Consider the following 53,715-nt stretch of genomic DNA (forward strand, 5'->3'; position numbering starts at 1 on the left):
GCGCCGATGATAGTGCGGATTCCCGTGTGAAAGTAGGTCATCGTCAGGCTATTTACCCCGCATACCCCCATCTCTCCAAAGAGGTGGGGGTTTTGCTTTTTGCGGGCGGGCTCCTGATTACCTATTTGCAATGATCAGTGCGGGCGCGTACTTCTGCCGAATGCCCGCATCACGTCTCCGAGAAAACGACCACGCTGCAATCCTCCGCGATCGAGCAGCGCCTGGACATGAGTATTGAGCCGCTGGCGATCCGCCGCGCTGAAATGCTTCGCCGCCAGCATGATGACCGGAATATCCGCCGTGCGGACGTCCGTCTTCAGCGCCTCGACGACCTCGATACCGCCCATATCGCTCACCAGCAGATCGAGGATGACCAGGTCCGGCAGATGGCGGCGCGTCAGCTCGATGCCTTGCCGGCCGCCAAAAGCGCGCATCAGCGCATAGCCCGGCTCGTTGAAATCCATATTCGATGCCTCGGGCTCGACGGCATCGTCGATCACCAAGACCCGGAGCGCCTTCGAATCCGTCGGCTTGAAGCCCAGCGTCGCCAATTCGCGAGTGAAATCGTCGCGGCGGACCGGCTTCTGCAATACCGCGGCGGCGCCGAGCGAAAGGCCGACCTCATGCGCCGCGTCCAGCGAGACGACGACGACCGGTACATCCATCCACCCGGGCAGTTCCTGAATCCGGCAGAGGAACTCCCAGCCATCCATGCCCGGAAGGTGGATGTCCAGGGTGATCAATGCAGGCGTGAACGATGACGCCATTTGCAACGCGGCTTCGGCTGAACTGGCATGGCGGACAAGAAAGCCCCCTGCCTCCAGCTGCACCCGCATCAGTTCCGCCCCGGCTTCATCGTCCTCGACGACCAAGGCCACCGGCATGCCGACCGGATCCGCGGGGCCGCTCCGCTGCGGCGAAGCCATGGGCGGATCCACCTCCGCGCCGGCACGCCACGGCAGCCAGAAGCTGAAGCAGCTGCCGTGGTCCACGCGACTCGTGACCGCAACCGCGCCGCCATGCAGGTCGACGAGCCGCGCCACCGTCACCAGACCCAGGCCCGTGCCTTCCACCTCGCGCGTGACGTCGTTGCGGATCTGACCGAAGGGCTTGAACAGCATTTCCAGATCACCCTCGGACATGCCGATCCCGTGATCCTCCACGCTGAATTCGACAAAGCGGCGGAACCGGCTCTCCGGCAGCGGTGTCCGCAAGCCCGGCGCCGGCTCTGAACCGGGCAGGCCGGAAGCGGCGCGTACGCGATCGACCAGATGCGCCCGCAGCGAGACCGTACCGTCGTCGCGGCTGAACTTCACCGCGTTCGACAGCAGGTTCAACAGGATCTGCTTCAGCCGCCGCTTGTCGGCCCGCAGTCCGCTGCCGAGCGCCGCATGGCTGACCTCGAGCCGGATCCGCCGCGCTTGCGCACGCTCGCGCACCAGCGTCGCCGCGTCGTCGAGCATCGCGTCGAGCTCGATGTCTTCCGGCTCGATGTCGACCTTGCCCGCCTCGATCTTTGCCAGATCCAGGATGTCGTTGATCAGCGCGAGCAGGTGCATACCGCTGTCGTGGATATGGCGCGAGAACTCGACCTGGCGCGGCTGCAGCTGGCCGACCAGACCGTCTTTCAGGATCTCTGAGAAGCCGATGATCGCGTTCAGTGGCGTGCGCAGCTCGTGCGACATCGTCGACATGAAGTCGGTCTTGGCCTGGTTCGCCTGGGCGATGCGCGCAATCGCCTCCTCCAGCGCCGTGTTCTTCTGCTCCAGCTGCGCCAGCAGCTCGGCGCGGCTGGCCGCCAGCTCGTTGGCAGCACGTGCCTCGGCAGCCTCCATCTCCATATTGAGCAGGTCGAGGCGAATGCGCCGGTTCTCGTCCTCGAACTGCTTGCGGCGCAACTGGGCGCGCACGCGTGCCTTCAGCACTTCGAAATCGGCCGACTTCTGGATGAAATCATCCGCACCGATTTCCAAGGCATCGAGCATCGAGGCGCGATCCTCCTGTCCGGTCAGGATCACCAGCGGTACATCGCGCAGCATCGGCGCGGCCTTGATCCGCCTACAGGTCTCGCGGCCGTCCATGCCCGGCATCCGCAGATCCATCAGGATGATGTCGACCTGCTGCAGCGCCAGCAGATCCAATGCCGCCTGACCCGACTCGGCGGCGACGACGTCGTAACCCTCGTCGCGCAGCAGGTCGCCCAAGGCGGCGAGGAAGGTGGGGCTGTCGTCGACGGCCAGGATGCGCTTGGGCCCCAGCTCGCTTGCGCCCTCGGCGGGCACCGTGGTGGCCGCGCTCCGCAGCACCGCCGCCAGGCGCGCCAGCAGCAGCGCAGGATCGTCCTGCTTGCGAACGAAGGCATCGGCTCCTGCATCCAGGGCCTGCAGTTCGGTATCGCGCTCGTCGCCGGCTGTGAACAGGATGCAGGGCGTGCTGCGCAGTGCTGCGTCGAGCCGCAGCCGCCGGATCACGGCCGCGCCGTCGATGCCGGGCAGCTGCTTGTCGATCAGCAGCGCATCGGGGCGCGCGGCGGCCGCGATGCGCAGCCCGTCTTCGCCGGAACCGGCCAGCAGCACCTCGTAGCCGGCCTGCTGCAACTGCTCGCGCATCGCCTCGCGGTAGCTGAGGCTGTCGTCGATGACGAGCACTGTTGGCGCTCGCTGCGCGGCGGGGCTGCGGCGCGTGCGAAGCAGCTCGCGTGTCCGCGCAGTGATGTAGCCGCGGTCGTAGGGCTTGCCCACGTACTCGTCCGCGCCGGTGCCCAGGCCGATCAGGCGGTCCTTCACATCCGCCTCGCTGGAAAGCATCAGCACGATCGCGTCGCCCCCGTCGGGCAGGGCGCGCAGCTCGCGTAGTAGATCCACACCGCTGCCATCCGGCAGCAGCACGTCCAGCACCACGACGGCGGGCCGCTGCTGGGCGAGGAAGGCGCGGGCCGAGGCCAGGTCGGCGCAGCTGTGGCAGGTGAAGCCGGCCTCGTCGAAGGCTTCCTCCAGGTCCATGCGGACGGTCAGGCTGTCATCGACGATCAGGATCAGATCGCTCATCGCAGGGCTCCGAACATGCTGTCGGACGGCACGCCGCAGAGCGTTGCGAGCGCCGTTCCGATCTGGTCCAGCGGTAGCACGCGCTCGGCGGCACCGAGCAGCGCCGCCTCGCGCGGCATGCCGTAGATCACCGAACTGGCCTCGTCCTGCGCGATCGTCGCGCCGCCGGCGCGGCGGATCGCCAGCAAGCCGGTCGCGCCGTCGCGGCCCATGCCGGTCAGCAGGGCCGCGCAGGCGCGCGAACCGGCCTCGACGGCGATCGACTCGAACAAGGTGTCCACCGAAGGCCGGCATGAATGCCTCGCCGGCCCCGAATCCAGGCGCACCTGGCCGCCGCCGACGACCATGTGCCGGTCGGCTGGCGCCAGCAGCACGCGGCCCGCGCAGGACGCCAGTGGCTCGCCGTCCTTCGCGTACGACACGCGGTGCGGCGTCTGCGCATCGAGCCAGTCGGAGAACGCGATGGCAAAGGGCTCGTTGATGTGCATCACGACCAGCACCGGCACCTGCAGCCGTCTCGGCAGCGCGCCCAGCACATCGACCAGCGCGCCGGGGCCGCCCGTCGAGGCGCCCAGCGCGATCAGCGAGCTGCGCGCCCGGCCGTCCACCGGAGGCTGCGGTCTCGTGGGCTTGTGCGCCGGCGGCGGCCCCGCCGCGCGCAATGCGCTGCGCGCACGCAGGTGCGTGATCACCGGCACGCGTGCCACCAGGCGCAGCGTCGAGAGATAGCGCGCGTCCCAGTCGCCCTGCGCATCGGTCACGCCCGGCTTCTCCATCATGTCCACGGCGCCGGCGGCCACGGCGTCGTAGGTGCGGAACAGCTCGCCGCGGTTCAGCGATGCCGAGACGACGAGGATCGGCGTCGGGCAGTGCGCCATGATGTATTCGGTCGCCGCGAGGCCCGTCATGATCGGCAGCATCATGTCCATCGAGATCACGTCGGGCCTCAGCGCCTCGCACAGCTCGATCGCCTGCTTGCCGTCGGCAGCCTCTCCCACGACGACGATGTCCCGCTCATCCTCCAGGATTTCGCAGAGGCGCTTGCGCACGGTCAGCGAGTCTTCGACCACCAGCACACGCAATTGCTTCATCGCTTGCTACCCATGGTTCTGCACCAGTTGGTGCACTTTCTGCAGGAAGTCGGACTGGGCGAACTCACCTTTGACGATGTACCCGCTCGCGCCGACATCGATGCCGCGCTGCTTGTCCGCCGGCGAGTTCAGCGAGGTGATCAGCATCGCCGGCACCTGGCTCAGCAGCGGATCGGCACGCGTGCGCTCGACGAAGGTGAAGCCGTCCATGCCGGGCATTTCCACGTCCACGAGGAACAGTGCATAGCGCTGCTGCCGGGCCTTCTCCAGGCCTTCCTCGGCCGACACCGCGGCGTGCACCGCGTAGCCGGCCGATTCGAGGATGCTCTGCTCCAGCATGCGGGTCGTCAGCGAGTCGTCGATCACCAGAACGGGCAATTTCGGTGCCTCGGCCAGGCGTACCTTCGGCAGCGTCGCGCGCGCGAAAGCACACAGGCCGTCCGGATCCAGCACCAACTGCGGCCGCCCCTCGGCGTCCACTGCCACTCCGGCCAGCAGTTCATGCGCCGGCATCAGCTCCGGTGGGTCGCGCAGCGTCACGTAGGCCGTACCGACGATCCGGTCCACCGCCAGTGCTGCCAGCGTCGGCAGAGCACCGTCCGCCTGTCCCTGCACGATCACGGCCGATGAGCGCTGCGCGTCGGTCGCTCCCTCTTCCATGCCGTCCCGCAGCGCATCGGCCAGCCTCGCATAGGGCACGGACTGGCCCTGGTAGGCGACCGAGCAACCCTGCGCGCCGATTGCGATGTCCTGCGGCAGCAGGCGCAGGGTCTGCTTCACCGCGTCCAGCGGCAGCGCATGGATCACACCGCCGGCCTCGACCTGCAGCGTCTCCAGCGCCGCGAGCCGCAACGGCACGATCAGGCTCAGCGTCGTGCCGCGGCCCGGCTCGGTCTGCAGCCTGACTTCGCCGCCCAGCCGCTCGGCCGCATCGCGCACCACGTCCAGGCCCACGCCGCGGCCCGCGAGCTCGTTGACGGACTCGGCCGTGCTGATGCCGCCGCGCAGCAGGAACTGCAGCAGCGCCTGCGTGTCCGGCTCGCCCGCGCCGGGGAGCGTCCAGCCCTTGGCGCGGGCCTTGTCACGCAAGGCTGCCAGGTTCAGGCCGGCGCCGTCATCGCGGCACTCGAAGGCCACGCGCCGCCCCTGTCGCAACACATGCACGCTGACGCTACCCTGCGCCGGCTTGCCCGCCAGCCGCCGAGCCGCGGCCGGCTCGATGCCGTGGGCCACAGCATTGCGGACCAGTTGCATCAGCGCCCCCTGCACCAGGTTCAGTACCTCGCCATCCAGGCGCACGTCGCCGCCGATGTCTTCGAACTCCACCTCCTTGCCCACCATCTGGGCCGCGTCCCGCGCGGCGCGCCGCAGCGGCACGAATAGCCGCGCCGCGGGCGTGAGCCGTAGGCGTTCGGCGCTGTCGTGCACCTGCGCCAGCTCCCGCTCCATCTGGTCGAGCGCCGCTTCCAGGTTCTGCGCGGATCGCGTGGCTGAGGTCTGTGCGAGGCTGCGCCGCAGCAGTGCCAACTGCTGATGCGCCTGGCTGACGGCGTCGAGCAGCCGCACCATGTCGCCATCGTCGGCGCCGGTCACGACAGGCGCGACGATTGGCGCAGCAGCGGCCTTCGCCGGCATCGCCACCGGGGTTGCGCCCAGCGCCGCCACGGCCGCGCCGATCTTGTCGTGCAGCGCCAGCAGCCGGTTGATCTGGGTGCGGTCCGCCTTGGCGCCACTGTCCCGCAGCGGCGCCAGGATGTCCTCCAGCGCATGTGCGTGCTCGGCGATCTCCTGCAGGCGCACGACGCGTGCGGCGCCCTTGAGCGTGTGTGCCAGGCGCAGCAACAGCGGCAGCGTGCCGGCGTCGTCGCCTTTCTCCAGCGCCAGGATGCCGGCGCCGAGTTGGTCCTGCAGCTCCGCCGCCTCGATGCGGAAGAATCGGTAGGGGTCCTTGCTGCTCGTGGCCATGGCTTGCCCGCGCTGTCAGGCAGCGACGCTCTCGGGATGCGCGGCCAGCTCCTGGGGCTGGACCATGCGCAGCAGTTCCCGCGACAGGCTGGACAGCTGGCGCGCCGTCTGGAAGGTCTGCGCCGAACTGGCCTCGGTCTCGCGGGTCGACTGCGCGGTGTTCGAGATCGCCACGTTGACCTGCTCGACCGCCGTGGTCTGCTGCTTCGTCGACAGCTCGATCTCGCGTGCGGCGTCGGTCGTCGTGGCCACCAGTCCGGCGATCTTCGTGAATGCGGTGGCCACCTCGCTGAACTGGCGCGCGCCCAGGTCCACCGCCTTCGAGCCGGTCTCGGTGGCCATCACCGTCGTGTTGACCGCACTGCGAACGTCGTCGATCAGGTTGCGGATCTCCTTGGTCGAGCCGGCCACCCGGTCCGCCAGCTTGCGGATCTCGTCGGCCACCACGCCGAAGCGCCGGCCCATCTCGCCGGCGCCGGTGGCCTCGATCGTCGCGTTGATCGCCAGGATGTTGGTCTGTTCCGCGAGCTCGGAGACGATGTCCAGCACCGCGCCGATCTGCTGCGACTTGCGGCCGAGGTCCAGCATGTGGTCCACCACCATGTCCACCTGCTGTCGGATGCCGGTGATCGAGTCCTTGGCCAGTTGCACCGTGCCGTCGCCGGTGCGCGCGGCGTCCACGGTCTGCTCGGCCACCGCGGCCACGCGCTGCGCGCTCTCGGCGATCTGGCGCGATGCGGCCAGCAGTTCGGTGATCGTCGTCGTGATCTCGGTCATCGCGGTCGACGACTCGCGCGCGCCGGCCGCCTGCTGCGTGGCCGCCGACTGCAGCTCGTTGGACGAGCGCTGCACATGCTGCACCGCCGAGCCGATCTGCTGCGTCAGCGCGCGCGTCAGGATGAAGCCGGCCCCGGTGATCACGACCAGGCACAGCAGCGTGCCGTAGCCGATGGCACGGTTGGCCGTCGAGGCGGCGGCCTCGACCTCGTCGGCCCGCTGCCTGACGAGGCGGCGCTGCGAGCCTTCCAGTACCGAGGCCTTGGCCACCAGGTCGTCCATCAGCGCCTTGCCGTCGCCCGTCTGCACGAGCTTGAGCCCCGTATCCCGGCCGGATGAGCGATAGACCTCGACGGCCCTGGCGCAGTAGTCCATCTTCGCCTGGGCGGCCTCGACCACCGCCGCCAGCATCTGCAGTTCGGCCGGGCTGTCGGCCAGGTCCTCGCGCAACTCCTTGATCGGTTTAGGGAAGGCTTCGCGCGACGCCTGCATCTGCGGCAGGTAGGTCTCGTCGCCGGTCAGCATGTAGCCGCGCTGCTGGCTTTCCGTGTCGTTGACGATGCGCATCAGCAGTGCCAACTGGTCCAGCACCCTGCCGGTGTGCGACACGGCATAGCTGGTACGCGTCAAGCTCTCGATGCTGCGATAGGCCATGCCGCCGACGAACAGCATCAGGACGAAGGCGAGGGCGAAGCCCATCGCGATTTTCTTGCCGAAGGTCCACATGGCTGCTCTTCCTCAGTTCTTCTCAGTCAGGTGCTGGGGCCGCTGTTGCTGCACGACTTCGCGGATGCGCTGCAGGATCGACGGAATGGAGACGATCGGGCGCAACTGCTCCCCGCTGCGCAGCGTCTCGCCGGTGAACAGGCGCGAGTCGGCCGCGCCGGCGCGCGCGATCGCGTCGCCGGGCAGGCGCAGGTGGCACTCGAACACATCGAACGCCAGGCCCAGCGGGCCGTCCCGGGCGGCCACCCACCAGGCCGGCCGTTCCCGCGCCGTGCCGCTGCCCAGCAGTACCCGCAGGTCGTAGACGGGCAGCACCTGGCCGCGAAAGCTGCTCAGGCCCAGCAGCTCGGCACGCCGGCTGGGGCAGGGCGTCAGGCTCTTGAGGGCCTGCAGACCGGTCACTTCGCTCAGGCGCAGCGCGTAGCGGCCGCCGCCGGCCTGGATCGCCAGGAAGTCGTGCCGCTCGACCTTCCTGTCATCCGGCGCGCGCACGAAGGACTGGTCGAAGGCCTCGCGCCACGCCAGTGCCCGCGTCTGTGCGTCATCCGGCTCATCGTCTCGCTTCATGGCCGCTTCCCCTCAATCGCCCGGCGCAGTTCCGTGCGACACATGTTCTGCAGCGCGATGCGATCGAAGCCGCCGCCGAACAGCCGCAGGCGTTGCGGGCTCTCGTGTTCAAGCAGGGCCAGCGTGCGCGCCAGCTCGTGGCGGTGCGCGCCGGCATCGCCGCGTTCGCGTGCCAGCCGAGCCAGATGCAGATGAGGCAGGGCGAAGCTCTCGTCCAGCTTGCCGGCCTGCTCGTAGCGGATGCGCGCGGCGGCCAGGTCGCCGGTGCTCTCGCGGCACAGCGCGATCACGTAGTGCGCGGCCGCATGGCGCGCGTCGCGTGTGAGCAGTTCGTGGGCCAGGTTCTCGGCCAGCGCGTGGCGGCCCTCGTGCAGTCGCAGCATCGCCTGCAGCACCAGAGCGTCGGGCTGCCGCTGCGCGTCGGCATCCAGCGCCGTCAGCCGCGCCGCAGCGTCGTCGAAGCGCTCCTGCTCGAACAGCGTCAAGGCGGTCTCGATCGTGTCCGCTGCGTCCGGCTTGGCTGGAGCGGCAGCTGCTGTCGTCGTCACCGGCGCGGTCGTGGGCGCCTGCATGGCCGCGGGCTCGTCGGTGCTGCGGCGCCGGTAGTAGAAGGTGCCGTGCGTGTGGCACAGCGTGTAGGCCTCGCTCAGCTCGCGCAGGCTCTCGGAGTGGCCCAGGAACAGGTAGCCGTCCGGCGCCAGAGACTGCGTCATCCGCGCCAACGCGCCCTGCAGCGCCGTGCGGCCCAGGTACATCAGCACGTTGCGGGCGAAGATCAGGTCGAAGGCGCCAGGGCGCCAGAAGTTCGGCGCCGCCTCGTTCAGGTTGATCAGCTCGAATTTCACCGCCTCGCGCAGCGCCGGCTGCAGCACGAAGCCATCGCCCGCGGGCTGGAACCAGCGCAGGCGCGCGGCCTCCGGCGTCTCGCGCAGGCTCCAGCTCGTGTAGTGGGCGGCCCGCGCCTTGCGCAGCACCTCGGGGTTCAGGTCGATGCCGAGCAGCGTGATGTCCCAGTCCGGTCCCGGGGTCAGGTCTTGCATCACCATCGCCAGCGTGTAGAGCTCCTCGCCGGTGGCACAGCCGGCCGAGAGGATGCGCAGGCTGCGCGTGTAGCGGCGGGCCTGCAGCAGCGCCGGCAGCACCCGCTCGCGCAGCGCGTTGAACTGCTCGATGTTGCGGAAGAAATAGGTCTCCGGCGTCGTCAGCTCCGGCGCCAGCGCCTCGAACTCGCCCGGCAGCAGGTTCGACTGCAGCGAGTTCAGGTAGCTTTCCGCGTCCAGCCTGTGCCAGGCGAGGCGGTGCTGCAGCAGCGCTGCCAGCATGTTTGACTGTCGATCGGGGAACTCGAGCCCCAGCCGGGCCAGCACGATAGCGCGGAAGCGGGCCACGGCTTCCGCGCGTAGCGCGACGGCGGGCGTGGCCGTCGCCATCATGCGGCCAGGCCCTCCGCATCGGCCGCTGCCTGCATCACCTCGGCCGGTGGGATCAGCCGCGCGCTGTTCAGCACCAGCAGCAGTTCGGCATCGATCTGGCCCAGGGCCGTGACGCTGTCCTGGCCGGCATGGCGCAGCAAGGGCGGCAGATCCTGCAGCTCATCGAGGGCCAACTCGCGTGTGCCGAGAACCTGCCCGACCGCGAGCGCCACACGCCGCTCGCCCAGCCGTAGGGTGACGTAGCGCGTGACCTCGGCATCGCACTCGCCCAGCAGCCGGGCCACGTCGACGACCGGCTGGCCCAGGCCGCGGATCAGGGCCACGCCCAGCACGTGCTCCGGTGCGCCGGCCAGCGGCGCCACCGGCAAGGGCCGGAGTGTCTCCACGACATGCCGCAGCGGCAGGGCACACAGGCGTGTGCCGATGCGGCAGATCAGGGCGTGCTTGGCCGACTCTGCAAACCACATGCTGACCTCCCTTGGCCATGCTTTGCATCGAGTCTAGGGCAATACCGGTGCCAAGTACCATGGGTTGACGCTGACATAACGCGTTATCTCTGCGGTGCATACTCGGCGCCGCCTTTGAGCAAATGGAAGAGGGAGACCGTCGGAATGATGCGGACTTCATGGCTCTGTGCGGCCGCCGCTGCGGCGCTGTTGCTCGTCGCGGGGGCCTGCGCTGCGCAACCGCGTGTCCTGCGCATCGCCAGCGCCAACGATCCGCAGACGATGGACCCGCATGCGGTGGCGCTGCTGTACCAGTCGCGCGTCGTGCAGCAGATCTACGAAGGCCTGGTGGACCGCGATGAGAAGTTCCGCCTCCAGCCCTCGCTGGCGCTGTCCTGGTCCGCGGTGGATGCCAAGACCTGGCGCTTCAAGCTGCGTCCGGGCGTGAAGTTCCACGACGGCAGCGCCTTCACGGCGGACGACGCCGTGTTCTCGATCGAGCGTGCGCTCAAGCCCAGCTCGCAGCGCGCGCTGCAGATGCACGGCATCACCGGCGTGCGCAAGATCGATCCGCTGACGATCGATATCCTGCTCGACAGCCCCGACGCGCTGCTGCCGGAGAGGCTCTTCCTCGTGGACATGATGAGCCGCGCCTGGTGCGAACAGCATCAGGTGGTGCTGCCGCAGGATTACAACGGCAAGCAGGAGACCTTCGCGGTGCGCAACGCGATGGGCACCGGCCCGTTCATGCTCAAGCGCTACGAGTCCGACGTGCGCACGACCCTGGCCGCTTTCCCCTCGTGGTGGGGCCGGGCGACGCACCCCGGCAATCTCGACGAGGCGCAGTTCCTCGTGATCCAGTCCGACGCCACGCGGCTGGCCGCGCTCAATTCCGGCCAGGTGGACGTGGTGCTGGACCCGCCGTTCCAGGACGTGGCCCGGCTGCGCGCCGCCGGCGGGCTCAAGATCCTGGAGACCGGCGACATCGGTACGCAATACCTGGCCCTGGACCAGCACTCGGCCGAATTGCCCGGCAACCCCGGCCGCCCCAATCCGCTGAAGGACGTGCGGGTGCGGCGCGCGATCTACCAGGCGCTGGACATGCCGCTGATCGTGCGCCAGGTGCTGCGCGGCCAGGCGCAGGCGACCGGCTCGCCCTTGTCCGCGCAGATGGACGGCTACCTGCCCGAGTTCGAGACGCGCCCGCCCTACGATCCGGCCGCGGCGCGCGCGCTGCTGAAGGAGGCCGGCTATCCGAACGGCTTCAGTCTGCCCTTCGACTGCCTCAACACCGGCTTCCGGCAGGCGGTCTGCCAGGCGATGGCGGCGATGCTGGAGCGCGTGGGCATCCGCGCCACGCTGCAGGTCGCACCCAGCGCGCTGTTCTTCCCGAAGCTCACGCAGGCCACGATCAGCATGGCCGAGTTCGGCTGGTCGCCCACCCCCGATCCCTGGATCGTCCTGCAATCACTGGTCCACACCACGGACGGGCGGAACAGCGGCGTGTTCAACGCCGGCCGCTACAGCGACGCGAAGCTCGATGCGCTGATCGATGCGATCCGCGTCGAGCCCGATCTGGCGCGGCGCCGCGAAAAGGTGGCCGAGGCCGTGCGCCTGATGGGGCGCGAGTTACCGGTGCTGCCGCTGTACCGCGTCCAGCAGATCTGGGTGGCGCGGCCCGGCGTGGAACTGGTGCAGTGGCCGAACTCGGTGCTGGCGCTGCGCTGGGCGCGCCTCGCGGTCAAGTAGGCAATCAAGCAGGGGTCAAGCAGGGGTCGGCGGCTGCCAGGCCTCGTTGATCCGCGCGAACACCTCGTGGTCGCGCCAGGCACCGTCGATGTGTAGGTAGCGCCGGGACAGGCCCTCGCGCTCGAAGCCCAGCCGCAGCAGCACCTGGCGGCTGCGCAAGTTCTCGGGGCGGACGGCAGCCTGGATCCGGTGCAGGCGCACCCGCGGGCCGAACATCTCCGCGATCAGCGCCTGCAGCGCCTCGTGCATCAGGCCGCGGCCCTGGTGCTGGGCGTCCAGGCTGTAGCCCAGCACGGCGCTCTGGAAGGCGCCGCGCGTCAGCTGCGAGATGTGCACCTGGCCGATCGGCGTGGCAGGCGCTTCCTGCAGGCTGAACCAGTATCGGTAGGCGCTGCCGGCCGTGAAGGCCTGTTCGCCCTCGATCAGTCGTTCGGCGGCACGCGCGGGCTCGAAGTAGTCGGGCGGATAGCTCGGATCCCAGCGCGCGAAGTACGTGCGGTTGCGCAGCTGGTAGTCCAGGACGGCCGGGGCGAGCGCCAGGGAGGGGGCCTGCAGCAGCAGGCGCGGGCTGAGGAGTTGCGCGGCAGCGGTCATGGGCCGGATTCTGACCCGGGTAATCCCTGATGATTGCCGTAAATAGGAACCGAAGGCGACGAGTGGGCGCTCCGCAGACCCAATTCGTCGCACCAATCCGCAATTCGTCGCCTTGTGCTGGAGTCGGGCACGCGGCTTGCGGATACTGTGAACATGCGACGTATCCATCTCGTTGTCACCGCCGTCCTCGGGTTCACCCTGAGCCTGGGCACCCAGCCCGCCGCCGACGCCAGCGAGGTCGTCAAGCTTGCCCGTCTCGTGATCACCGGCAAGCGTCTGAGCCCGGAGCGCCTGGAGCCGGTCGCGATGCGGCGCAGCGAGTCACCGACCACGACCGCGCAGACCGCACCGCAGACCCACTCGGCGCCGACGCAGACGGCTTCCGTCGCGTCGACCGCCTCGGGCCAGGACACGCAGATCCGCAATATCGCCACGCCGTCGCGCGGCGTGCTGAGCTTCTTCTGAGCGCGGCCTAGCCTCAGGGCAGCTGCGGCGGCGCCGGATGCAGCCGGGCCATCGCCAGCACGTCCACATAGCGCCCCGCGCGCAGCGCATAGGCCCTCATCGTTCCCTCCGGCTCGAAGCCGAAGCGCCGGTACAGGCGGATCGCCCGCTCGTTGTCGCTGTACACCGTGAGCTCGATCCGCAAGACCTGGCCCCAGTTGTCCGCATAGTCCAGCAGTGCCGCCATCAGCGCGCTGCCGACGCCGCTGCCCTGCGCCTGCGGGCTCACCGAGATGCCCAGCATCATCGCGTGGCGGCGGCGCAGCGAATTGCCGGCCGGATGCAGGCCGGCGTTGCCCACCATTTCGCCGCCGTGCTCGGCGACCAGGAACAGATCCTTGCCCGGCTGGCTGCCCATCTCCTGGATGCGCTGGCGCCACATGTCCTCGCTGGGGTAGGGCAGTTGCAGCAGGCCGGCATAGATCTCGGCCTCGCCCATGTGCGCGGCCATCGCGGCGGCGTCGGCAGGAATGCCGCGGCGGATCGTGATGCGGGTCGGGTCGGCCGGCTGCTGCGTCATCGAGAGGTCCTCCTGAGGGGCTTGGGATTGGGTCGACAATGACCGCATCATGCCCCGTCTCGCCACGCTTCCGACGCAAGTTGCGTCCCCACTTGAGTCGCCGGTCCGCCCCCGCGGCGAGCCGCTGCCCGCCGAGCGTTTCGCGCTTAAGGTGGGGCCGAGCCCGATCGACGGGCTGGGCGTGTTCGCCGTCGAAGCGATCCCCGAGCGCCGCAAGATCGGCGAGTTGCGCGGCGAGGCGATCTCGGTGCGCGAGGCGCGGCGCCGCGCCAAGGGGCGCGAGCGGATCCATATCGTTGAGGTGTCGGAAACCCGCGCGGTCGATGCCACCGCATCGCAGGACGCGCTGCGCAACATCAACCACGGCTGCGCGCCGAACGCGCAGCTGCGGATCAAGCAGGGCCGGGTCGAGTTCTACGCGCTGCGAGACATCGCGCCCGGCGAGGAACTGACCTGCGATTACGGCGAGAGCCACCACGAGGGGCGGCTGACTTGCCGCTGCGGCGCACCGAACTGCGCCGGGCGCCTTTGATGCAGTTTGGCCCTCAGTGCACCGCGTCGTCGCTGGCGCTCGGCTGCAGCCAGAACAGGCGCAGGTCCTGCACCGAGAACAGCGCATCGTCGAGCAACACGTTCTGGTCGACCGTGTCTTCAGCTTCGTAGGACTCGGCGATGTAGGCATCGCGCTGCTCGCCCTGCGGCATCGCCACGGCGGCCAGCGCCATCAGCATCGCGTCGAGCATCTGGCCCTGTTCGCTGTCGGCCTCGTTGACGTACCAGGCCGCCTCGTGCTCGTGCACCGCGCGCATGAAGCCGTCCACCCACATCACGCCGGCACCGGGCAGGCTGTCGAGCTGCGCGGCCGTCAGCACGCCCTGCGCGAGCAGGTCGGCCTTCATCGACTCGTCGAACTCGGTGATCAGCGGCATCAGCTGCATCTGTTCCTGGTCGGCCAGCAGAGCGGCCGGGTCCAAGGTCGCGGCGATCTCGTTCCAGCGCAGGTGCAGCCGGTCCATGAACTCCTCGGTGGCGTCCTGTGCGTCGAGCGCGGCGGCCCAGTCATCGCCGAACAGGCCGTCCATCGCCTGCAGCGGCGAGCTCGTCACCGGGCCGCAGACCAGGGCGGTCATGTAGCCGTCCAGTGTGTCGATCGGCAGCGGCTCCTCGTCTGCCGCGGCGACGATCTGGAGCAGCGCGGTCAGGCGCTCGGCGTTCTCGTGGTCGATGTCTTCGATCATGGGCTCAGACACGTTCAGCCACCCAGCCCTGCACGCTCGCCAGCGCGCCCGGCAGCGCGGCCGGGTTGCTGCCGCCGGCCATCGCCAGGTCCGGCTTGCCGCCGCCCTTGCCGCCGACCTGCTGCGCGACGAAGTTCACCAGCTCGCCGGCCTTGACCTTGGCCATGCTGTCGGCCGTGACACCGGCCGCCAGCTGGACCTTGTCGCCGTCGACGGCGGCCAGCACGATGGCCGCGCTCTTCAGCTTGTCCTTCAGCTTGTCCATCGTCTCGCGCAGCGTCTTCGCATCGGCACCGGCCAGCGTGGCCGCCAGCACCTTGATGCCCTTGACGTCGACAGCCTGTGCCATCAGCTCGTCGCCCTGCGCGGAGGCCAGCTTGCTCTTGGCCGCGGCCAGTTCCTTCTCCAGCGCCTTGACCTGGTCCAGCACCGCGTGGACGCGGGTTTCCAGCTCGGCGGGCGCGGCCTTCAGCGTGCCGGCCAGGCCGTGCACGGTGTTCTCCAGCGACTGCAGGTAGGCCAGGGCGTTGTCGCCGGTGACCGCCTCGACGCGGCGCACGCCAGCGGCGACACCGCCTTCGCCGACGATCTTGAACAGGCCGATGTCGCCGGTCGCCTTCACGTGCGTGCCGCCGCACAGCTCCTTCGAGCTGCCGATGGACAGCACGCGGACCGTGTCGCCGTACTTCTCGCCGAACAGCATCATCGCGCCGCTCTTCTGCGCGTCGTCCAGCGCCATCACCTCGGCCTTGGCACTGGCGTTGGCCAGCACTTCGGCGTTGACGATGGCCTCGACCTTGGCGATCTGCTCGGCCGTCATCGGCGCGTTGTGGGCGAAGTCGAAGCGGGTGCGCTCGGCGTTGACCAGCGAGCCCTTCTGCTGCACGTGGGCGCCCAGCACTTCGCGCAGGGCCTTGTGCATCAGGTGGGTGGCGCTGTGGTTGCGCACGGTCTTGGCGCGGGCTTCGGTGTTCACCTTGGCCGCGAAAACGTCGCCGGCCTTGACCGCGCCTTCCAGCACGCGGCCGTGGTGGCCGAACACATCGGCCTGGATCTTGACCGTGTCCTCGACGGCGAAGCGGCTCGTGTTGTTGCGCAGTTCGCCGCTGTCGCCGACCTGGCCGCCGCTCTCGGCGTAGAAGGGCGTGTGATCGAGCACGACGACGGCGTCGTCGCCGGCCTTGGCCTCGTCGACCAGCGCGCCGTCCACGTAGACGGCCGTGACCTTCGCGCCTTCGTGGCTCAGTTCGTCATAGCCGTGGAAGGTCGTCGGCGTGCCCTTGTACTCGAGGCCGGCGGCCATCTTGAACTTGCCGGCGGCGCGGGCCTGCTCGCGCTGGCGGTTCATCGCGGCGTCGAAGCCGGCCTGGTCCACCGTCACGCCGCGCTCGCGGCAGACGTCGGCGGTCAGGTCGACCGGGAAGCCGTAGGTGTCGTGCAGCTTGAAAGCCGTCTCGCCGTCGATGACCTTGTCACCCTTGGCCAAGGCCGCTTCCAGGATTTCCATGCCGTTGGCGATAGTCTGGAAGAAGCGTTCTTCTTCCTGCTTCAGCACGCTGGTGATGCGGGCCTCGTCGCGGCGCAACTCGGGATAGGCATCGCCCATCTCGCCGGCCAGCGCGGCGACCAGCTTGTGGAAGAAGGGCGTGCGGGCACCGAGCTTGTAGCCGTGGCGAATCGCGCGGCGGGCGATGCGACGCAGCACGTAGCCGCGGCCTTCGTTGCCGGGGATGATGCCGTCGGCCACGGTGAAGGCGCAGGCGCGGATGTGGTCGGCGATGACCTTCAGCGAGGGCGACTCGCGGTCGCAATCGTTGGCGGCCGGCGCGGCGCCGTCGACGGCCTTCTTGGCCGCGTCGATCAAGGTGACGAAGGTGTCGATCTCGTAGTTCGAGTGCACGTGCTGCAGCACCGCGGCCAGGCGCTCCAGGCCCATGCCGGTGTCCACCGAAGGCTTGGGCAGCTTGTGCATCACACCGTCTTCGGTGCGGTTGAACTGCATGAAGACGTTGTTCCAGATCTCGATGTAGCGGTCGCCGTCTTCATTGGGCGATCCCGGCGGGCCGCCGGCGACGTCTGGGCCGTGGTCGTAGAAGATCTCGGTGCAGGGGCCGCAGGGACCGGTGTCGCCCATCATCCAGAAGTTGTCGGACATGTAGCGCGCGCCCTTGTTGTCGCCGATGCGCACGATGCGCTCGGCGGGCACGCCCACCACCTTGTTCCAGATCTCGTAGGCCTCGTCGTCCTCGGCGTAGACGGTCACCCAGAGCTTGTCGGCCGGCAGCTTGAAGTGCTTCGTCAGCAGCTCCCAGGCGTAGCTGATCGCGTCGTGCTTGAAGTAGTCACCGAACGAGAAATTGCCCAGCATCTCAAAGAAGGTGTGATGGCGGGCGGTGTAGCCGACGTTGTCCAGGTCGTTGTGCTTGCCGCCGGCGCGGATGCACTTCTGGCTCGTCGTGGCGCGGCTGTAGGGGCGCTTGTCGAAGCCCAGGAACACGTCCTTGAACTGGTTCATGCCCGCATTGGTGAACAGCAGCGTCGGGTCGTCGCCCGGCACCACCGGGCTCGAGGCCACGATCGTGTGGCCCTTCGATTCAAAGAACTTCAGGAAAGTCTGGCGAATCTCTGCTGCTTTCATGCCAATTGGGCTTTCACGCTTGATTTTGCGAACATTCGATTATAGGTGCGGCACCCGCACCGACTCGGGTACGCGCATTGCTCCGAGCAGGTAGAGTCGCAAGCCGTTTTCCTCTGGAGTGAGATGCCATGGACAGCCCCCTGCAAGCCCTCAACGATGCCAGCCTGCTGAAGACGCAGGCGCTGATCAACGGCGAATGGGTGTCCGGCAAGTCGACCTTCGCCGTGCACGACCCGGCCACCGGCGCGCTGCTGGCCGAGGTCGCCAATCTCGGCGAATCCGACACCGAGGCGGCCATCGCCGCCGCCAACAATGCCTGGGGCCCGTGGCGCAGCAAGCCGGCCAAGGAGCGCGCGGCGATCCTGCTGCGCTGGCAGCAACTGCTGATCAAGCACGCGGACGACCTCGCCCGCATCATGACGGCCGAGCAGGGCAAGCCGCTGGCCGAGGCCAAGGGCGAGGTCAGCTACGGCGCCAGCTTCATCGACTGGTTCGCCGAGGAAGGCAAGCGCGTCTACGGCGAGACCATCCCGACCACCGATGCCGGCAAGCGCTACCTGGTGCTGAAGCAGTCGATCGGCGTCTGCGCGGCGATCACGCCCTGGAACTTCCCGATCGCGATGATCACCCGCAAGGTCGCGCCCGCGCTCGCCGCCGGCTGCCCGGTCGTCATCAAGCCGGCCGAGGCCACGCCGCTGTCCGCGCTGGCCGTGGCCGAACTGGCGCAGCGCGCCGGCATGCCGGCTGGCGTGCTGAACGTGCTGACGGCCGATTCGCAGCAGTCCATCGCCATCGGCAAGGTGCTGTGCGCCAGCGATGTCGTGCGGCACCTGTCCTTCACCGGCTCCACCGAAGTCGGCCGCATCCTGATGCAGCAGTGCGCGCCGACGATCAAGAAGCTCTCGCTGGAACTCGGCGGCAACGCGCCCTTCATCGTCTTCGACGACGCCGACCTGGACAGCGCCGCCGAGGGCGCGCTGATCAGCAAGTACCGCAACGCCGGCCAGACCTGCGTCTGCGCCAACCGCATCTATGTGCAGGCCGGCGTCTACGACGCCTTCCTGGAAAAGCTGGCCACCAAGGTCGCGGGGCTCAAGCTGGGCAATGGCTTCGACGCCGGCGTGACGGTCGGCCCGCTGATCGAGCCGGCAGCCGTCGAGAAGGTCGAGACCCACGTCGCCGACGCGCTGGCGCTGGGTGCACGCCTGGTGACGGGCGGCAAGCGCGCCGAGGGCCTGGGCGCGCAGTTCTACGAGCCCACCATCCTGGCCGACGCCTCTCAGCAGATGCTCTGCGCGCGGGAGGAAACCTTCGGCCCAGTCGCGCCGGTGTTCCGCTTCCAGACCGAGGCCGACGCCATCGCCCTGGCCAACAGCACCGAGTTCGGCCTCGCCAGCTACTTCTACAGCCGCGACATCGGCCGCATCTTCCGCGTCGGCGAGGCGCTGGAGTACGGCATGGTCGGCATCAACACCGGCCTGATCTCGACGGCCGAGGTGCCCTTCGGCGGCGTCAAGCAATCCGGCCTCGGCCGCGAGGGTGGTCGCCAGGGCATCGAGGACTATGTCGAGGCCAAGTACCTCTGTCTGGGCGACATCCAGCGCTGAACTCAGGGCCTGCCCGCGCTACGCCAAGGGGTCGCGTTGTGACCAGAAAGGCCGCAGACAAGGCGCAAACCGCAAGCCGGGCGCGTGCCCGGCGAGGATTTGCAACGCTGGATGCGGCCTTTCTGGCCACAACCCTTCGGGAAGGCACGCCAAAGGGCGCCACTCGTCGTTGCAGCCCTTGCCCGCACGCGAGTGCGGGCGGCGTGCCGCGCCTAGATTGGCGCCCTTTGGCGGGCCTTCGCGACCCCTTGGCGTAGCGCGGGCAGGCCCTCTGCTCCGATCGATGAAGAAAGGCGCCTCGGGCGCCTTTCTTTGTTTCCGCCTGTTGCATGATGCGCATTCGCAGCTGAGGGGCTGCGTGCGCATGAACTGACAACGATCGGCAGCGCGTTTCCGCCAGAGAAACGACGCGGCACGGCGACAACAGACATCAACGAGGAGAGGGAAATGGAGAAGATCCCCGAGTGGGCGAAGCGTTGGCTGCCCGACAACAGCGCGCAGGTCAGTCATGGCCTGAATCTCGCGCTGCCCTTGGAGCATCCCGAGCGCCTGCCGCAATTGCTGCTGGACATCGCGGTGTCGGAGAAGGTGGCCCAGCAGGCGCTGGAGTCGCTGTCCTTCGTCCATTTCGCGCGCTTCGTGCCGTCCTGGGATGGGCGGGCGTTGATGGTGACGACCGAGTTCGACGGGCCGCTGGAGCCCTATGTAATGGACTTCGTGATCGCGCTGGGCGACGTGTTCGACCTGCTGCTGTCCTACTGCAAGCCACGGCCGCCGTTGCCGGTGCGCGAGTACCCGGACGAGTTCTGGGCCTTCGTCCAGTACTGGAACCGCGTGCCTGTCTTCCCGCGCGACAAGGGCCGCGACGAGCTGCTGTTCCCGCCCAAGGAGGAACTGCCGCTGTACAGCGCCTATCCCGAAAAGACCGCCATCGACATCGCCGGCCCGCATGCGACGCTGCCGCCGCCGGCGCTGGACCATCCCGCCTCCCGCATCGACCTGCACGATGTGCAGGCCAACATCCTGCGCGGCTACAACGCGGCCGAGGCCGAGTACCTGTTCTACACCGTCACCGATGCCGCCGCGGCGCGCGGCTGGCTGGCCGGGCTCGATGTGGCCAGTGCCGCGCCCTGGGCCGATGGCGCGCCCCAGGTGCTGACCAACGTCGGCCTCACCCATGCTGGCATGGCGGCGCTGCTGCCCGAGCGTGGCGACGATCTGCAGCGCTTCCCGCAGGCCTTCCGCGAAGGCTCCGCCGCGCGCGGTGCGCTCAATGGCGATACCGGTCCCAGCAAGCCGGAGGGCTGGCTGTTCGGCCGGGCCGAGCAGGACATCCACGTGGTGCTGGTCGTCTGGGCCAAGGCCGGCTGGCCCGATGGCGCCGTGCCGCCGGGCCTGCTCGCGCCGGCCGGCATGCGGCAGGTCTACCGCCACGCCGCCAAGGCGCTGGAGCACGGCCACGAATACTTCGGCTACCGCGACGGCCTGTCCGGCCCGCGCATCGCCGGCATGCGCCCGCAGGACAAGCTCGCCAAGCGGGACTTCCAGCCCGCCGCCAGCCCCGGCGAGTTCCTGCTCGGCCGCGACTACGCGAGCGTCTACGGCGGCAGCTCTCTGGGCGACCTGCCGGCGGACCTGGCGAGTAACGGCACCTTCGGCGCGCTGCGCTTGTTCGAGCAGGACGTGGACACCTTCCACGCCACGGTGGCGACGGAGTCGCAGCGCCTGGGCCTCGATCCAGAGCTGTTCAAGGCCAAGCTGCTGGGCCGCTGGCCGGAGGGCCAGCCGCTGTCGCTGGCGCCGGAGTACGCGAAGCAGGCGGGCGTGACCAACGGCTTCGACTACGCGCCCTCCTGGGAGCACCCGCATGTGCACGAGGACTTCGACGGCCTGCGCTGCCCGGCCGGCGCGCACATCCGCCGCAGCAACCCGCGCTCGGCCCGCGTGATCGGCCAGCCGCACTCGCGCCGCCTGATCCGGCGTGGCATGCCTTCCGCCTGGCCCGAGGTGGACGGGCAGGGCGCCAGCGTCAACAAGCGCGGCTTCATGGGTCTCTTCATCGGCGCCAGCATCGAGCGCCAGTTCGAGTTCATCCAGCAGCAATGGCTGCAGGGCAGCGTGGCCGCCAGCGGCATCCGCGGCACGCAGGACGCGATCGCCGGCCTGCGCGAGGGCCCGACAGACTTCCACATCCCGACCCAGCACAGCACCTGCCCCCACCTGCGCCAACCGCCACTGACCGCTTCCATCCCGCCGCTGGTGAGAACACGCGGTGGCGTCTATTTGTTCTTCCCCGGCCTGAAGATGCTCAAGGGGCTGGCTGCCGAGGCCACGCCGGCGCCGCGCGAGACCGAGCCGAGCCGCGAAAGCTCGGTCTTCGAGGTGCGTGCCCGAGCCGGTCTCGCCCTGCCGGGGCTGCTCCAGGGCATCGCCAATTTCGTGCTGTGGGTCTTCTCCATCCTGCCGGCGTCCTGGCGCTCGGCGTTGACCCGCTGGCTGCTGCGCAAGGCCGATTCGGCGGACCTGGGGCCGCCGCAGCGTGCGCAGTTCGAGCCGCAGGACGAGGCGCTGAAGGTCAGCGTCGACACGCTGGCGCCTGCGTTCATCAACCGGCCCTATCCGCTCTACGCGGGCTGGCGTGCGGCGGGCCGTGAGATCGTGTGGGTGAAGGAGTTCCAGGCCTACTGGGTGCTGACCCGCAAGGCCTGCACGGAGCTGCTGCAGAACCACGAGGGCTTCATGCAGGCGGCGCCGGGCACGCCGCGCGGCATCCTGACGATGGACCCACCGCGCCATACGGTCATGCGTGAGGTGCTGAACGATGTCTTCAACAAGGCGCTCGCCCGCGCGCCGGCCTTGACGGACGAACTGGCCGCCGAGGCGTTGGCCAAGCTGGAAGCCGGCGACGGCAAGGCGCGTCTGGAGCAGTTCGACTTCATGTCCGCCTATGGCTGGACCGTGCCGCGGCACGTCATCTGGCGCCTCTTCGGGCTGCGCAGGCCGACGGACATCGAGGCCTGCGATGCGCTGGCCCAGATGCAGATGACCCACTACGGCAAGCCCGAGCTGCCCTTCATGGTCGGCGGCCTGCGGCTGATGGCCTTCATGTTCATGGAACTCGGCAAGGCCTGGGTGCAGAGCCATTTCGGCGGCCGCCATTACGAGGGCACGATGATCGGCGGGGTTGCCCAGGCTACGGTGCTGTTCTCGCCCGGCGGCAGCCGGCCGCTGAAGTTCAGCGAATCGCTGGCCACCTTGCAGCAGATCGTGCTGGCCAGCATGTCGGCCCACTTCCTGCTCGGCACGTCCACGCTGAACCTGCTGAGGGACGACCGGCACCCCTGGAAGACGCTGGCCGCGCTGCGCCGCGACGACAAGCCCGCCTTCGACGCCAAGCTCAAGCTCGCGCTGGACGAGGCGCGCCGCGTCGAGCCGCCGGTGACCATCATCGACCGCTATTCGACGCGCGAGCAGGAGTTCTGCGGCGTGAAGCTGCCGGCCGGTGCGCCGGTGTTCGCGCTGATCGGCTCGGCCAACCGCGATGCCGGCATCGGCGGCGGCGACCCCGAGCAGTTCATCTATGACCGCGATCCCGGCGCGGGCAATCTGTCGCTGGGCCATGGCATCCACGAATGCGTCGGCAAGGCCTTGCAAGGCATCATCGTGCCGCGGGCGCTGGAACGCATGATCGAGGCGATGCCGGATCTTCAGCTCGTCGACAAGCACGCCGTGCCCGCTTGGTTCGACAATGTGTACTTCCGCGTGCTGCAGGCGCTGCCGGTGCAGCGCGGAAACCCCTCATCCCACGGAAACGATCAGTAGAGCAGGAATGGCATGTCGGAGGAGTTGAAGTTCGGGCGCGTGCAGATCCATCCGACGCGCCGCCAGGTGTGGGTGGACGGCGTGCCGGCCACCTTGGGCGCGCGCGCCTTCGACCTGTTGATGCTGCTGGTCGAGCAGCGGGGTCGGGTCGTGCCCAAGGCGGAGCTGTTCGCCAAGATCTGGCCCGGCCTCTTCGTCGAGGAAAACAACCTGAGCGTGCAGATCGCGGCGCTGCGCCGCGTGCTCGGATCGAACGTGATCAGCACGGTCACCGGCCGTGGCTACCGCTTCGTCGCCCAGGCCTCGGGCGAGGGCGAAGCCGCCGCCGATGCGGCGCCGGCGGGCAACCTGCCGGTGCGGCTGGAGCCGCTGTACGGCCGCGAGCAGGAGCTGATCCAGGTGCGGGACGCCTTCGACGCGCTGTCCTGCGTGACCCTGTGCGGCCTGGCCGGCGTGGGCAAGACCACGCTGGCCACGCAGGCGGCCGTGCAACTGGCCGCCGAGCGGCGCTACGCGCACGGCGCCTGGCGCGTGGAGCTGGGCAGCGTGACCGATCCGGCCATGCTGCCGCAGGCGGTCAGCGAGGTCGTGGGTATCGAGCTGGACGGCAAGCGCGATCCGCTGCGCGAGTGCATCGCCCAGCTGCAGCACCGCGAACTGCTGCTGGTGCTGGACAACTGCGAGCACATCATCGATGCCGTCGCCACCCTGGTCGACGGCCTCTTGAGCCGGGCGCGCCGCGTGCACGTGCTGGCCACCAGCCAGGAGCCGCTGCGCGTGCCGGGCGAACGCATCCTGCGCCTCAATCCGCTGGAGGTGCCGACCTCCTCGCACGACGAGGACGCCACCGCCTACGGCGCCGTGCGCATGCTGCTGGAGCGCGTGCGCGCCGCGATGGGCGGGATCTTCGAGCCCTCCGCGCCGGAGCTGGTGGAGATGATCGAGATCTGCCGCCAGCTCGACGGCGTGCCGCTGGCGCTGGAATTCGCCGCTGCCCGCGTGCCCGTGCTGGGCCTGGCGGGCGTGCGCAGCCGCCTCTACGACCGCCTGCGCCTGCTGGCACGCGGGCCGCGCACGGCACCCTCGCGGCACCGCAGCGTGCAGGCCGCGCTGGAGTGGAGTCACCAGCTGCTGAGCCCGCAGGCGCAGGAGGTGCTGCAGCGCCTGGCCGTGTTCCCCGGCGGCTTCAGCCTGGTGGGCGCCGAACTGCTGCTGGGCGAGCAGGGCACCGAGGACGGCGAGAACCTGATCGAGCACCTGAACGTGCTGGTCGATCGCTCGCTGGTCACCTTGCAGCCCGGCACGCCGCCGCGCTACCGCCTGCTCGAGACGACCCGCACCTTCGCGCTGGACTGCCTGCAGGCCGAGTCCGAGAGCGGCGACGGCATCGACTGGCAGGCCCGCCACGCGCAGGCGCTGGGCCGGCTGTGCCTGTTGGCTGCACGCGAGCGCGACAGCACGTGGATGTGGCAGGAAATGCCCAATGCCCGCGCCGCGCTCGCCTGGGCATTGACCGCGCCGGGGCAGGGCGAACTGGCCGTGACCATCGCCACCTACATCTCGGTCGTGCTGGCCGCGGGCGGTGCGATCCGCGAGGCGCTGGACCACCTGCTCGACGTGCAGCCCCTGCTCGACGACGACTGCCCCGCGCCGCTGGCCGCGCGCTACTGGCATTGGCTGGGCCGGCTCGGCGTCGAGGGCCGCTTGCCCAGCTCCCAGTGCGTGGAGGCGCTGCTGACCGCCGACTCGATGTTCGCGGCACTGGGTGAACGGCGACACCGCCATGCCTGCCAGCGTCATCTGGCCGAGGCCGAGCTGCGCGCCGGCCGCGCGGAGCGGGCCGAGCAACACCTGGCCGCGGCGCGCGAGCTGGAGCAGACCGGCGTATCGGCCGCCGACCGCATGCGGCGCCTGCGCGTCGAGGCGATGCTGGCCGATGCACGGCAGCAGCACGAGGAGGCCTTGCGCCACCAGCAGGCAGCCCTCGCGCTGGCCCTGGCGCAGGACGTGGACCGCTACCGGCTGCTGCTGATGGCCGACATGGCCTGGACCCACCTGCAGATGGGCCAGGCCGAGGCCGCCGTCGAAGACTTCCAGGAGCTGCTGCAGCACTTCGACGACAGCATCCGCCAAGGTCTTGCGCGCGCCCGCGCGCTGTCCGGCTTGACGGCGGCGCTGGTGGCTGCCGGCCGCATCGAGGAGGCGGTGGCCAGCGTCGGCGATTCGGTGCTGGCGCTGCAGCAGGCCAACCTGTTGCGCTCGCGCTGCGAGGTCTTCGCCTGGGTGGCGGCCGCGGCCGGCGAGGTGCAGGTGGCCGCCCAACTGATCGGCGCGGGCGAGGCCTTCGCCGCGCAAAGCGAGACGGAGCGCGATCCCATCTCGATGCTCGCCTGCCGGCACGCGATGGCGCTGATCGAGACCCGCATGCCCGAGCCCGACTACCGCTACTGGTCCGCCCAGGGCGGCAGTGCCGGCGAGACGGAACTGCTGGGCCTGCTGGGCCAGGCCTTCCCCGGCATGCAGGCCGACGCTTTCGACGGCGGGTACGCCTGAGGGGTGCTCGACTTCAGGCCTGCGCCTGGCGCTCGGCGTCGCGGATCTCTCGGTTCACGGCCTGAAGGCGTTCGAAGGCGCGGTAGCGGGCGTCGTGCCGGTCGGAGATGGGGCCGCCTGCCGGTGTGTAGGTCTGTGCGATCCTGGACATTGCCGACATCGCCGAAGGCGCGTCCGGGAAGCAGCGCGACGCGACGGCACCGAGCATGGCGGCGCCGAGCAGCACGGGCTCCTCGGCGCGTGTGGCCAGCACCGGCTTGCCGGTCGTGTCCGCGAGCAGTTGCCGGATCAGGTCGAGCCGGCCCGCGCCGCCGCTGATCACCACCTGCTCGATCGGCGCGCCGGCCTGGGCCTGCACCTCGATGATCTGCCGCAATCCGTAGCCGAGGCCGCACAGGCCTGCCACGTACAGGGCCACGAGGCTGTCGATGTCGACCTCCATGCCGAGGCCGGAGATCGTTGCGCGCGCATGCGGATCGGCCAAGGGGGCGCGGTTGCCGAGGAATTCCGGCACCACGTGCAGTCCGTGTGCCAGGTCGACCGTTTGCGACAGCGACCGAGAGTTCCGCGCTGCCGCTCCCGCCAGCCATGCCGGCAACTGCTCACCGGCTTCCGCCGCGAGGCGCCGCGCCTCGGTGGCCGCCGGGTGCTGCGCGAGCAGCCGCTCGATCGCGGCACCTGCGACAGACTGGCCGCCTTCGTTGAGCCAGGCTTCGGGCACCATGGCGGAGTAGTACGGGCCCCAGACGCCTGGCACGAAGGCGGGCTGGCGCGTCGTCGTCATGGTGCAGGAGGAGGTGCCGAAGACGTAGCCGAGGCTCTTCACCGGATCCCCGGCAGCGCCGACCGTGGCCAGTCCGCCTGCATGGGCGTCGATCAGGCCCGCGGCGACTGGCGTACCCACGGGCAGCCCGAGTTCGATCGCGGCCCGTGCCGTGAGCCCCTGACCCAGGGCCGTTCCCGGCTCCACCACCTGGGCTCCGATGCGGGCGAAGCCCTCGTCGGCCAGCATGCCCAGTCCGATTGAGCGGAAGTAGCTGGCATCCCAGCGCTTCTCGTGCGCCAGGTAGGTCCACTTGCAGGTGAGGGTGCAGGTCGAGCGGGCGAGGTCGCCGCTGGCGCGCCAGGTGAGGAAATCGGTGAGATCGAAGAACTGCCAGGCCGCGTCGAAGACGGCGCGGCGGTGCTCGTGCAGCCACAGCAGCTTGGGCGTTTCCATCTCGGGCGAAATGCGTCCGCCCACGTACTTCAACACCGCGTGCCCTCCGGCATTGATGCGCTCGGCCTGCGCCACGGCCCGGTGGTCCATCCAGACGATGATGTCGCGCGAGGAATCCTCCGACGGTCCGACCGGCAGCGGCGTGCCCCCCTCGCCGAGCACGACCAGCGAGCAGGTCGCGTCGAAGCCGATGCCGCGCACCTGCGCAGGCGCGATGCCAGCCTGCGCCACGGCCTCCTTTACCGCAAGGCAGACGGCCTCCCAGATCTCGGTGCTCGACTGCTCCACGATCGCGCCCGCGGCCTGGAACAGGTGGATGTCCCGCTTCGACGCCGCGATCATGTTGCCCTGGAGGTCGAACACCCCGGCCCGGGCGCTGCCGGTGCCCACGTCGACGCCGATCACGTGGCCTGCCGGGGCCGGGGCTGCGGAACTCTGTGCTGCTGCGCTCATGGATTCTTCCGAGGCTGATGCGGGGCCCGTCAAAGGTCGACGCTGTTGGGCAGGATGACCACGTCGCGGATTGTCACGTTGCGGGGTCGCGAGAGCATGAACACCACCGCATCGGCAACCTCCTTGGGCTGCATCAGGCTGCCCGACGCCAGCGCCTCGTCCATCTTGGCCTGGGGCCAGTCGTCCAGCAAGGCCGTCACCACCGGCCCCGGCGCCACCGCACCGACGCGCACGCCGTGCTTCGCCAATTGGCGCCGCGTCGTGTGCACGAAGGCCTGCACGGCGAACTTGGAGGCGGTGTAGATGGGCTCCCAGACCACCGGGACGATGCCCGCGATCGAACTGGTGAAGATGATGTCGCCCGATTTCTGGGCCACCAGATGCGGCAGCACGGCGTGGACCGAACGGAACGCGGCATTGACGTTCAGGTTCAGCACGCGATCCCAGGCATCGGGATCTCCTTCGGTGACGTCACCACCGATGTACGCGCCGGCATTGGCGTGGAAGATGTGCAGACCGCCCGCCAGGTCGAGGATGCGGGGCAGCATCGTCGCCACGTCGTCAGGCTGCAGCAGGTCGATCGCCAGCGGCAGCGCCTGGGGGCCGATCTCGGCGCACAGTTGCTCCAGCCGGTCTTTGGCGCGGTCGATGAGGACGACCTTGGCGCCTTCCGCGATCAGTGCGCGCGCGCATTCCAGCCCGATGCCCGATGCCGCGCCGGTGATGGCGGCGACCCGGCCTGTGAAGAGGTTCGTCATGTCTTTGGCTCTGTGGAGTTGGAAGTCAGGCGCGGCCGTGCGACACGCGCGATTGGCGGGCCAGCGAGTCCACGATCACCGCGATGGCGAGCACCGCGCCGGTGATCATGAAACGCAGCGAAGAGGAGAGGTTCAGCAAGGTCAGGCCGCTCGCGATCGACTGGATCACGATGATGCCCAGCACCGCGGAATAGGCACTCCCGCGTCCGCCGAACAGGCTGGTGCCGCCAATCACCGCTGCGGCGATGGCGTTGAGATTGACGTCGCCGGTGCCGGCCTGCTGGCTGGCGGAGGCCAGGCGTGCAGCCGTCAGCACGCCGCCCAAAGCGGCCAGGCTGGCGCACAGCATGAAGGCGCTGGCGTAGATGCCCTTGACGTTGATGCCCGCGCGGCGCGCCGCCTCATGATTGCCACCCACCGCATGCATCGAGCGGCCCCAGCGGGTGCGGGTGAGGGCGTAGTCCATCGCCACCACCAGCGCCAGGAACAGGCCGAACATCAAGGGCAGGCCTCGGCCCTGGTTCAGGTACCCGACGATCAGCTCGAGCAGCACGGTGATCGCCACGGCGCGCAGGGCCAGGCCTTGCATCGACATGGCCGAGAGCTTGGCGGCGCGGCGGCGGCTGGCGATGCGCTGGCCCATGACGAACATCAGCAGGCCAGGAATCAGGGCCAGCAGGTGCGAGACCGGGCGTGGGATGACCATCATCTGCCCGAAGTCCACCATGCCGGTGCCGTATTCCAGGTTGATCGATCCGCTGGGGCCGAGCACGTACAGCTGCATGCCGAGGATGGCCAGCAGGCCGGCCAGCGTGGAGACAAAGCTGGGCATGCCCAGGCGGTTCAGCAGCAGCGCATACAGCGCACCCACGGCCGCGCCTGCTGCGACGGCGGCAGCGATGGCGCCGAGTACCGGCCACCCTTCGTTGACCCACAGCATGCCGACCAGCGCCGATGCGAAACCGCTCATCGAGCCCACGGACAAGTCGATCTGGCCGACCATCAGCACGCACACGATACCCAGCGAGATCACACCGACCGTCGAGCAGTCGAACAGCAGGTTGACCAGGTTGTCGGCCGACAGGAAGACGGGGTTGAGGCTGGTGAAGACCGTCCAGATCACCACCAATCCGACGACCACCGGCAGCGAGCCGAGGTCGCCCGAGCGCACTCGCTCGAAGAAGGCGGAGATGGTGCTGCCGATGCCCGTTGCGTGTTTCACGCGGGTGTCGCTGCGGTCGAGGAGCGCGCCCTGCGGCGGCGCTGAAGCAGTTTGGTCCTTCATGGCTTGTTTGTTCCTTAGGCGAGGCTGGCGTCATGGCGCCGGCTGGCGCGGCGGGACACCGCGTTCTCGGTGGCGCCGGTGATCGCGGCCACCAGATCCTGGTTGGACGAGTCGGGGTCGAAGACCCCGTTGTTGCGCCCGAGGCGAAGGACGACGATGCGATCTGCCACCGCTCGAACGTCTTCCATGTTGTGGCTGATCATGATCACGCCGAGGCCGCGGTCGCGGACGCGTTCGATCAGGTTGAGCACCTCGGCGGTCTGGGCCACGCCCAGCGCGGCGGTCGGCTCGTCGAGCATGATGAGCTTGGGATCGAGGAGCAGCGAGCGCGCGATCGCCACCGTCTGCCGCTGGCCGCCGGACAGCGAGGCGACCACGTCGCGAACGCTCGGGATGCGCGCCGCCAGCTCGTTGAGCAGGGTCCAGGCGCGGACCTCCATCGACACCTCGTCCAGGCGCAGCGGGCTCAACTCGCGGCCGAGGAAGATGTTGGCCACCACGTCGAGGTTCTCGCAGAGCGCGAGGTCCTGGAACACCGTGGCGATGCCGAGGTCGAGTGCCGATGCCGGGTCCGTCAGTGTCACCGGCCGGCCGCAGAACGAGATGGCCCCTGAGCTCGGCTGGTGCACGCCGGCGAGCACCTTGACCAGCGTCGACTTGCCTGCGCCGTTGTCGCCGACGAGCGCGACGACTTCGCCGGCGTGCACATCGAGGTTGATGTCGGTCAGCGCCGAGACGGCGCCGAAGTTCTTTGAAATCCCGCGCAGGCTGAGCACGGGCTCGCGCTGCCGGGTGGTGGCATCCTGGGTCATTCTTGTCTCCTGGCGAATGAGGGAGCCCGGTAGGCCGGGCTCCCTGCGACGGCGGCGGCTCAGTTCGTGATGCCGAGCTTCTTGCAGCCTTCGCTGTAGCGGCCGGTGCACAGTTCAGCGGCCGTGGCGATGCCCTTGTCGATGATCTCGGCCTTGAGGTTCTTCGCCGTCACCACGGCCGGCACGAAGAGCTGTGACGGCGTCTTGTAGAGCGTCGTTTCCGCTTTCGGCCTCTGGCCGTTCAGGAAGCCGACGGCAATCTTTGCCGCGGCAGCCGCGACGATCTCGCTGGGCTTGGAGATGGTGTTGTACTGATCGCCCGCGATGATCAGTTGCAGGGCCGCGGTGGTGGCGTCATTGCCGCTGACCGGGGGCACCGGATTGACACCAGCCGCCTTGAACGCAGCGATGGTGCCGCCGCCCGTGCCGTCGTTGGCGGCCACGACGCCGACGATCTGCGCGCCGAAGCGGGTGATCTGGCCGCTCACCCACTGCTGGGCTTTCGGCGGCGCCCAATCCGGTGTGTCGAACTCGGCCAGGGTCTTATAGCCGCTCGCCTTGATGCCGGCGTGGATGCCGTTCTTGATCAGGCCGGCCGCAGCGTCCGTCGGCGAGCCGTTGACCTGCAGCACGCCTCCCTTGTCGATGGGCACGCCCTTGTCCTTCAGATGCTGCATCAGCGATTCGGCGATCGCCTTGCCGATGCCCTCGTTGTCGAAGGACACGTAGTAGTCGGCCGGCGTTGACGGCACCGGGCGGTCGTAGGCGATGACCTTGATGCCCTTGCCCTGGGCCATCTTGACCAGCGAAGCCGCCGCCGTGGAATCGACCGGGTCGAGCACGATCACCTTGGCACCCTGGGCGATGACGGCGTTGAACTGCTGCTGCTGGAGGGCGACGTCGCCGTTGGCGTTCTGGTAGAGCACCTTGCAGTCAGCGCACAGCTTGGCCATCTCGGCCTTGAAGCCGGGGAAGTCGTGCTGCTCGTAGCGCGTGGAGGCCTGGTCGGGCATCAGGAATGCGACCGTGCCGGCCGTTGCGGCCCAGGCGGTACTGCCCATGATCAGGCCCGCGGCCACGGCGGCGGTGCGGGTCATTTGGGTCATCCTTGTATTCATCTTCTGTCTCCAGTCTGGTTGTGATGGGCAGCCTTCGCTGCATGGGGGAAAACGGCAACGGGCAGGTTTGACGGGCTGAACGCGGCCCGGCGCCTCGCGCGTGTCGCGAGGTACCTGCATCGGGATTGAGGGATTCGGGGCGAGGGGACTAGCCGCTCATGAGGAGCCGCGACATGTTCATGCCGCCTTCCTCTCGCCCATGGGGTCCGCCAGCAGCGACCTGAACTGCGAGGGCTTGTAGCCCTTCTGGCGCAGGAACTGGCGGTTGAAGTTGGACACGTTGCGGAAGCCGGAGGCGAAGCAGATGTCGGTGATCGACATCGTCTCCTCGCTCATCATCAGTTGGCAGGCGAGGTTGATGCGCAGCCGGTTGACGAACTGGCTCAGGCCCATGCCGGTATGGCGCCTGAAGCTGCGCGAGAAGCCGCTGGGGCTCAGTTGCGCGATGTCAGCGAGATCGGTTTCGCCGAACTCCTCCGTCAGGTGCGCGCTGATGTAGGCAACGGCCTCGTTGATGCCGGTGGCCATGAAACCGGAAGGGTCCGGGTGGTAAGCCTCGCTGGCAAGGGCCTGCACCCCGCTGGCCCGACTCAGCGTGCCGATGATCGACATGAACAACTCGATGCGGCGCACCTCGCTGGCATGCACCAGTTCCTCCAGCATCGGCCCGACCCTGGCGGATGTTACGTTCGTGAAGAGCGCACCGCGCTGGCTCAGCTTGAGCAGTGGTTCGAAGCAGGCCAACTCGGGCAGCAGTGCCGTGGTGTCGTGCACGAACTTCTCGGTGAACTGCAGCACGCGCCCGCGCAGCGGGATGCGCGAGTCCGGCGCCAGGTCGCTCACCCAGTTGTGCGGCAGGTTGGGACCCGTCAGCACGAGATTGCCCGGCCCGAAGTTGCCGATGTAGTCCCCGACGAAGTAGTGGCCACTGGTGTGCACGACGTGGTGCAGTTCGTACTCCGGATGGAAGTGCCAGCGCACTGTGTGGAACGGGTAGCCGTGCTCCCAGGCCTTGAACGACTCGGCGCGTCCGATCTGTACCACTTCGAGATCTGGCTTCATCGTCATCGCTCCTTGTGCGCCGCAAGGCAACTGGCTTCAGGTCTGGGGTCGTGCCGCTTGCCAATCAGCAGGCCTTCCGTGGATACGCATGGTAGGCAGACCGTGTAGACGCAGCCACTACTTATCCAGCCGACGAGTTGTACTTTTTTGCCATTTGGCTCGTGAGCATGGGACGTAATTGCGTAGTAACCCTAGGTTCTGGCGCGGGGTGATCCAAGCTGACGTGTTCATTACTAACTCACCATTTACTTGCGGGGTGAACCACTAGTTCGGAGCCTTGCTGCTGCTCCATACTTGACCCGTCCCATGGCATCAGGAGACGGGTCATGTCGGTCCTTCGGCAATTCACGATTCGTTCGCGGCTTGTTGGTCTGGCCGCCGTTTCGCTGGTCGCGTTGGTGGTGTCGTCCTCGGTCGGGCTCTGGGCTGCTTCTCGGCTCACGACACTGAGCGGCGACGTGTTCGCCACCAAGGACGTGGTCGCCGACGTGCTGCCCCCGCCGCTGTTCCTGATCGAGATGCGGTTGGTCATCTCGCAGATGTTCGAGAAGACGATGACGCCGGCCGAGGCGAAGACGCAGGTGGCGCGCCTGGTCAAGGAACACGACGCGCGCGTGGACTACTGGCGCGGCCATCCGGTCGCCGGCCTGGATCCACAGGTGCTGGAACGCCAGTACGACTCTTCGCGGCAGCTGATGGCGGCGGCGACCGCGCTGGTCGACAAGGCCGTCAGTGCCGATGTCGACAGCCTGCGGGATCAACTGCCGCCGCTGGACAAGCTGTTCCGCGTCCACCGTGCCGCGGTCGACCAGACCGTGTCCGTCGCGGGCAAGCTCGCCGAGGACACCATCAACATCTTCGGCGCCGTCGTCGAAACCAGCCGCGTGCTGCTCTGGACGACCCTGGTGGTGGCCGCGCTGTGCACGGCGCTGCTGTTCGGGTTCGTGATCCGCTCGATCCTGCTGCCGCTCGGGCGGTCGATCAGCTCGGTGCGCCGCGTGGCCGCGGGCGACCTGAGCGAAGACATCGGGGTGGACGGGCGCGACGAGCTCACAGGCCTCCAGCAATCGCTGCAGGAGATGCAGCGATCGCTCTCCACCATCGTCTGCTCGGTTCGTTCGAATGCCGAGTTCGTCTCCACCGCCAGCGCCGAGATCGCCCAGGGCAACCACGACCTGAGCCAGCGCACCGAGGAGCAGGCGAGCGCCCTGCAGCAGACCGCCGCGACGATGGAACAGCTGAACGCTACCGTTCGTAGCAACACCGATCGCGCGCATCAGGCCGACGGGCTGTCGCAGAGCGCTTCGACGGTGGCGGCCAAGGGCGGCGAGGTCGTCGGCGATGTCGTCTCCACCATGCGGGGCATCAGCGACAGCAGCCGGCAGATCGGCGACATCATCGGCGTGATCGACGGCATCGCTTTCCAGACCAACATCCTCGCGCTGAATGCGGCCGTGGAGGCCGCGCGGGCCGGCGAGCAGGGCAGGGGCTTCGCCGTGGTGGCCGGCGAGGTTCGTTCGCTGGCCGGACGCAGCGCAGAGGCTGCCAAGGAGATCAAGGCCCTGATCGGCCGCAGCATCGCGCAGGTCGAGCAGGGCTCGGTGCTGGTGGATCGCGCGGGCAAGACGATGGACGAGATCGTCGGCTCCATCCATCGGGTCAGCACCATCGTCGCGGAGATCAGCACGGCCAGCGCCGAGCAGAGTTCGGCGATCTCGCAGGTGGGCGACGCCGTCAGCCAGATGGACCAGGTGACCCAGCAGAACGCCGCGCTGGTCGAGCAGAGCGCCGCGGCCGCGGACAGCCTGAAGGGCCAGGCCCGCCAGCTCGTGCAGGCTGTGGCCGTGTTCCGGACCGGCCAGGGTGCCCTCGCTAGCTGATCGATCGTTTCTGATCGTTTCCGCTGTCGACGCGTGGCGCGCAAGCGAGTAGGCTTGGGCCTTCCATGGCAACGAGACAAGGAGGTGATATGCACACAACTTCTAGGTCCGGGGCAGCCTCCAGTTCTTGAACGAGAACCGGGACGGATCCCTACTTCATGTAGCCCGGCGCCTGTAGCCGGACCCGCGGGCGCTCCCTGTGAAGGAAGCGCCCGCGTCATTTGGCGAACCGCCACAAAAGTGCCAGCGAATCTGAGTTTTGTTTAAAGGCTTGGGAAGGCCGAATGCCTAAAGTCTTCCCATGCCAAGACCCCGCTTCTGCGGGGCATAAACAGAATCCAGGAGACACGCAGTGGCCCAAGTCCACCTGAAGATCGCCATCGCCGATCACCCGCAGACCGAGGGCATCAAATCCGGCGAGATCCCGCTGCCCGGCATCGATGCCGAGTTCATCACGGTGAAGCCGCAGATCGGCGCCTTCCGCCGCATGGTGCGGGATCACGAATTCGACGTCTGCGAACTCGCCCCCACCACCTACATCATCGCCCGCGCCTACGGCGCCCCCTTTGTCGCGCTGCCGATCTTCGTCGTGCGCCGCTTCCACCACGGTGGCCTGCTGGTGCGCCCGGATGCCAACATCCGCGTCCCCAAGGACCTCGAAGGCAAGAAGGTCGGCGTGCGCGCCTACTCTGTCACCACCGGCGTGTGGACCCGCCAGGTGCTGATCGACGAATACGGCCTGGACAACGACCAGGTCACCTGGGTCGTCGACGACGAAGAACACGTCACCCAGCTCAAGCTGCCCGCCAACGTCATCCAGGCCACCCGCCCGCTGGCCGACATGATGGCCGACGGCGAACTGGTCGCCGGCTTCGACGCCGCCGCCGGCATCGGCCGCACCGGCAACCCCACCGGCGGCTGGAAGGAAGTCGAGGCCAACTACCCCGACCTGTTCCCCAACGCCGCCGAAGTCGAAGCGGCCTACTACGCCCGTACCGGCATCTACCCGATGCACGGCACCATCGTCGTCAAGGACGCCGTGCTGGCCCAGCACCCCGAAGTCGCCAGGACCCTCTACGACGCCTTCGCCGAAGCCAAGCGCCGCTGGCTCGAGAAGTTGCCCACGTCCACCAACGCCGGCGACAAGAAGTACCAGGCCCTGACCCAGATCGTCGGCCGCGACCCGCTGCCCTACGGCATCGAGGAGAACCGCAAGACCATCGAGGCGCTGGAGCAGACCGCCTTCAAGCAAGGCCTCACCCCCCGCCGCATGAGTCTCAATGAACTCTTCGTCGACCCCAAATCCTGATCCGGCCTGACGAGACAAGAAGAATGAAAACGGAGACAAGCAGTTCCGGCAGCTACTACCCGGTGGGCATCGGGCGCTGGGTCGTCCTGGCCTTGCTCTCGCTGGGTGTGCTGATCTCGTTCGTCGACAGGACCAGCATCTCGGCGGCCCTGGCGGACCATGAGTTCGTCCGCCAGTTCTCGCTCAGCAGCGTGGACCGCGGCTGGCTCAATGCCGCCTTCTTCTGGTCCTACGGCCTCGTGCAGGTGCCGATGGGCTGGGTGGCAGACCGCTACGGCGTCAAGTGGCCCTATGCGCTGTGCTTTGCCGTCTGGTGCCTGGCCACGGCGCTGATGGGCGCGGTAACGGGCCTGACCGCGCTGGTGCTGCTGCGCCTGCTGATCGGCGCGGCCGAGGCCATCGTGATCCCGGCCAGCTACCGCTGGATCCGCAACAACTTCCCCGAGAGCCGCAGCGGCCTGGCCGTGGGCCTGTTCGCGATGGGTAACAAGTTCGGCCCGGCGATCGGCGCGCCGGTGGCCGCCTGGTGCATCGTCAACTACTCATGGCAGTGGATGTTCGTCGCCACCGGCATCGTCGGCCTCGTGTGGCTGGCGCCCTGGCTGGCGCTGGTGCGCAACGACTTCCCGACTGCCGCCGAGATCGCCGCCTCGCGCCGCAAGGCCGGCACGGTGACGATGGCCAACATCCTGAAGAGCCCCGTCGTGTGGGGCGGCATGATCAACAACTTCTGCTACGGCTACTTCACGTTCTACTGCATGACGTGGATGCCGGCCTACCTGGTCGAGCAGCGCGGCCTCTCGCTGCAGGACTCGGGCATCTACACCTTCTTCAGCTTCGCCGGCATCGCCATCGTGGCGGCCGCGGCGGGCTGGGCGGCGGACCGCCTGATCGCCGGCGGCCGCAACGCGGTGAAGGTGCGCAAGGCCTTCGTCATCGCCGGCTTCGTCGGCGGCTGCACGGTGCTGCTGGGCGCCTATGCGGAGTCGCTGCAGACGGCGCTGTTCTGGAACGTGTTCTCGTTGTCCTTCCTGGGCCTGGCGACGGCCAACAACCTCGCGCTGTCGCGGCTGACCCTGATCCCCCGTCAGGCGATCGGCCTGGTCACCGGCGTGCAGCAGGTGGCCACCAGCCTGGCCGGCGGCGTGGCGGCGAGCCTCTCGGGCTGGCTGCTGCACGTCAGCGGCAACTACGACCTGCCGATGCAGGTGATCTTCGTGTTCCTGGTGATCGGCGCGGCCGCGACGGCCGTGCTGCTGCGACCTGAGTGGTCGCCCAAGGTCACCGTCGCCGAGGCGCCGCCGCGCCCGCCGGTCGAAGAGATCCCGCAAGAACGTACCGCCTGAACGAACACCGACAAGAAGCAAGACATGGCAAAGATCGTATTCGGCATGGCCGTCCCCCATAGCGGCATGCTGGGCCAGAAGCCCGAGGACTGGCTCAACAACGCGGAGCGGGACTTCAAGAACCCGGAACTCTGGTTCCGCAACCGCACCTGGACCTATCCCGAGTTGGAAGCGCACCGCGGCAAGGCCTTCGAGCAATACCTGACGATCGAGGAGCGCACGGCCCGCGCCAAGCGCTGCCGCGCCGCGCTGGACGAGATGGCCGCAGCCTACCGGCGCGCGAAGGTGGACGTGGCGATCATCCTCGGCAAGGACCAGCAGGAGATCTTTCCGCACTTCTCGCCCTCGATCGCGATCTACAGCGGCGAGGAGGTGCATAACGGTCCGCCTCAGCGCAGCGTCTACGCGCCGGACCACCACGTCGTCCACAAGGCTCACCCGAAGCTGGCGAGCTATCTGCTGGAGACCTTCCAGGCGCGCGGTTTCGACCTGACCGACCTGTTCGCCTGGCCCGAGAACGTGTGGATGGAGCGGCAGATGAAGCAGAAGGCCGACTACCCCGTCGTGCCCCACGCCTACAGCTTCGTCTACCACCAGATCATGGGCGACGAGCCGCCGCCGCACGTGCCGGTGCTGATGAACCTGTTCTACCCGCCGACGCAGCCCTCGATGGCCCGCTGCATCGAGTTCGGCGATGTGCTGCGCGATGCGATCGAGGCCTGGCCCGAGGACGTGCGCGTGGCGGTCATCGCCTCGGGCGGGCTCTCGCACTTCGTCAACGACGAGGAGTTCGATCAGGACATCCTGAAGAAACTTGCGAGCTACGACTACGAGGGCCTGTCGGCGATCCCGAACGGCTGGTTCCAGTCGGGCACCTCGGAAATCAAGATCTACGGCACCGTGATGAAGGCCCTGCAGCACACCGGCGCGGAGATGACGCTGGTCGACTACGTGCCCTGCTGGCGCACCGCGGCCGGCACCGGCGAAGGCATGGGCTTCATGTACTGGGACCCCGAGCGATGAGCCGTCCGACGACATGACGGTCAGCCTCGACTGACCGCATCGACTGATCCAAAAAAGACCACAACCCGAGAGGAGACTTCTCATGAAAACGACAGCAGCCTGCGGGCTCGCTGCGATGGCGCTCGCCTGCGCCTCGCCAGTGGCCCATGCCCAGACGGGCAATATCCAGATCTTCGGCATCCTCGACCAGGCCGCCGAGATCGCCAGCCATGTGAATGCCGGCAATGGCACGTCCGCCACGCAGTACCGGCTGGGCCTGGGCTCCGTGCCCTCGCGCCTGGGCTTTCGCGGCAGCGAAGACCTCGGCGGCGGCCTGAAGGCGATCTTCACCTTGGAAGGCGGCATCAACCTCGACACAGGCACCTCGGGACAGGGCAGCCGCATGTGGGGCCGCCAGGCGATGGTCGGCCTGCAGGGCGACTGGGGCCAGGTGACCCTGGGGCGCCTGTACATGATGCGTTACTTCGCGATGTTCGACGGCGACTTCTTCGGCGCCGGCTCGCAGGGCACGGGCACGATCGACGCGGGCATTCCGAACGCACGCGCCGACAACGCGATCTCGTACCGCTACAACCCCGGCGGCGCGGGCTTCAGCGGCGGCGTGAACTACAGCTTCGGCCGCGACACCGTCTCCGCCAACAATCCGGCCGCAGCCGGCTGCGCCGGCGAATCGACGATCGCCAAGCAGTGCTCCGAGTACTCGGCGATGCTGCGCTACGAGGGCAGCGGCTGGGCCGTCGCCGCCTCCTACGACAAGATGTACGGCGGCATCTCCACCACCTACGGCGGCCTGACGAATCCGGACCTGACCGACAGCCGCGCCGTCATCAACGGCTACGTGAAGTTCGGCAAGGACAGCAAGCTCGGCTGGGGCTGGCTGGCCCGCAACAACGAAGGCAGCGCGACGACGCCGAAGAGCAACCTGGTCTGGATCTCCGGCGAGACGCACTTGAGCGAGCCCGTGGTGCTGACCGGCATGCTGGCGCAGATCAAGTACAAGGACTCGGCCAACAAGGCCTCGGTGCTGGCGCTGCGTGCGAACTACTGGTTCTCCAAGCGCACGACGGTCTACGTCTCCGAGCAGTACGTCGCCAACAAGGGCACCCTGGCCGTGGCGGCCAGCACCAACTCGTCGGGCACCGGCCCGCTGCCGGGCGATTCGCAGAACGCGCTGCAGATCGGCATCGGTCATTCGTTCTGAAGAAGTTCTGAAGACCGTCGAACTTACTCGTTACCTTGACGCCGCGCTCCCGTCCTGGGAGCGCGGCGCGCCTTCGCTTAAAGTCCCGCGGATGAGCAAGGTTCACCGCGAAGCCGTTCCCGCGCCCGCCCCGGTGCCGCAGGTGCGGCTCTACGTCGAGAAACCCGAGGAGAAGCAGGAGGCCTGGTTCGTCAACGTCGGCCACGTCACCGAGGGCGGCCGGCGCCGCACCGAGCCGCATGCGCACCCGGCCTACGGGCAGGTGATCTTCGTGCGGCAGGGCTGCGGCGTGATGAACCTGGAGGGCAGCGCCGTGCCCTTCGAGGCGCCGTGCGCGCTGCTGCTGCCCAATGAATGCGTGCACGGGCTGGACTACGAGATCGACGTCGATCGCTGGGTCGTCACGATCGAGGAGACCTTCCTGCACCAGATCAACGCGAAGCTGCCCGAGTTCATCCAGCTCTGGACCGAACCACGCGTGATCTCGCTGGGCTACGACGACGAGGCGCCAAACCACTTCTACAACCTCGTGCGCCGGCTGGAGCAGGAGGTGCGCTCCAAGGCGGTGGGCCACATCGTCGGCACCGAGTCGCTGCTGACCTCGATCCTGCTGCGCCTGGTGCGCAGCACGCGGCTCGACCAGATCGACAAGGAAGGCGCGACGCGCAACGCGATCAAGCTGGCCGACCGTTTCCGCGAGCTGGTGCACCAGCACTACCGCGAGAACCTGAAGCTGCAGGACTACGCGTCGAAGATGGCCGTGTCTCCCGCGCAGCTGCGCACGGCCTGCGTGGCCGCCACGGGCCTGTCGCCCAACAAGCTGATCCATGCGCGGCTGATCACCGAAGCCAAGCGCAACCTGATCTTCGGCGACATGTCGATCGAGCAGATCGCCTACGGCCTGGGCTTCATCGACACGGCCTACTTCACCCGCTTCTTCCGCAAGGAAGTGGGGCAGTCGCCGAGCCAGTTCCGCAGCGCCGCGCGCGAGCAGTCCAGCCACGCCTGAGAGCTTTCCCGAGGGCACCCGAAAAGTGCCAATGAATCTGCGATTTGTGCAGAGGCATCGAGAGGCCTGTCTCCTATTCTTCGAGCACATAACGAAGAGCCTGCGCGGGATGCGCGGCCGATGGAGACGAGACCGATGACACCCGACACCGCAACGCCGCGCGTCTAGCCTGCGCCCCGATTTCCCAAGCCCACCGCGCTTCAACTGCGTGGCCGTCCACCGGCCGTGCGGGCGGAGCGCTGTCCATCAACTCGATCGAAAACAGCAACCGAAGGAAGAGACAAGATGAAGCCCACGAAGATCTGCCTGGCCGCCCTGGCCGCTCTGATGGCCCTCGGCCTGGCCGCCACCAGCCATGCCGCCGACGATGCAGCGCCCGCGCCGCACGCCCCGCCAGCGAACTGGAACGACACCTCGATCGGCGGCCGCTATTCGAGCGATTTCTACTTCCCCGGCAGCGCCGAGAAGGTGGCGCAGAAGATCGTCTTCCTGAACAGCGTCGGTGGCTTCAAGTACGGCAGCTACATGTTCAACGTGGACTTCCTGAAGTCCGACATGAACAACCCCGAGGCCAATGGCAGCAGCGGCGCGCAGGAGGTCTACAGCGTCGGCCACGTCGAGTGGAGCTTCGGCAAGATGTTGGGCCATCCGGTCGCCTTCGGCCCGGTGCGCGACGTGGGCTTCACCACCGGCTACGAGCTGAGCAGCAAGAACGACGCCTTCCTGTCGCGCGCCCGCATGCTGACCCTGGGCCCGACCCTGGAGTTCGCCGTGCCGCGCGGCTTCTGGAACCTGACCCTGGGCATGCGCACCGAGAACAACCACAACGGCATCACCCATGCCGACGTCCACTACGACAGCGCCTGGCACGTCGAGAGCGCCTGGATGACGCCGTTCAACGTGGGCCCGGTGCCGATGACCTTCAAGGGCTTCGCTGCGATCACCGGTCCGAAGGGCAAGGATGGTTTCCATGTGGACACGAAGACCGAGGTGCTGACGCGCATGTCGGTGCTGTTCGACGTCGGCTCGGCCTGGGGCAGCCCGCGCACGGTCTACATCGGCCCCGGCTACGAGTACTGGCACAACATGTTCGGCACGCCCTCCAGCGAAGCGGCCGGCACCAAGCGCTCGGCCGCCGTGCTCGTGGGCGAAGTGCATTTCTGATCGAAGAAAAGTGCCAGTGAATCTGGCATTCGTGCAGGGAGCGCCGCGGGGCACTCCTCTATCCTCGATGCAGGAAGTCAAATAAGAAGAATTGAGCCTGGAGACATTGGATGACGACGTTGTGGAAACCTGCCGCCGCGCTCGCGCTCGCAGCGGGCACGCTGATGGGCTGCGCGGTGCACCGCGAGGCGGCTGAGCCGGCGCGGCTGCTGGCCTATGTCGGCAGCGATGGCGCTCAGTTGCGCGTGCTGTCGCTGGAAGCGGACGGTCGTCTCGCCGCGCCGCGCGTGGTGGCCGAGGTGCCGAAGTCGCGCTGGCTGATCGCCAATCCCGCGAAGGCGGTGCTCTACGTCGCGATCGACGGCGGTGCGCAGGAGGGCAGCGTGGCCGCCTTCTCGATGGACCGCGGCAGCGGCGCGCTGCAGGCGCTGAACGCGGTTCCGGCCGGCGGCAGCGGCACGACCTTTCTGTCGCAGGATGCCGCGTCCGCGACCTTGCTGGCGGCGAACTTCGGCAGCGGCACGGCCTCGTCCATTGCTGTGAAGCCGGATGGCAGCCTAGACGCCAAGGCATCGACGGTCCAGGACGCCGGCTCCGGCCCGCACCGTCGCCAGGCGGGCCCGCATGCGCATGCCGTGACCTTGGACCCCAGCGGCCGTTTCGCGCTGGTCTCCGACATGGGCGCCGATCGCGTCTTCGTCTACGGCTTCGATCGTGCGCGGCACCAGTTGGTCAACGATGATGCCGCGGTGGCCCGTGCCTTCGCCGCGCCGCCGGGCAGCGGCCCGCGCCGCGCGATGTTCGGCGCCTCCGGCCGTGTCGTTTACGTGCTGAACGAACTCAGCGCCGAGCTGATGATCCTGGCCTGGGATGGAGAGACCGGCCGCCTGACCCCGGTGCACACGCAAGCCGTTTCGAGCGAGGGATTCACCGGCGCGAAGAGCGCGGCCGAGATCGCGCAAAGCCGCGACGGCCGCTTCATCTACGTCGCCGACCGGGGCGAGGGCAGGCTGATCGTCTACCGCGCCGACCCCGCCTCGGGCCAACTGACGTTCGAACAACGCATCCCCAGCGGCGGCGACGGCCCCTGGGCCTTCGACATCGACCCCAGCGGCCACTGGCTGCTGGTGGCGAACTACCGCAGCAACCAGCTGAACCTTTTCGCGATCGACCCGGCGACGGGCCGGCTGAGCGACACCGGGCAATCGGTGGCGTCGCCGGGGCCCGTCAGCGTGGCCTTCGTGCGCGCCAGCAGAAGACAACAGGACCAATGACGACCATGGACCGCAGACGTTTCATCACCATTGCCGCCGCAGGCGGCGCCGCGCTCGCCACCACGCTGAAGCCGCTCGCCGCGCTGGCCGCCGAGCCGGTGGCCAAAGCCAAGGGCCCGCTGCTGCTCAACCGCATCGGCCCCTCGGCCTCGCAGATCTTCATCGCCAACGCAGACGGCACGAACGAGCGCAAGCTGATCGACAGCGGCACGTTGGACTTCAACGCCTCCTTCTCGGCCGACGGCCAGTGGATCGTGTTCACGTCCGAGCGCGATGGCCTCGGCAACGCGAACATCTACCGCGCCCGCGCGGACGGCACGCAGGCCGAGCGCCTGGTCGATTCGCCGAATGTGGACGACGCCGGCGTGCTCTCGCCGGACGGCAGCAAGCTTGCCTTCGTCAGCACGCGCGACGGCCTGAAGACCAACATCTGGCTCAAGGATCTGAAGACCGGTGCGCTGAAGAACCTCACCGGTGTCGCCGGCGTGCAGGGCGACCCGATGCTGCCCGACGGCTTCTTCCGCCCCTCGTGGTCGCCGGACGGCCAGTGGATCGCCTTCTCGTCCGACCGCAACACCGAGTGGAAGGGCCACCACAACGGCGCCGGCTGGGAGCATACGCAGGAGTTGTCGGTCTACGTGATCCGCGCCGACGGCAGCGGCTTCCGCCAGGTCGCCACGCGCAAGGACTACTGCCTGGGCTCGCCGAAGTGGTCGCTCGATGGCAAGCGCATCGTCTTCTACGAGACCAAGTCCGAGTACACCTACTGGGTGCTGCGGCCGGACCTGCTGCCGCAGATCGATTCGCAGATCGTCTCGGTGGATGTGGCCACCGGCGAGCGCATCGAGCACACCAGCGGCCCCGGCTTCAAGATCAGCCCGCAGTTCGTCGGCGCCGAGGAGATCGCCTACCGCCGCAAGGGCGGGGCGGGCGAGGGGCTCTATTCGACGGCGCCGGGCAAGGCGCCGGTGAAGATCCCCGGCCTGCGCACGCCGAGCTGGTCGCCCGACGGCAAGCAGGTGATCTACGAGAAGTTCACCTGGCGCGGCTGGAAGCAGAACCAGCCGCTGTTCAGCTGGGATGCCGATCGCGAGTACCGCTACAGCGACGTCTGGCCCGCCTTCTCGAAGGATGGCTGGATGGTGCTGACCGCCAAGGGCGACGACTCCTCGGTGGACATCATGCGGGCCGATGGCAGCGAGCGGAAGCGCGTGTTCAACGTCAGCAAGGACGGCGGCCTGGACATGGGCCTCGTGAAGCGCGGCCTTGCCGGCGCCTTCTTCCCGGTCTGGTCGCCGGACGGCGAGTGGATCGTCTTCGGCCTGGGCAGCTGGTTCACCGAGCGCGGCAAGGGCGGCGCGAAGCTGATGCGCGTGAAGCGCGATGGCACAGGCGCCGAGGCGCTGACGGACGACTCGGTCTTCAACGCCGGCTTCCCCAGCTATTCGGCTGATGGCAGGCAGATCGTGTTCCGCTCCTGGTTCGGCGAGGGCCACGACTACGACAAGATGGGCCTGCGCATCCTCGACCTGGAGACGCGCAAGATCCGCGACCTCACGCACGGCTACGACAACCTGCCGATCTGGTCGCCGGACGGCAGCCGCATCATGTTCACCCGCGGCGAGAAGATCCCGAACAGCATCTGGTCGAACTTCGACATCTGGACCATCAAGCCCGACGGCACAGACCTGCAGCGCCTCACCACGCACCCGGCCAGCGACGGCCACGCGGTGTGGACGCCGGACGGCAAGCAGATCCTGTTCAACAGCGCGCGCAACGGCTACCGCGACGAGGCGCCGCACTACGACATGACCTTCCAGCCCTACGGCCAGCTGTGGGTGATGAACGCCGACGGCAGCGGCCAGCGGCAGATCACCGACAGCCTCTGGGAAGACTCGACGCCGCAGTACGTGCCGCGCTGAGCGGGGGTGCGCGCGAGAATGCGCGCTTCCCGTTGAACGGGCGCGCATCGGCCGCGCCCGACTGATCGATGCAGCTCCGCAATGTCGACTTGAATCTGCTGAAGGCCTTCGACGCGCTGATGGACGAGCGCAGCGTGACGAAGGCGGCGGCGCGGCTCGCGCTGACCCAGCCGGCCGTCAGCGGCACCCTGAACCGCCTGCGCGACCTGATCGGCGATCCGCTGTTTGTGCGCAGCCAGCGCGGTGTCGTGCCCACCGCCCGAGCGCTGGAACTGGTCGCGCCGGTGAAGCAGATCCTGGCCTCGATCGAGGCGGTGCTCCGGCCGGTCGATTTCGAGCCCGGCGAGGCGGCGTTCACCGTCAGCGTGGCGGCCACCGATTACGCGCTGCGTGCCGTCGTGATGCCCTTCATCACCGCGCTGCGCCCGCTGGCGCCGGGCATCAAGGTGGCCGTGGTGCAGGCCGGCACCGGAGCCATCCACCAGCGCATGGAGCGCGGCCAGCTCGACATGGCACTGCTGACGCCGGAGATGACGCCGCCCGACCTGCACAGCCAGGCCCTGTTTGACGAGCGCTACGTCTGCGTGCTGCGCGAGGACCATCCGGTCGCCGGCAAGCGCAAGCTCTCGCTGGACCGCTTCTGCGAGCTGGACCACGGCATCGTCTCGCTCGACGGCGGCGGCTTCTCGGGCGCGACCGACGAGGCCCTGAAGCGCCTGGGCCGCGAGCGGCGGGTCGTCGTCTCCGTGCCCAGCTTCGTGATGCTGCTGGACCTGGTGCGCAGCAGCGATCTCGTCGCGCTGGTGCCCAAGCGCCTGCTGAAGGAGCCGACCGGCCTGCGCGTGCTCGAACCGCCGCTGGACGTGCCCGGCTTCACCAAGCTGCTGGCCTGGCACGCCCGCACGCACGAGGACGTGGGCCAGCGCTGGGTGCGGGAGCTGCTGGTCCGCGTTTGCGCCGCCAAGCGCTGACCTTACTGGGCTGACGCGGCGCCCGGGCCGCCGTAGCGTTGCAGCCAGTGGGCGTAGGGCGCGGGCAAGGTCCAGTCCGGTCGTTCCACTTTCAGCGCGTGGGCGAGTTCGCGCGGATAGTGCGGGTTCGCGAGGTGGGCGCGGCCGATCATCACCAGATCCAGCTGGCCGGACGCGATCACGTGCTCCGCCGTGTACGCGCCGTCCATGCACCAGCCCGACGCGACTGGCAGGCCGGCCTCGCGCTTGACCCGTGCGGCCACGGGCGCCAGGAAGGCCGGCTCGCGCCAGGGCACCTGCCCGTCCGGGATCACGAAGTTCACGCTGACGTTCACCAGATCGAGCCCGGCCCGGCGCATGCGGTCGACCTGGGCGATCGATTCGGTCAGTGTCTCCTCGTCGCGGCCGTCGTACTCGATCACGCCGAAGCGCGCCGTCAGCGGTAGGCGCTCCGGCCACACGGCGCGCACCGCCTCCACGGTCTCGACGAGGAAGCGGCCGCGGTTCTCGGCGCTGCCGCCATAGGCATCGGTGCGCTGGTTGCTGTGCGCCGAGAAGAAGCTCTGCGCCAGGTAGCCGTGGGCGAAGTGCAGTTCCAGCCACTGGAAGCCCGCATCGCGCGCGCGCCGGGCCGCGGCGACGAAGTCGGCCTGCACTCGCTCGATGTCGGCCAATGTCATCTCCCGCGGCACGCGCGGCAGCCCGCCGCCGAAGGCCAGCGGGGAGGGCGCGATCGGCTGCCAGCTGCGCGGGTCGGTTTCCGGGATGTGGTCGTCGCCTTCCCAGGGGCGATTGGCGCTGGCCTTGCGGCCTGCATGCCCGATCTGGATGCCCGGCACCGCACCCGCGGCGCGGATGGCGGCTGCGATGCGCGCCATGCCCTCGGTCTGCGTGTCGCTCCACAGGCCCGTGCAGCTCGGCGTGATGCGCCCCTCGGGCGAGACGCCCGTGGCCTCGACGATCACCAGCGCGGCGCCGCCCCGCGCGATCGATGCGTAGTGGACCGAGTGCCATTCGGTCGTGTGTCCGTCGAGCGCGCTGTACTGGCACATCGGCGGCACCGCGATGCGGTTGCGCAGTTGCACGTCCTTCAGTTGAAACGGCGTGAAGAGGGCGCTCATGCGGCAACGCCTTCCTTGGCCTTGTGAGCGGCTTCGACCAAGCCGTCCAGCCAATCCTGGTGGCCATTGATCATCGGATTCGGTCGGGCCTTGGCGAGCTGCGCCGCCGGTTTCCCCTTCTGTGTCTCCTGGGTGAGGATACGCAGCCGGCCACCGGAAAGCTCCTCGATAAGCCAGGCGTGGTGCACGTCCAGGCGGTCCTCATCCGTCGTGCCCGCCCAGCCATGCCAGGCGACCCGGGCCGGCTGGCCCGGCACCGGAGCCACATGCTCGACCACCTGCGCCTCGACGGGGAAGCCGAAGGTCGAGAAATGGAAGCGCAGCCCTGCCTCGAGTTCGGGGCCCTTGCCGTCGTAGAAGCGCACATCCGCCGAGTTCTCGTAGTAGCCGGGCCAGCGGGTGGCGATGTTCAGATACGGCCAGACCTCGGCCACCGTGAGACCGGCGACGATCACCTCGTTGGAACAGAAGTTGTCGGTAATGCCGGGGATATAGCCTTCAGGCCAGATGATTTCGTTCATGCCGCCATGTTGGCGTCTGCGATGAAATAATTGAAATCATCATTTCGGATTGCCGGTATCGGTAAAAGTGATTCCGGATTGGTGGACAGGGCTTTCGCATCGACTTGGCTGGGCCTCGGGCTGCGGGCGGAGGCGTCCACTCCATGTCCCCCGCCCGCTGCGCGGGCTCCTCCTTTATTTCCGTGGCCGCCCCCGCCCACATCCCGAGTCAAACGGCCATCGGTGTTCCTCGGCGAAGCAGGGTGGTGGGGTGCCCCAAAGCGCAGGTAAAGGAGGAGCCCGCGAAGCGGGCGGGGGACACGGAGCTTTGGGGTACCCCGCCGCCCTGCGCTCGTCAAATCAGAAGAGATCTCCGACGCCGCACAACCAGTCCGATCAAGCCACCGGCCATCAGCAGCAGCGACGCCGGCTCTGGCACCGCCGTGACGGACACGCCGTCCAGGTAGAAGTAGCCGGGGTCGTTGTTGAACGTGAAGACCAGGTTGGAGGCTGCAGCGGTGGCCGTCGTCGTGAAGCTCAGCGTCTGCACGGCGGAGGCGGCGGGGCTCGTCACGTCGTACACGGTCTGGCCGCCCAGGCTCACCGAGAAGCTGCTGGGCGTGCTGCCGTCGGACTGGAAGGAGAAGCTCACCGTGTAGGCCTGGCCCGCCGTGGTGCTGAGGACCTGGCTCAACGTGTCGGTCGTGCCGAAGGTGCCGAGGAAGGCTTCGCAACTGCCTTCCGGTGCGCTGCCGGCGCCGCCGCAATACACGCCGCTGAACGGGTTGGTGAGGATGGAGCCGGACCAGCCGGTCAGGCTGCCGGCCTCGAAGCCGCCGTTGGCGACGAGGTTCTGGGCGGAGGCCGGCATGGCGGCGACCAGGCCTGCGGCGGCGATCAGGCCAGCCATCAGGGTATTCTTGGGAAAGTCGATACGCATGGAGTTACCTTTTCTGTTGTGAGGGGCCGTCTGAGAGGTGCTCATCAGTTGCAGGAGATCTGGCCGCCGTTGACGGTGCAGGCCGCCTGCTTGAACAGCGGCGTGTACAGGTAGTTGCCCAGGCTGCTGGTGCTGACGTCCGACGCGGTGGTCGGCGTGTAGGGCACGAAATTGGAGGCGTCATTGGTGCTGCCGCTGCCGGCGTAGCGGGCCACCGTCGGGTACGGATATACCGGGCGCGAGACCCCGGTCGACGTGTTGTTGGCCACTAGTTCATTCGGCGCCGTGCCGGATTCCACCCAGGCCATCAGCGGCGTCAGCAGGTCGAAGGTGTTGGGGCCGAGGCCGCCGCCGCAGTGGCCCATGCCGGGGAACAGGTAGAAGCGGGCGAAGGTGTCCGGCGTCTTCGTCAGCTTGCTCATCGTCTCCCAGTACTGCAGGGTGCCCTGGGGCGAGATGTGCTGGTCGGCCCAGCCGTGCCACAGGATCAGCTTGCCGCCGGCGCCGGCGAAGGGCCGCAGGTCCGGGTTGGTGGCCGAGTACATGGTTCCCGAGGCCACGGTGGACATGAAGCCCGTGGTGCTGAAGTCCAGGTCATTCAGCGTGCGCGGCGTCTGCGTAGATGCATCCTTGTACGGGTTGTTCAGGAAGGTCTTGTAGAGCCAGCTGGTGACGAAGCTCTCGCCCTGAGCGCTGCCGCCCTGGGCCGCCGGCATGTACAGCGTCCAGTCCAGTTCCGAACCCCATTGACTGGAGCCCTCGGGCTCCAGGCGCTGGCCGTCGGTGGTGGAGCGGGCGCCGTCGTGGATCCGCGCAACCGCGTCGGCCTGGGCCTGGCTCAGGCATCCGGCTTCATTGTTGTTGTTCGTGCAGACCAGGGTGTTGGTGTTGAACTTGCAATTGCGCGGGTCGTCGATGATGCCGTCGGTCACACCGTCGATGGCATCGCAGGCCGCGACGACCTTGGAGTGCACGTAGGCCAGGTTGCCTTGCAGCAGCAGGTAGGTGTTGCGCGCCGGGATCGGCAGGACGCCCGGCGTCGTCTGGTTGGTCAGCACGCGGTTGCCGTGGTGGTACGTGTTCTGCACGTCCATGTTGTTGGCGGGCGCGCCGGCGGCGATGCCGTTGAAGTCGTTCGGATAGCGCTGCGCGGACATCAGCGCCTCGCGGCCGCCGTCCGAGCAACCGTCGAAGTACGAGTAGGCGGCGCTCTTGCCGTAGAAGTTCGTGATGACGGCCTTGGCCACCTGCGCCGTCACGTGCACGCCGCGGTACGCGAAGTCGATGCCGGCCCAGGGGTTGTTGACGATCCAGGTGGACGCGCCGGTGTGACCCATATTGGTCGTGGCCGTCACGAGTTCGCCGTTGTTCACCTGCACGCAGCCGGTCGATTGCGTCGGCGCGCCGAGGCTGTCGCTGCCGCATTCGCCGCCGCAGCCGTTCTGCACGTAGCGCTGCGTCCAGTTGCTCATCGGCAGCTTCATCACGATCGAGTTGACGCCGGGGCCGACGACGCCGCGCACGGAGCAGTAGGCCGACGGGTTGCTCGACGAGGCGGGCACCAGGGAGACGGCCGTGAAGCTGACCTGGCCGTTGTCATCCGCCACGCCGTTGAGGTTCATGCCCTGGAACGCTTCCAGCGTGCAGGCCATCGCGGCCGGCACGGCCGCCAGGCCGGCGGCGCGCTTGGTGATGGCGGCGGCGGAAGCAGGTAGCCATACGCCCTGCAGCAGCAGGGCCAGGCAGGCGGCCTGGGTGACGTGTTTCTTGAGAGTCTTCAACTCGTGTCTCCTTCTGTCGTTCTTGATGGCCCGTCGGGCAGCCGGCGCGTCGGGGTCGGTCGGGCCGCGTTGCGGCTCGTGGTGCAGACTCGTGCTATTCGCTGTTGCGATCGAACGGGTCCTGGCTGCCTGAAATCAGTATTCGTCTGGCGACCGGGGCGAGCGCTGAGTTCGCCTTGCTTGGGCGTGAGCGTTTCTTATCGATAACGCCTGGTTATCGCGCCCCCGATCGCGCACTCTCCCGGCCGCTGCGCCCGCCGCCTAGACTCGATCAAACGATCAGGGAGGGTCTGACCGCAGTGCGTTCGATGCTGCAGGCCCTGGAGACAAGAACACGTGAGCGATCGAGACCTCCAGACCGAATCGCTGGACATCAACCTGCGGCACCTGCGCGCGCTGACCGCCGTCGCGGCCTCCGGCAGCATCGCCGCGGCGGCCGAGGGCCTGTGCCGCGTCTCGTCCGCGGTGACGCGTTCGATCGCCGAGCTGGAGGCGGCGCTCGGGCGTCCGCTGTTCGAGCGCCGCGCACGCGGCACCGTGCTGAACGCCTATGGCGAGCTGGTGCTGCGGCGCGCGCACCGCATCGAAGCCGAGTTCGAGACGGCGCGCGCCAGGCTGATGGCCCGTGGCGGCGTCAAGATCACCTGCGATGCCCACTCGCTGTTCGCGTCCATCCTCAACGGCCGTCGATTGGCCGTGGTGGCCAGCGTGGCCGAGAAGCGCAACATGCCGGCCGTCGCGCGCGAGTTCGGCATCACGCAGCCGGCCGTCAGCGCCGCGCTGAAGGACCTGGAGACGCGGCTTGGCGCCGTGCTGTTCGAGCGCTCGGCCCGCGGCCTGGCGCCGACGCCGGCGGGCGAGATCGTCGTCTTCCACTTCCGCCGCGTGCTGGCCGAGCTGCGCAATATCGGCCCGGACATCGCGGCCAGCGAAGGTGTGCTGACCGGCAGCGTCCACGTCGGCGCGCTGCCGCTGGGCCGCACCCGCATCCTGCCGCTGGCGATCGCACAACTGCTGGACAAGCATCCGGGCCTGCACGTGGCGACCAACGAGGGCCACTACGACGCCCTGTCGGCCTCGCTGCGCAACGGCGACCTGGACTTCATCCTCGGCGCGCTGCGCTCCTGCGCCTTGACGAAGGAGCTGACCCTGGAGCCGCTGTTCGAGGACCAGATCTCGCTGATCGTTCGCGCGGGCCATCCGCTGGCGCGCGCGGGTACCGGGCTGCAGCAGTTGCTGAAGGCGCGCTGGGTGCTGTCGCGCCGCGGCGCACCGTCGCGCGAGCTGTTCGAGCAGTTCTTCGCGGCCTGCCAGTTGCCCGCGCCGGCGCCGGCCGTGGAGACCGGCGACCTCGCCGTGCTGCGCGCGCTGCTGATGGAGAGCGACATGGTCACGGCCATCTCGCCGCAGCAGCTCTGCTACGAGATCCTCGACGGCAGCCTGGTCGAGCTGGGCTTTCCGCTGGACATGACGAAGCGGCAGATCGGCATCACGCAGCGCGACGGCAGCTACTGCTCGCCGGGTGCGCGTGCGCTGATGGACGAGATCCGCAGCGTCGTCGCCGGCGCCGGCAACTTCCGGGGTACTGCATAAAAAAGTTTGACCCCAGCGCATCGCGAACTCAGCCCGCGCGGCGACCCGCGAAGCCACACTGAACCTCGTTCAGCAAGCCACAGGACAGAGACGAGCAAGCGACGTCGGGGACGACGTCCGCGACGGCTCGTCGGACGAACACCCAACAAAGACAGATGGAGACGACCACCATGAAGAATCGCAGACACGCACTCTCGCTGATCGCCGCCGCGGCGCTCATCGGCGCGGGCCCCGGCATGGCCTGGGCGCAGGGCGACACCGTGAAGATCGGCGTGATCCTGCCGATGACTGGGCCGTCCGCCTCGACCGGCAAGCAGGTCGAGGCCGCGATCAAGCTGTGGGTCGCGCAGAACGGCGACAAGGCCGGCGGCAAGAAGATCGAGGTGATCATCAAGGACGACGCGGGCGTGGCTGACACCACCCGCCGCCTCGCGCAGGAACTGGTCGTCAATGACAAGGTCGTCGCGCTCGCCGGCTTCGGTCTGACGCCGCTGGCCCTGGCCACCGCGCCGATCGCCACGCAGAGCAAGACGCCGATGGTGATCATGGCCGCGGCGACCTCGGCGATCACGGACGCATCGCCGTTTGCCATCCGCAGTGGCTTCACCGTGCCGCAGATCACTGTGGGCATCGCGCAGTGGGCGGCGCAGAACAAGATCAAGAAAGTCGTGACCCTGGTGTCCGACTACGGCCCCGGCAACGACGCCGAGAAGTACTTCAACGAGCGCTACACGCAGGGCGGCGGTCAGGTCGTGGAGAAGCTGCGCACGCCGCTGCGCGGCGCCGACTTCGCGCCGGTGCTGCAGAAGGTGCGCGACATCGCGCCCGATGCGCTGTTCGTGTTCCTGCCGTCGGGGCAGGGCGCCACCTTCGTGAAGCAGTACGTCGAGCGCGGTCTCGACAAGGCGGGCATCAAGCTGATCACCACCGGCGACGTGACCGACGACGACCAGCTCAACGACATGGGCGACGCGGCGCTGGGCGTGATCAATTCGCACCATTACTCGGCGGCGCACGACAGCGCGGTCAACAAGAAGTTCGTCGCCGCCTTCGAGGCCGCGAACAAGTTCCGTCCGAACTTCCACGCGGTGGGCGGCTACGACGGCATGCACATGCTCTACCAGGCCCTCGAAGCGACGCACGGAGCCGGCGGCGAGGCGCTGCTCGCGGCGCTGAAGACGCAGGGCTTCGAGAGCCCGCGCGGCCCGATCCAGGTCGACCCGCAGACGCGCGAGATGGTGCAGAACATCTACATCCGCAAGGTCGAGAAGTTGAACGGCCAGCTCTACAACGTCGAGTTCGACGTGCAGAAAGCGGTCAAGGATCCGGGCAAGGCCAAGTAAGCAGGCCCACGAGAAAACAAGAAAGCAAGAGGATCCAGATACCGTGCTGACCCTTCTCTTCGACGGCATTGCCTACGGAATGCTGCTGTTCGTGCTGTCGCTGGGGCTGGCGGTGACGATGGGCTTGATGAACTTCATCAACCTGGCGCACGGCGCCTTCGCGATGGCCGGCGGCTACGTGATGGTGCTGCTGATGCAGAAGGCCGGCTGGCCCTTCCTCGCCTGCCTGCCCGCCGCCTTCCTTGTCGCCGCACTCGCCGGTGCGGTCCTGGAGCCCCTGCTGTACCGCCGCATGTACGGCCGCCCGCACCTGGACCAGGTCCTCTTCTCCATCGGCCTCACCTTCATGGCCGTGGCCGCCGTCGACTTCTTCATCGGCTCCTCCCAGCAGAACATCACCCTGCCGGAGGGGCTGCGCCAGCGCTTCGAGATTGGCACCGGCGCACTCACTCTCGGCATGGGCGCCTACCGCCTCTTCATCATCGCCTGCTGCGTCGTGCTCGCCCTGGCCCTGCAAGCCGTGCTCACCCGCACCCGCTTCGGCTCCCGCCTGCGCGCCGCCGTCGACGACCCCCGCGTCGCCGCGGGCCTCGGCATCCCCGTCAACCGCGTCTTCCTCCTCACCTTCGCCGTCGGCTCCGGCCTGGCCGGGCTGGGCGGCGCGCTCGGTGCCGACATCTTCGGCCTCGACCCGAACTTCCCCCTCAAGTACATGGTGTTCTTCCTCATCGTCTGCGCCGTCGGCGGCACCAGCTCCATCACCGGCCCCCTCGTCGCCGCCCTGGTGCTCGGCATCGCCGACGTCTTCGGCAAGTACTACGTCCCCAAGCTCGGCAGCTTCATCGTCTACCTGCTGATGATCGTCATCCTGCTGTGGCGCCCCCAAGGCCTCTTCACCCGCGGGGCCAGCCGATGAACTCCCCGACGACCACCCCCACCGTCGCGCAACGCCTGCTCGCCCCCAGCCGCTGGCGCGCCTGGGAGATCGCCGCCTGGCTCCTCATCTGGGCCGCCCCCATCGCCTTGCCCCAGCACGCCGCCCTGATCAACGAGATCGCCATCCTGGCCCTGTTCGCCCTCTCGCTGGATGTCATCCTCGGCTACGCCGGCATCGTCTCGCTGGGCCATGCCGCCTTCTTTGGTCTCGGGGCCTACGGCGCTGCCCTGTTCGCCAAGCACGTCATGCCCGACCCGCTGGTGGGCCTGGCCGTCGGCACGCTGCTGGGCGGCCTGCTGGGCGCGCTCACCAGCCCCATGATCGTGCGCGGCACCGACCTCACCCGGCTGATGGTCACCATGGGTGTCGCCCTCGTGCTGCTGGAACTGGCCAACAAGTTCGACGACCTCACCGGCG

The 53,715-nt window shown here is 68.4% G+C and carries 41 protein-coding genes; 20 read left to right on the forward strand and 21 right to left on the reverse strand.

What is annotated here, in order from left to right; translation table 11 throughout:
- Positions 1 to 134: 134 nt before the first annotated feature.
- From SNE35_RS31715 to SNE35_RS31745, 7 genes are read right to left on the reverse strand one after another with little or no spacing between them, the layout of a single operon-like run.
- Positions 135 to 3,047, reverse strand: a complete 2,913-nt coding sequence (locus SNE35_RS31715; protein ID WP_320427115.1) for a response regulator — start codon at positions 3,045 to 3,047, stop codon at positions 135 to 137.
- Positions 3,044 to 4,138, reverse strand: coding sequence for a chemotaxis-specific protein-glutamate methyltransferase CheB (gene cheB, locus SNE35_RS31720; RefSeq protein WP_320427077.1), 1,095 nt, complete (start codon positions 4,136 to 4,138; stop codon positions 3,044 to 3,046). The genes SNE35_RS31715 and cheB overlap by 4 nt, the downstream gene beginning before the upstream one ends.
- A 6-nt stretch (positions 4,139 to 4,144) precedes the next feature.
- On the reverse strand, positions 4,145 to 6,103 hold the full coding sequence (locus SNE35_RS31725; RefSeq protein WP_320427078.1) for a hybrid sensor histidine kinase/response regulator: 1,959 nt from the start codon (positions 6,101 to 6,103) through the stop codon (positions 4,145 to 4,147).
- A 15-nt stretch (positions 6,104 to 6,118) separates the two neighbouring features.
- Positions 6,119 to 7,606 carry a methyl-accepting chemotaxis protein gene (locus SNE35_RS31730; RefSeq protein ID WP_320427079.1) on the reverse strand — a complete coding sequence of 496 codons (1,488 nt, stop codon included), beginning with the start codon at positions 7,604 to 7,606 and terminating at the stop codon, positions 6,119 to 6,121.
- Positions 7,607 to 7,618: 12 nt separating this feature from the next.
- Complete coding sequence (locus SNE35_RS31735) at positions 7,619 to 8,173, reverse strand: chemotaxis protein CheW (protein ID WP_320427080.1); 555 nt, start codon at positions 8,171 to 8,173, stop codon at positions 7,619 to 7,621.
- Positions 8,170 to 9,606 (reverse strand): CheR family methyltransferase, encoded by a 1,437-nt coding sequence (locus SNE35_RS31740; protein ID WP_320427081.1) that lies wholly within the window; start codon positions 9,604 to 9,606, stop codon positions 8,170 to 8,172. The genes SNE35_RS31735 and SNE35_RS31740 overlap by 4 nt, the downstream gene beginning before the upstream one ends.
- Complete coding sequence (locus tag SNE35_RS31745; RefSeq protein ID WP_320427082.1) at positions 9,603 to 10,073, reverse strand: chemotaxis protein CheW; 471 nt, start codon at positions 10,071 to 10,073, stop codon at positions 9,603 to 9,605. Before SNE35_RS31745 ends, SNE35_RS31740 begins: the two co-directional genes overlap by 4 nt.
- A 144-nt stretch (positions 10,074 to 10,217) precedes the next feature.
- Between SNE35_RS31745 and SNE35_RS31750 the strand changes: the two genes are divergently transcribed.
- A complete protein-coding gene (locus SNE35_RS31750; protein WP_320427083.1) occupies positions 10,218 to 11,801 on the forward strand; it encodes an ABC transporter substrate-binding protein in 1,584 nt (527 codons plus the stop codon).
- 15 nt (positions 11,802 to 11,816) lie between these two features.
- Here SNE35_RS31750 and SNE35_RS31755 read toward each other — a convergent pair whose 3' ends face one another.
- The gene (locus SNE35_RS31755) at positions 11,817 to 12,395 is read right to left on the reverse strand and encodes a GNAT family N-acetyltransferase (RefSeq protein ID WP_320427084.1); all 579 of its coding nucleotides are present in this window, start codon (positions 12,393 to 12,395) and stop codon (positions 11,817 to 11,819) included.
- 153 nt (positions 12,396 to 12,548) lie between these two features.
- Between SNE35_RS31755 and SNE35_RS31760 the strand changes: the two genes are divergently transcribed.
- A complete protein-coding gene (locus SNE35_RS31760) occupies positions 12,549 to 12,860 on the forward strand; it encodes a hypothetical protein (RefSeq protein WP_320427085.1) in 312 nt (103 codons plus the stop codon).
- Positions 12,861 to 12,873: 13 nt separating this feature from the next.
- Here SNE35_RS31760 and SNE35_RS31765 read toward each other — a convergent pair whose 3' ends face one another.
- Positions 12,874 to 13,419 carry a GNAT family N-acetyltransferase gene (locus SNE35_RS31765; RefSeq protein WP_320427086.1) on the reverse strand — a complete coding sequence of 182 codons (546 nt, stop codon included), beginning with the start codon at positions 13,417 to 13,419 and terminating at the stop codon, positions 12,874 to 12,876.
- Positions 13,420 to 13,468: 49 nt separating this feature from the next.
- Here SNE35_RS31765 and SNE35_RS31770 point away from each other — a divergent pair, with 49 nt between their 5' ends.
- A complete protein-coding gene (locus SNE35_RS31770) occupies positions 13,469 to 13,951 on the forward strand; it encodes an SET domain-containing protein (protein WP_320427087.1) in 483 nt (160 codons plus the stop codon).
- Positions 13,952 to 13,964: 13 nt separating this feature from the next.
- Here SNE35_RS31770 and SNE35_RS31775 read toward each other — a convergent pair whose 3' ends face one another.
- Together SNE35_RS31775 and alaS are read right to left on the reverse strand one after the other, a co-directional pair.
- Complete coding sequence (locus SNE35_RS31775; RefSeq protein ID WP_320427088.1) at positions 13,965 to 14,657, reverse strand: UPF0149 family protein; 693 nt, start codon at positions 14,655 to 14,657, stop codon at positions 13,965 to 13,967.
- Between the two features lie 4 nt (positions 14,658 to 14,661).
- A complete protein-coding gene (alaS, locus tag SNE35_RS31780; RefSeq protein ID WP_320427089.1) occupies positions 14,662 to 17,295 on the reverse strand; it encodes an alanine--tRNA ligase in 2,634 nt (877 codons plus the stop codon).
- Positions 17,296 to 17,423: 128 nt separating this feature from the next.
- Between alaS and SNE35_RS31785 the strand changes: the two genes are divergently transcribed.
- The 3 genes from SNE35_RS31785 (at position 17,424) to SNE35_RS31795 (ending at position 25,277) form a co-directional block, all read left to right on the forward strand.
- Entirely contained in the window at positions 17,424 to 18,902 is a 1,479-nt protein-coding gene (locus tag SNE35_RS31785) for an NAD-dependent succinate-semialdehyde dehydrogenase (protein ID WP_320427090.1), read from the forward strand.
- A gap of 447 nt (positions 18,903 to 19,349) precedes the next feature.
- Positions 19,350 to 22,724: a hypothetical protein gene (locus tag SNE35_RS31790; protein ID WP_320427091.1), complete on the forward strand. Its 3,375-nt coding sequence runs from the start codon at positions 19,350 to 19,352 to the stop codon at positions 22,722 to 22,724.
- A 12-nt stretch (positions 22,725 to 22,736) separates the two neighbouring features.
- Positions 22,737 to 25,277, forward strand: a complete 2,541-nt coding sequence (locus tag SNE35_RS31795) for an ATP-binding protein (protein ID WP_320427092.1) — start codon at positions 22,737 to 22,739, stop codon at positions 25,275 to 25,277.
- Positions 25,278 to 25,290: 13 nt separating this feature from the next.
- On the opposite strand, the gene SNE35_RS31800 is transcribed toward SNE35_RS31795, so the two are convergent.
- The 6 genes from SNE35_RS31800 to SNE35_RS31825 form a co-directional block, all read right to left on the reverse strand.
- Positions 25,291 to 26,949: an FGGY-family carbohydrate kinase gene (locus tag SNE35_RS31800; RefSeq protein WP_320427093.1), complete on the reverse strand. Its 1,659-nt coding sequence runs from the start codon at positions 26,947 to 26,949 to the stop codon at positions 25,291 to 25,293.
- 29 nt (positions 26,950 to 26,978) lie between these two features.
- Positions 26,979 to 27,707 carry an SDR family oxidoreductase gene (locus SNE35_RS31805; protein WP_320427094.1) on the reverse strand — a complete coding sequence of 243 codons (729 nt, stop codon included), beginning with the start codon at positions 27,705 to 27,707 and terminating at the stop codon, positions 26,979 to 26,981.
- A 25-nt stretch (positions 27,708 to 27,732) separates the two neighbouring features.
- Positions 27,733 to 28,992: a sugar ABC transporter permease gene (locus SNE35_RS31810; RefSeq protein WP_320427095.1), complete on the reverse strand. Its 1,260-nt coding sequence runs from the start codon at positions 28,990 to 28,992 to the stop codon at positions 27,733 to 27,735.
- Between the two features lie 14 nt (positions 28,993 to 29,006).
- Positions 29,007 to 29,804 carry an ATP-binding cassette domain-containing protein gene (locus SNE35_RS31815; protein WP_320427096.1) on the reverse strand — a complete coding sequence of 266 codons (798 nt, stop codon included), beginning with the start codon at positions 29,802 to 29,804 and terminating at the stop codon, positions 29,007 to 29,009.
- A gap of 59 nt (positions 29,805 to 29,863) precedes the next feature.
- Positions 29,864 to 30,901 (reverse strand): ABC transporter substrate-binding protein, encoded by a 1,038-nt coding sequence (locus tag SNE35_RS31820; RefSeq protein WP_320427097.1) that lies wholly within the window; start codon positions 30,899 to 30,901, stop codon positions 29,864 to 29,866.
- 198 nt (positions 30,902 to 31,099) lie between these two features.
- Positions 31,100 to 31,984 carry an AraC family transcriptional regulator gene (locus tag SNE35_RS31825; protein ID WP_320427098.1) on the reverse strand — a complete coding sequence of 295 codons (885 nt, stop codon included), beginning with the start codon at positions 31,982 to 31,984 and terminating at the stop codon, positions 31,100 to 31,102.
- A gap of 326 nt (positions 31,985 to 32,310) precedes the next feature.
- Here SNE35_RS31825 and SNE35_RS31830 point away from each other — a divergent pair, with 326 nt between their 5' ends.
- From SNE35_RS31830 to SNE35_RS31875, 10 genes are all read left to right on the forward strand, one after another.
- Complete coding sequence (locus SNE35_RS31830; protein ID WP_320427099.1) at positions 32,311 to 33,864, forward strand: methyl-accepting chemotaxis protein; 1,554 nt, start codon at positions 32,311 to 32,313, stop codon at positions 33,862 to 33,864.
- A 352-nt stretch (positions 33,865 to 34,216) separates the two neighbouring features.
- Positions 34,217 to 35,173 carry an ABC transporter substrate-binding protein gene (locus SNE35_RS31835; RefSeq protein ID WP_320427100.1) on the forward strand — a complete coding sequence of 319 codons (957 nt, stop codon included), beginning with the start codon at positions 34,217 to 34,219 and terminating at the stop codon, positions 35,171 to 35,173.
- Between the two features lie 23 nt (positions 35,174 to 35,196).
- The gene (locus SNE35_RS31840; protein WP_320427101.1) at positions 35,197 to 36,519 is read left to right on the forward strand and encodes an MFS transporter; all 1,323 of its coding nucleotides are present in this window, start codon (positions 35,197 to 35,199) and stop codon (positions 36,517 to 36,519) included.
- Positions 36,520 to 36,543: 24 nt separating this feature from the next.
- A complete protein-coding gene (locus tag SNE35_RS31845; RefSeq protein ID WP_320427102.1) occupies positions 36,544 to 37,542 on the forward strand; it encodes a DODA-type extradiol aromatic ring-opening family dioxygenase in 999 nt (332 codons plus the stop codon).
- Between the two features lie 82 nt (positions 37,543 to 37,624).
- A complete protein-coding gene (locus SNE35_RS31850; RefSeq protein ID WP_320427103.1) occupies positions 37,625 to 38,743 on the forward strand; it encodes a porin in 1,119 nt (372 codons plus the stop codon).
- 91 nt (positions 38,744 to 38,834) lie between these two features.
- Positions 38,835 to 39,752, forward strand: a complete 918-nt coding sequence (locus SNE35_RS31855) for a helix-turn-helix domain-containing protein (protein ID WP_320427104.1) — start codon at positions 38,835 to 38,837, stop codon at positions 39,750 to 39,752.
- 285 nt (positions 39,753 to 40,037) lie between these two features.
- The gene (locus tag SNE35_RS31860) at positions 40,038 to 40,916 is read left to right on the forward strand and encodes a hypothetical protein (RefSeq protein WP_320427105.1); all 879 of its coding nucleotides are present in this window, start codon (positions 40,038 to 40,040) and stop codon (positions 40,914 to 40,916) included.
- Between the two features lie 110 nt (positions 40,917 to 41,026).
- Positions 41,027 to 42,190 (forward strand): lactonase family protein, encoded by a 1,164-nt coding sequence (locus SNE35_RS31865; protein ID WP_320427106.1) that lies wholly within the window; start codon positions 41,027 to 41,029, stop codon positions 42,188 to 42,190.
- A 5-nt stretch (positions 42,191 to 42,195) separates the two neighbouring features.
- A complete protein-coding gene (locus tag SNE35_RS31870) occupies positions 42,196 to 44,112 on the forward strand; it encodes a hypothetical protein (protein ID WP_320427107.1) in 1,917 nt (638 codons plus the stop codon).
- Positions 44,113 to 44,180: 68 nt separating this feature from the next.
- The gene (locus SNE35_RS31875; RefSeq protein WP_320427108.1) at positions 44,181 to 45,083 is read left to right on the forward strand and encodes a LysR family transcriptional regulator; all 903 of its coding nucleotides are present in this window, start codon (positions 44,181 to 44,183) and stop codon (positions 45,081 to 45,083) included.
- Positions 45,084 to 45,085: 2 nt separating this feature from the next.
- Here the strand turns inward: SNE35_RS31875 and SNE35_RS31880 are convergent, their stop codons facing one another.
- The 4 genes from SNE35_RS31880 to SNE35_RS31895 form a co-directional block, all read right to left on the reverse strand.
- Entirely contained in the window at positions 45,086 to 46,204 is a 1,119-nt protein-coding gene (locus SNE35_RS31880) for an NADH:flavin oxidoreductase/NADH oxidase (RefSeq protein WP_320427109.1), read from the reverse strand.
- Positions 46,201 to 46,725, reverse strand: a complete 525-nt coding sequence (locus tag SNE35_RS31885; RefSeq protein ID WP_320427110.1) for an SRPBCC family protein — start codon at positions 46,723 to 46,725, stop codon at positions 46,201 to 46,203. The genes SNE35_RS31880 and SNE35_RS31885 overlap by 4 nt, the downstream gene beginning before the upstream one ends.
- Positions 46,726 to 47,059: 334 nt before the next feature.
- A complete protein-coding gene (locus SNE35_RS31890; RefSeq protein WP_320427111.1) occupies positions 47,060 to 47,644 on the reverse strand; it encodes a PEP-CTERM sorting domain-containing protein in 585 nt (194 codons plus the stop codon).
- A gap of 44 nt (positions 47,645 to 47,688) precedes the next feature.
- Positions 47,689 to 49,425: a tannase/feruloyl esterase family alpha/beta hydrolase gene (locus tag SNE35_RS31895; RefSeq protein ID WP_320427112.1), complete on the reverse strand. Its 1,737-nt coding sequence runs from the start codon at positions 49,423 to 49,425 to the stop codon at positions 47,689 to 47,691.
- A 336-nt stretch (positions 49,426 to 49,761) separates the two neighbouring features.
- Between SNE35_RS31895 and SNE35_RS31900 the strand changes: the two genes are divergently transcribed.
- From SNE35_RS31900 to SNE35_RS31915, 4 genes are all read left to right on the forward strand, one after another.
- Positions 49,762 to 51,018: a LysR family transcriptional regulator gene (locus SNE35_RS31900; protein ID WP_320427113.1), complete on the forward strand. Its 1,257-nt coding sequence runs from the start codon at positions 49,762 to 49,764 to the stop codon at positions 51,016 to 51,018.
- 170 nt (positions 51,019 to 51,188) lie between these two features.
- Entirely contained in the window at positions 51,189 to 52,361 is a 1,173-nt protein-coding gene (locus tag SNE35_RS31905) for an ABC transporter substrate-binding protein (RefSeq protein ID WP_431312815.1), read from the forward strand.
- 43 nt (positions 52,362 to 52,404) lie between these two features.
- Positions 52,405 to 53,277 (forward strand): branched-chain amino acid ABC transporter permease, encoded by an 873-nt coding sequence (locus SNE35_RS31910; RefSeq protein ID WP_320427114.1) that lies wholly within the window; start codon positions 52,405 to 52,407, stop codon positions 53,275 to 53,277.
- Positions 53,274 to 53,715 (forward strand): ABC transporter permease subunit (locus SNE35_RS31915; RefSeq protein ID WP_431312816.1); only part of this gene is annotated, 442 nt, incomplete at its 3' end. The genes SNE35_RS31910 and SNE35_RS31915, both read left to right, overlap by 4 nt.

Origin of the sequence: Roseateles agri (genome assembly GCF_034043675.1) — a bacterium.
Classification (GTDB): Bacteria; Pseudomonadota; Gammaproteobacteria; order Burkholderiales; family Burkholderiaceae_C; genus KK5.

What these genes read in the sequence shown, in the direction of transcription:
- SNE35_RS31715 (WP_320427115.1), bottom strand. Translation starts at nt 3,047, where the DNA reads ATGAGCGATCTGATCCTGATCGTCGATGACAGCCTGACCGTCCGCATG.
- cheB (WP_320427077.1), bottom strand. Translation starts at nt 4,138, where the DNA reads ATGAAGCAATTGCGTGTGCTGGTGGTCGAAGACTCGCTGACCGTGCGC.
- SNE35_RS31725 (WP_320427078.1), bottom strand. Translation starts at nt 6,103, where the DNA reads ATGGCCACGAGCAGCAAGGACCCCTACCGATTCTTCCGCATCGAGGCG.
- SNE35_RS31730 (WP_320427079.1), bottom strand. Translation starts at nt 7,606, where the DNA reads ATGTGGACCTTCGGCAAGAAAATCGCGATGGGCTTCGCCCTCGCCTTC.
- SNE35_RS31735 (WP_320427080.1), bottom strand. Translation starts at nt 8,173, where the DNA reads ATGAAGCGAGACGATGAGCCGGATGACGCACAGACGCGGGCACTGGCG.
- SNE35_RS31740 (WP_320427081.1), bottom strand. Translation starts at nt 9,606, where the DNA reads ATGATGGCGACGGCCACGCCCGCCGTCGCGCTACGCGCGGAAGCCGTG.
- SNE35_RS31745 (WP_320427082.1), bottom strand. Translation starts at nt 10,073, where the DNA reads ATGTGGTTTGCAGAGTCGGCCAAGCACGCCCTGATCTGCCGCATCGGC.
- SNE35_RS31750 (WP_320427083.1), top strand. Translation starts at nt 10,218, where the DNA reads ATGATGCGGACTTCATGGCTCTGTGCGGCCGCCGCTGCGGCGCTGTTG.
- SNE35_RS31755 (WP_320427084.1), bottom strand. Translation starts at nt 12,395, where the DNA reads ATGACCGCTGCCGCGCAACTCCTCAGCCCGCGCCTGCTGCTGCAGGCC.
- SNE35_RS31760 (WP_320427085.1), top strand. Translation starts at nt 12,549, where the DNA reads ATGCGACGTATCCATCTCGTTGTCACCGCCGTCCTCGGGTTCACCCTG.
- SNE35_RS31765 (WP_320427086.1), bottom strand. Translation starts at nt 13,419, where the DNA reads ATGACGCAGCAGCCGGCCGACCCGACCCGCATCACGATCCGCCGCGGC.
- SNE35_RS31770 (WP_320427087.1), top strand. Translation starts at nt 13,469, where the DNA reads ATGCCCCGTCTCGCCACGCTTCCGACGCAAGTTGCGTCCCCACTTGAG.
- SNE35_RS31775 (WP_320427088.1), bottom strand. Translation starts at nt 14,657, where the DNA reads ATGATCGAAGACATCGACCACGAGAACGCCGAGCGCCTGACCGCGCTG.
- alaS (WP_320427089.1), bottom strand. Translation starts at nt 17,295, where the DNA reads ATGAAAGCAGCAGAGATTCGCCAGACTTTCCTGAAGTTCTTTGAATCG.
- SNE35_RS31785 (WP_320427090.1), top strand. Translation starts at nt 17,424, where the DNA reads ATGGACAGCCCCCTGCAAGCCCTCAACGATGCCAGCCTGCTGAAGACG.
- SNE35_RS31790 (WP_320427091.1), top strand. Translation starts at nt 19,350, where the DNA reads ATGGAGAAGATCCCCGAGTGGGCGAAGCGTTGGCTGCCCGACAACAGC.
- SNE35_RS31795 (WP_320427092.1), top strand. Translation starts at nt 22,737, where the DNA reads ATGTCGGAGGAGTTGAAGTTCGGGCGCGTGCAGATCCATCCGACGCGC.
- SNE35_RS31800 (WP_320427093.1), bottom strand. Translation starts at nt 26,949, where the DNA reads ATGAGCGCAGCAGCACAGAGTTCCGCAGCCCCGGCCCCGGCAGGCCAC.
- SNE35_RS31805 (WP_320427094.1), bottom strand. Translation starts at nt 27,707, where the DNA reads ATGACGAACCTCTTCACAGGCCGGGTCGCCGCCATCACCGGCGCGGCA.
- SNE35_RS31810 (WP_320427095.1), bottom strand. Translation starts at nt 28,992, where the DNA reads ATGAAGGACCAAACTGCTTCAGCGCCGCCGCAGGGCGCGCTCCTCGAC.
- SNE35_RS31815 (WP_320427096.1), bottom strand. Translation starts at nt 29,804, where the DNA reads ATGACCCAGGATGCCACCACCCGGCAGCGCGAGCCCGTGCTCAGCCTG.
- SNE35_RS31820 (WP_320427097.1), bottom strand. Translation starts at nt 30,901, where the DNA reads ATGACCCGCACCGCCGCCGTGGCCGCGGGCCTGATCATGGGCAGTACC.
- SNE35_RS31825 (WP_320427098.1), bottom strand. Translation starts at nt 31,984, where the DNA reads ATGAAGCCAGATCTCGAAGTGGTACAGATCGGACGCGCCGAGTCGTTC.
- SNE35_RS31830 (WP_320427099.1), top strand. Translation starts at nt 32,311, where the DNA reads ATGTCGGTCCTTCGGCAATTCACGATTCGTTCGCGGCTTGTTGGTCTG.
- SNE35_RS31840 (WP_320427101.1), top strand. Translation starts at nt 35,197, where the DNA reads ATGAAAACGGAGACAAGCAGTTCCGGCAGCTACTACCCGGTGGGCATC.
- SNE35_RS31845 (WP_320427102.1), top strand. Translation starts at nt 36,544, where the DNA reads ATGGCAAAGATCGTATTCGGCATGGCCGTCCCCCATAGCGGCATGCTG.
- SNE35_RS31850 (WP_320427103.1), top strand. Translation starts at nt 37,625, where the DNA reads ATGAAAACGACAGCAGCCTGCGGGCTCGCTGCGATGGCGCTCGCCTGC.
- SNE35_RS31855 (WP_320427104.1), top strand. Translation starts at nt 38,835, where the DNA reads ATGAGCAAGGTTCACCGCGAAGCCGTTCCCGCGCCCGCCCCGGTGCCG.
- SNE35_RS31860 (WP_320427105.1), top strand. Translation starts at nt 40,038, where the DNA reads ATGAAGCCCACGAAGATCTGCCTGGCCGCCCTGGCCGCTCTGATGGCC.
- SNE35_RS31865 (WP_320427106.1), top strand. Translation starts at nt 41,027, where the DNA reads ATGACGACGTTGTGGAAACCTGCCGCCGCGCTCGCGCTCGCAGCGGGC.
- SNE35_RS31870 (WP_320427107.1), top strand. Translation starts at nt 42,196, where the DNA reads ATGGACCGCAGACGTTTCATCACCATTGCCGCCGCAGGCGGCGCCGCG.
- SNE35_RS31875 (WP_320427108.1), top strand. Translation starts at nt 44,181, where the DNA reads ATGCAGCTCCGCAATGTCGACTTGAATCTGCTGAAGGCCTTCGACGCG.
- SNE35_RS31880 (WP_320427109.1), bottom strand. Translation starts at nt 46,204, where the DNA reads ATGAGCGCCCTCTTCACGCCGTTTCAACTGAAGGACGTGCAACTGCGC.
- SNE35_RS31885 (WP_320427110.1), bottom strand. Translation starts at nt 46,725, where the DNA reads ATGAACGAAATCATCTGGCCTGAAGGCTATATCCCCGGCATTACCGAC.
- SNE35_RS31890 (WP_320427111.1), bottom strand. Translation starts at nt 47,644, where the DNA reads ATGCGTATCGACTTTCCCAAGAATACCCTGATGGCTGGCCTGATCGCC.
- SNE35_RS31905 (WP_431312815.1), top strand. Translation starts at nt 51,189, where the DNA reads ATGAAGAATCGCAGACACGCACTCTCGCTGATCGCCGCCGCGGCGCTC.